The following is a 57,671-nucleotide window of genomic DNA, read 5'->3' as shown; positions in this document are numbered from 1 at the left end:
CGCGCTTTCTTTGGGGCCCGTCGCGTCCTTATTGCCCTGGAAACCTGCAAACAAGCTGCCAAAAAAACCTTCGTCCGTTTCGGCCTTTTGCAGTTCGCCTTCGAGAAGGTCGCTTAGCCCTTTGCGATACCCAATCTGCACCATATCATCTGCAGAATTTATCTGGTTACCCGTCAGCTCAAAGATGTCGTTTGGCAGGCCATACTGTGCGCTCATCGTGTTCGCCAAAAGGGCCAACCCGTCAACATTGTTCAACCGCAGCCGCGCAATTTCACCACGAAGTTTTGCGAATTCTGACCGGACACCAGCCATATTCACGGCCAGCTCAGCCTCGTCCTCGGGATTGACGACCGAACCATTGCTGATCCCGGGTACGGGTCTGCGCAGCAATGCATTAAAGCTATCGTAATCCAGTCCTGTCAGAAACGCGCGAACCTTTTCCGCAGGGGCGTCAGAGTAGGCCTTGAACCGGATTTCCTCGCCCAGACCAATGACCCCCTTGTATACTTCAAACCCCGGGGGACCGTTCAAATCCGTTTTGCTGGCGGTGATCATCGACCAGAATGCTCGGTCGTCGACCCTCAGTACGTTATAGTTGTTTTGCGCGAACTGGAAAAAGGCGACCCCTCCGATTATGCCAAAGGGGACATAGTCGCTTTTGCTGGATTGAACTGCATCAACAGATACGGCGATATTGCCTGCCAATGTGTTTGAATTGGCGTTGTTCTTGAAAAGCACCTGCAACCAGATCGTATGATCGCCCTTCTGATACACCCAACTGTTACGGTCCATCTTGGCGGCCAATTGTTCCGTTTTTTGCACCGCGACCTTTTTGGCCAAAGGTCGTGCGGCTTCGCTAATGTTGTCTTGTAGTACGCCCTCTCGTGCATCGAGCGTGAAGTCGGCGTCGACAATCGCGCGGCGGGTCCATTCATCGTTTGATGCGGGTAGAAGAGCTTTTTCGCCAGCGCGCCAGCGCTGCTGGCGCTCGCGCTCTTGGTCTTCTGCTGCAAGCTCACTCTGGTACAGGTCGAAACGATCGTTGATGGTTGTTAGATAACCACTGAACGAAAGCGTGCCTTCGCTCTTTTTATCCTGCTGATAATAATCAAGACCGGTGACAACCACCGCCGCAATCAGCAGGAACCCAATGAAACGCAAAGCGCCCATGAAAAACCTCGGAATCAAATGCTGCTCTGGGGTCTTCAATCACATAAAATTGCGGCGGCGTTGTGGCCGCTTTTTTGCACAAAAGTGAAGTAGTTCGGGGAAATTCGCCGCTTAGAGAATCTTTCCCGGATTCATGATGTTGTCAGGGTCCAGCGCGGTTTTAATTGCCGCCATATAGGTCGTCGCCAGACCAAGTTCTTTCACAAGATAGGGGCGTTTGCCCTGCCCGATCCCGTGCTCACCCGTGCAGGTGCCCTCCATCGAAATGGCCAGGTCGTTCAGCCATCCCACGAATTCCTCGGCGCCTGCGACGTCATCCGCGTCGTCCATGTCGATCAATAGAAGGGTATGGAAGTTACCGTCTCCGACATGACCCACAACCGGGGCCAGCAAACCCAAATCAGCTGCTTTGTCTTGCGCGGCCGTCACGCATTCGGCCAGACGCGAGATCGGCACACAAACATCCGTCGAAATCCCCTGCGCACCCGGACGCAATTGCAGGCTAGCCCAATACATATCGTGCCGGGCCTGCCAAAGCTTGTTGCGTTCTTCAGTTGTCGAGGTCGCAGTGAAATCGGTACCGCCAAATTCTTCGGCGATTTGACCAAATGTTTCGGCCTGTTCGACCGCACCGCTGTCTGAGCCGTGAAACTCAAGCAGCAGCAGAGGCGTTTCAGGGAGATCCAGCCCCGAATAGGCGTTTGCCGCTTTGACCGACATCTGGTCCAGCAGTTCGATCCGGGCGACCGGGATGCCATACTGAATGGTCATCATTACCGCCTGACAGGCCGCATCTACCGTGGGAAATGAACAGCGGGCTGAGCTGATGGCCTCGGGAATGCCATGCAGGCGCAGGGTGATTTCGGTGATGATACCAAGCGTGCCTTCGGCGCCAATCAAAAGGCGTGCCAAGTCATATCCGGCCGATGATTTGCGGGCACGATGCCCGGTGCGGATCACTTGTCCATCCGGCATCACCGCCTCAAGGCTGAGCACGTTATCTTTCATCGTTCCGTATCGAACCGCATTGGTGCCGGATGCGCGCGTCGCGGCCATGCCGCCCAGTGACGCATTGGCGCCCGGATCAATGGGAAAGAACAGCCCCTGATCCCGCAGGTGGGTGTTAAGGTCAGCACGTGTGACGCCCGGTTGCACCACGCAATCCAGATCACCCACATTGACGGCCAGTATCTTGTTCATCTGGCCAAGATCGACAGAAATGCCACCGGCAGGAGCGTTCACCTGTCCTTCAAGCGAGGTGCCTGTTCCGAATGGAATAACCGGCACCTTATGCGCCGCACAGGTTCTTACAATATCTGCCACCTCTTCGGTGGAGTTGGGAAAGATGACGGCATCCGGGCTCTGGTTTTCTATCCACGTCGTGGTGTGCCCGTGTTGTTCCCGGATGGCGGCGCCGGTCTGCAATCGGTCTCCGAACCTTTGCTTCAGAATTCCAACAGCCGTTTCAATCCCAGCTTCATTTCGCGGTAAAGCGGCTGCCTGCACCATTGCGTTCCCTTTCTTTCAGACCAAAGCCTATAGCATCGCGGGCACAACCTGGTCCGGAGGACGATGGCCGTCTTCGAATGTCTTGATGTTGATGATGACCTTTTCGCCCATCTCTATCCGCCCTTCCAGCGTGGCCGAACCCATATGAGGCAAGAGCACGACGTTGGACAGCTGTCGAAGGCGAGGATTCACATCTGTTCCCTTTTCGTAGACGTCCAGACCCGCTCCGGCAATCTCCCCCGCTCGGATCATCCGGGTCAACGCGTTTTCGTCGACAACTTCGCCTCGTGAAGTATTTACGATCACGGCAGAAGGTTTCATCAGTTTCAACCGGCGCGCATTCATCAGATGAAAGGTCGAAGGTGTCGACGGGCAGTTGATCGAGATGACATCCATCCGCGCCACCATCTGATCCAGACTGTCCCAATAGGTCGCTTCAAATTCTTGCTCGGTCTCCGGGCGCAATCGACGACGATTGTGGTAGTGCACCTGCATCCCAAATGCGCTGGCGCGACGGGCAACAGCCTGCCCGATCCGGCCCATGCCAAGAATGCCCAGCCGACGTCCACCGACCCGGCCACCCAGGAAGGCGGTCGGGGCCCAGCCAGTCCAATCGCCCTTTTGCATCACGCCCAACCCTTCGGGGATACGCCGTGTAACCGCCAAAATCAGGGCCATAGTCATATCTGCTGTATCATCGGTCAGAACACCCGGAGTGTTCGAAACCAGTATGCCCCGCTGACGCGCCGTCGCCACATCGATATTGTCGACCCCAGCGCCGTAATTCGCGATCAGGCGCAGATTCTCACCGGCCTGCCCCAAAACACCACCATCAATGGTATCGGTAATGGTCGGGACCAGCACATCCGCCATTTTGACGGCTTCGGTCAGTTCCTCGCGTGTCATAGGGTTGTCATTGTCACGCAGCTTTACATCGAAAAGCTCGCTCAGTCGGGTTTCCACCGCTTCGGGCAACCGTCGCGTAACGACAACACTCAGACGTTCTCTTGGCACTTCGACCCTCCTACTGCTTTGCAAACAGTCGCGCGTCATGTCATCGTGGCGCAGGATTACACGGGGCACAAGAACCCCTTGGTCATCGTCTCAACCTTTTTTCGCATGCGGACCACAGGCATAAGAGCAGACAGGCAGTGAGTGCTAGTTTTTCAGTGAACCGCCGAACTGTGGCGTTGATCTCGGTATTTTTTCTCGCGCTCGGCGTCGTGGCCGCATCTGCGCAGGAAAAACGAGGCCAGGTGACGAATCTGCCGCTCCCCCGCTATGTCTCAATGAAGGCAGCCGAAGGCAATGTGCGGCGCGGCCCCTCTTTGACCCATCGAATCGACTGGGTGTTCAAACGGCGTGGCATGCCATTGCAAATTACGGCCGAGTACGGAAACTGGCGCAAAGTTCAGGACCGCGACGGCGCAGGTGGTTGGGTCCACTATGCCCTGCTTTCAGGCGTGCGCACGGTCCTCATTGAATCTGACTTGCTGCCGGTTTACGCCATGCCCGACCCAAAATCACAGGTGAACGCGCATTTCGAAACCGGTGTTGTTGCCCGACTGGAAAAATGCACCCCCGAGTGGTGCCGTGTCTCGGCTGGCGGTTATCGCGGCTGGACCCTCAAGGGCAATCTGTGGGGGGTCGATCCTTCCGAAATTCGGGAATAACCGAAGACCCCTGCCCCTGCCGTATGCCCTGCTTACGCGCCGGCCTGACCGCTGCCACGCTTGGCCAAATCCTGATCCAGCAGCAAGAGGTTCCAGCGATCCCCATTGGCCGCCTTGGCCTTATCCAGGATCGAGGTAAACAGATCCTCTTCTTCAATCTGCTCGGCCAGAAACCAGTTCAGCATGTTCTGCGTGCTATATTCTTTGACGTCATGCGCCAGCTCGAACAAAGCATTAATCTGCCCCGTCACCGTCTGTTCCTGCGCCAGAGCCTGCTCAAGCACATCAACTGGCGATTCGTATTCCGTTTGCGGCTTGGTGATCCCATCCAGATTGATCCGCTCGCCCCGCTTGGCGATAAAGTCAAATATACGCATTGCATGCGTATCCTCTTCGGCGGAATGACCCCGAAACCAACTTGCGAAACCGGGCAGGTCCTGTGCTTCGAAATAGGCTGACATCGCAAGATATGTGTATGAGGCATGGAGCTCATTGTTGATCTGCTTGTTCAACGCTTCTGCTACTTGCGCGTTCAGTTTCATCTCTTGCTCCTTTTTTCCGGATAGCGGACATCTTACAGCTAGCCCTCGGCGCCAGGGAATTCAACTGCATCCATAGATTTTAATTATATTTTTCAATTATTTAAATGCCATTTCGTGCGATTGAAACGCAATCGCAGAAAGGCGGATTGGCATTGCTAGCCGTTAGGGAGTCTTTGCAACGGGATCCAGAGGTTGCCTCCTGATTGGGGACCTCTGAATAGGTTTCTTATCAATCGTTTTGCACCTCGCAATAGATGTCGCGGGTACAACCAAACCGCAACCGTATGAATTTGCAGATTGATGTCATTTTTGTCCAAAAAACCCCTTGAACACAGAAAGCAACAGTCGTAGATAGCCGCTCACCGTTGGGGTGTAGCCAAGTGGTAAGGCAGCAGTTTTTGGTACTGTGTATCGTAGGTTCGAATCCTACCACCCCAGCCACGATTTCCAGAAAAGCCGAGAAAAATTGAGGCAACAGAGCCGCAGGAATGCGCCGTTTGTCACAGCGTTCGGATACAGTAATACCGCATGCTAGAAATCGGCCCTACAAGCACTGCGCGATTCCCGCCATTGCACGGTTCCATACTTCATGCGCCCGGACCGCATTTCCCAATGCGCAAAACACCGACAAATGAGCCTTCGAAAAAGGTCTCCTGTACAAAAAAACGGCCCACCCAAAACGGGCGGGCCGGACCAGTAGATGTGAGTGGATTTCCTTAGTCGTACAGAACGGCTGAGATCTTTGGATCGTCCATGTTCGAGGCGTCATAGTAGTAAAAGCCTGTGTCGATCAGCACTGGAACCTCTTCTCCGTTCAGTGCGGCAACCGCTGCTTTCACAGTCTCATAGCCGATACCCACTGGATTTTGAGTGATCGCACCGGCCATCAGGCCGCTTTTGATAGCGTCTTTCTGGGCTTTGCCACTGTCGTAGCCGATGATTACCAAACCTTCCGTGCCCAGTTCCTGAACGCCATTTACGACGCCAATGGCCGAACCTTCGTTGGTTCCAAAGATACCGTTCAGATCGGGATTCGCCGTCAGAATCGCCTTGGTGACTTCGGTTGATTTCAGGTGATCACCCTGACCATATTGCACGGTTACAACTTCGATGTCCGGGTAGTTTTCAGCCATGCGATTAACAAACCCATCGCGCCGGTCGATGCCGGTGCGGCTGGTCTGGTCATGGGCAACAACAGCGACTTTTCCCTTGCCGCCGATTTTCTCTGCCATCTTGTCGGCTGCCAGCGACGCAGCGGCCACATTGTCCGTTGTTGCGGTTGAAACCGGGATATCGCTGTCAACGCCGCTGTCGAAAGCGATGATTGGGATGCCTTTTTCATTGGCCTGTTTCAGAAGCGGGATCGCTGCCTGACTGTCGAGGGCCGCGAAACCGATCGCTTTGGGATTGTTGGCAAGCGCGGCCGCAAGCATATCGATCTGGCGGTCCACCATTGTTTCGTTGTCCGGGCCTTCGAATGTGATGGTGACATCAAACTCGTCAGCTGCCTGTTCCGCACCGGACTTCACAGCCTGCCAGAACTGATGCTGGAACCCTTTGGATACCAGCGGGATATAGACGTCTTCCGCAGCCGCCATTGAGGCGGGTGCTGCAAGGGTGGCTGCACTCAGCACACCCAGAATGAAACGACGTGATAACATGTTTTCTCCTCCACAGTTGGTCGTTAGTTTGTTGATTTTCTCAACCTGCCTTCTTCCTCCGCGCCATGTCGGCGTAGACGGCCAGAATGATGATCGCGCCGGTCACGACGGTCTGCCATTCCTGAGCGACGGACAGAACGCGAAGCCCGTTGGTCAGCACCGCCATGATCAGCGCGCCGATCAGGGTGCCAAGGATGGTGCCGCGCCCACCGGACAGGGACGTCCCGCCGATCACAACCGCTGCAATAGCTTCTAGTTCGTAACCCAGCCCCAGCGCGGGCTGGGCCGAGTTCAGGCGCGATGCGATCAGGATACCGGCGATGCCGCAGATCGCGCCGGCCAGCGCATAGATACGTATCTTCCACATATCCGTGTTCACACCGGAAAGGCGCACGGCCTCTTCGTTCGACCCCAGCGCAAATGTGTAGCGCCCCAATACCGTGCGCCCCAGAATGTACGATGCTGCAATGGCAACCAGAAACAGGATCAGTACGCCGTTGGGGATGGGGAGAGATGGAAAAACCTCGCCGATCAGAGACCCGCGTGAAATCTGGTCAAACCCGGGTGTGTCATTGAAATAGATCGGCCGCGTCCCCGAGATCACCAGCGATAGACCCTTGAGAATCAGCATCATCCCCAGCGTGGCGATGAACGGCGGAATTTTCATTTTGGCCACGAAAGTTCCGGAACAAAGCCCGCAAAATGCGCCCGCGGCGATAGCTGCGGCGACGCCCAGCAGCAACGGCATGCCAAGATTGGTAAGCACCACGCCCGCGATCACAGCACAAAAGGTCATCAGCGTGCCGACCGACAGGTCAATACCCCCGGTGATGATGACCAGCGTCGCAGCGACTGCCAGCACTCCGTTGACCGATGTCGCCTGAAGAATGGCAATCATATTCGATGTTTGCATGAAATTGGGTGATGCAATGGAGAAGCCGATCAGCAGCACGATCAAACTGGCGAACGCCAAAAACTTTTGGTACGCGCCGCTATCCGCGAGACCTGAGAGTGGCTTTTTCTTTTCGATGTCCGTCGCTGTCGTCATTGGACTGTCCCTGTTACCTGCATCGCTGCCGCGCGCTGCGTGGCGAGGTGCATGATGTCTTCTTGTGTGGTGTCTTTGCCGCCCGGCAAAATCCCGGTCAGCCGCCCTTCGCACATCACGGCAATACGATGGCTGAGGCGCATGATCTCAGGCAGTTCGGACGAGATTACGATGACGGTTTTGCCCTGCCCTGCCAGTTCTTCCAGCAGTTTATAGATCTCGGATTTCGCGCCCACGTCGATGCCGCGTGTGGGTTCGTCAAAGATCAAAATATCGCAATCGCGCAGCAGCCATTTGGCGATGACCACCTTCTGCTGGTTCCCACCCGAAAGCAGGCGAACTTCCTGCACATCTGAAGGTGTACGAATGCCCAATTGCTTGATGTAGGTTTTGGCGCTGTTGCTGATTTTGCCGTCGTTCAGAACGCCGCCCGCGCCAGTGAACAGGTCCATCGAAGCAAGCGCGATGTTGTCGCGCACATTCATACCGGTGGCGAGGCCAAAGTGCTTTCGGTCTTCTGAAAGATACCCGATCCCCGCTTTGACGGCATCGGTAGGAGATGTGATGGAAGTCACCCGGCCATGCACCTGGATTTCGCCGCTATCCTTGGGGTCAGCTCCGAAGATGGCGCGCGCGACCTCGGTTCGGCCCGCGCCCATCAGGCCGGCAAGGCCGAGAATTTCACCCTTCTGAACTGAAAAACTGACATCCTGTATCTCTTTGCCTCGGCTCAGTCCATTGACCTGCAAAGACATCTCGGCGTCGCCCAGATCAGGCACATCCAGCGGCTCTTCCTTGACCTCTCGGCCCACCATCATGGCGATAATTTGGCTGATGGGGGTTTCCGCGGCGACTACCGTACCAACGTATTCACCATCGCGCATCACTGTCACGCGGTCCGATATCTGTTTCAACTCGTCCATTTTGTGGCTGATATAGACGAGGCCAACACCTTCGGCCTTGAGGCGGCGGATGATCACGAACAGCTCGGCAATCTCGGCGTCATTCAGGGCCGCAGTCGGCTCATCCATGATCAGCACCTTGGATCGAAAGGATAACGCCTTGGCGATCTCGACCATCTGCTGTTTTGCGATGGTCAGGCTGCCCACCAGCGCCTTGGGGTCAAGGTTCAGGTTCATCGAGGCAAATATCTCGGCTGTTTGCGCATTCAACGTGGCCTCGTCCAAGCGGCCAAAGCTCTTGCGTGGTTCGCGCCCAATGAAGATGTTTTGCGCCACGGTCAGATCGTTCATCAGGCTCAATTCCTGATGGATGATTCCGATGCCCAGATCCTGTGCTTCGCGCGGGGATTTCGGGCTGACCTCTTGCCCTTCGATCATGAGGGTCCCGCCGTCGCGTTGATAGATACCCGACAGGATCTTCATCAACGTGCTTTTTCCGGCACCGTTCTCTCCCATCAGCGCGTGAACTTCGCCCGGATCAAGATCGAACTGCACGGATTTGAGCGCGTGCACACCGGGGAAAAACTTATCAATCCCCGTCATGTCGACCAGTTTGGACATATTCCCTCCCATTTGCGCCTTTGTTCCAGTTGCGGATTACATGACGGCGCCGATTTGCCAGGGTACAAATTCGACGCCTCCAAAGCCAAGCGTCTCGCTTTTGGTTTTTTCGCCCGAGGCGACCCGGATCAGGATTTCGAACAACTCTTCGCCCTTGGTTTCGATGCTGATCCCGTCGGTCACGATGTCGCCGCAGTTCAAGTCCATGTCGTCAGCCATGCGGGCAAACATCTCGGAATTGGTGGCCAGCTTGATGCAGGGTGTGGGCTGATAGCCCGAGACCGAGCCACGACCGGTGGTAAACACGATGAGGTTCGCGCCAGAAGCCACCTGCCCGGTTACCGAACACGGATCAAACCCGGGGCTGTCCATAAAGACGAACCCGTGCTTGTCGATCCTTTCACCAAACATGTAGACATCACGCAGCGGCGCTGTGCCGCCTTTGGCGACTGCGCCCAGCGATTTTTCCAAAATGGTCGTCAGCCCACCGCGCTTGTTGCCGGGGCTTGGATTATTGTCCATCTCACCGCCATTGCGGGCGGTGTAATCCTCCCACCAGTGGATGCGCTCGATCAGCTTTTCACCAATATCAACCGTCTCGGCCCGGCGGGTCAGCAGGTGTTCTGCACCGTAGATCTCTGAGGTTTCCGACAAGATGGTCGTGCCCCCGTGGCGCACCAGCAGATCCGAGGCATATCCCAGCGCCGGGTTCGCGGTGATCCCCGAATACCCGTCCGACCCCCCGCATTGCATACCAACCGTGATGGAACTGACCGGGGCCGGGGCGCGTTCTGCCTGATTGGCCAGTTCCGCAATGCCCCGCAGCTCATCCAGCCCCCGCTCGATTGTGCGGCGGGTTCCGCCTTCGGTCTGAATGGTCATATAGCGCAGGACGCCATCGGCGCGGATCGGGCGACCATCAACAAGGTCTGCAATCTGCATAACCTCACATCCCAGCCCGATCAGTAGAATGCCGCCGAAATTTGGATGCTGTGCATATCCGGCCAATGTGCGGAACAAGGTAGCATAGCCCTCATCTTTGCCCGACATCCCACAGCCTGTGCCATGCACGATCGGAACCACACCGTCCACATTTGGGAAGCTGTCCAAAAGTCCGGATTTTTCGGCCGCTTCCGCGATAAAACGCGCCACCGAACCCGAACAGTTAACGGTTGTCAGAATGCCGATATAGTTGCGGGTGCCCACTTTCCCGCCGGTCCGGTGAAAGCCCGCAAATGTCCGCCCTTCCGACAGGACAGGCAAAGGCGTGTTCGCACTGGCATGCGCATAGTCCTGCTGATGCGCGCCCATTCCCAGATTGTGCACGTGGATATGCGCGCCCGGCTCGATATCGCATGTGGCCTGCCCGATAATCTGGCCATAGCGGATGACGTTCTCACCGGCCTGAATAGGGGCCACGGCAATCTTATGACCCCGGGCGACAGAGGCGGCCAACGGCACGGAAACAGGCGCTGGCTGCTCACCCGCCTGCAAATCGCGCAGCGCAATAACGATATTATCTTGTGGGTTAAGCCGCACGACATCACGCGCTGCACCCTCAAGAACATTTATACCGCTGCGTGCTTGCATCTCTTCCCCGCTTGCTTGTCTCATGTTGCTAAGGTGAACTTCACCTCTTGTCAACTAACATGTTAGAATGCTAATTAAGACACATGACCAAACACCAAGATATTGACGCCTCACTATTGCCCGAGATCACGACGACTGAAGGGTCGCTGAGCCAGCGGGTTCACCACGCTATGAAGCAAGCAATCCTGGCGCTGGACTTCCCGCCCGGTGCAAACCTGCGCAAGGCACCGGTTTGCGAACGACTTGGCGTATCGCGCGCGCCTGTGGCGGATGCAATTGCCCGCCTAGCCTCGGAAGGGCTGGTGGATGTGGTGCCGCAATCGGGTACGCGCGTGTCCTACTTTTCGATGGACGAGATTCGCGAAGGTGCTTTCCTGCGCGAGGCGCTGGAACTTGCGACAGTCGCCAAGGTAACGCGCGACCTGACCGACGATCAGCGCAAAAGGCTGAGCCGCAACATGCGCCTGCAGGAGCTGTTGATCGAAGATGACGATATCCCTGGATTCTATCAGGCAGATGAGGAGTTCCACGGCTTACTGATGGAATTCACAGGCTTTCGCCGCCTCGCTGACGTCTCTCAGACCGTCTCGCTGCAGGTTAGCCGCGCCCGGATGCTGTTGTTGCCGACGCCGGGTCGGATCGCCGAAACCCTGGCAGAACATCGGGCCATCTTTGAGGCGATCAGCAACCGTGATGAGCGGGCAGCCCAGGACGCGATGCGCGCGCATCTGGGACAGTTGATGCCACGTATCGAACAGCTGGAACAACAAAAGCCACAATTGTTCAATCTTACCCCACAGCTGCAGAGCGAGGCAGGATGACCGTTTCCCGGACAGAATTACTGAACAACCGTACCACGCGGCCCGTCCCCCTGACCCGCATGGGTTTTGGCGGGGCGCCGCTGGGAAACCTCTATCGCAAAGTGTCCGATGAGGATGCGCAAGCGGCCTTGCAAGCCGCGTATGATGCAGGCATCCGGTTTTTTGATACCGCCCCGCAATACGGGCTGGGCCGTTCTGAGCATCGGTTCGGAGAGGCAATCGCCCGATTTGGTCGCGACAATATTCAACTGTCGACCAAGATCGGCCGCTTGCTGCTGGATTGTGAACCGCATGAGGTAACGCCCGAGGCCTTCGTGGATGTTCCCCAGAAACGCATCGTGTTCGATTACACCTATGACGGGGTGATGCGATCTTATGAGGCCAGCTGCGGACGGATCGGGGCTGCCAACGCGGATATTCTGTTGGTGCACGATGTCTGTGCCTTCAGCCAAGGCAGCCAGGAAAAGTCGGACGCAAAGGTGCGCGAGTTGTTCGATGGCGGCGGCTACAAGGCGCTGGTTGAATTGCGCGATGCCGGTGAAATTGCGGCCATCGGTGCAGGCGTAAATGAATGGCAGGTCTGCGAAAGGCTGCTGGGGTTGGGCGACTTTGACGGCTTCCTGCTGGCTGGGCGCTACACGCTGCTGGAACAAGAGGCGTTGGACAGTTTCCTACCCCTTTGTGAGAAGCGGGATGTAGGGATCATTCTGGGAGGGCCCTATAATTCAGGAATTCTGGCCACCGGTGCTGTTCCAGGTGCCAAATATAACTACGCCGATGCACCCGAGGCCATTCTGGATCAGGTGCGTAGGATTGAGGCAATCTGCACCGCGCATGACACGCCTCTGATCGCCGCCGCGTTGCAGTTCGTTCTGGGCCATCCGTGCGTCAAAACTGTGGTTCCCGGTGCGGTCAGCGTTGCCGAAGTGCAGGCCAATGTCGGCCTGCTGGACCATGAAATCCCCACCTCGCTTTGGTCGGATCTGCGCACCGAAAACCTGATCCGTCCCGATGCCCCCCTACCCAAAGAGGCCGCCAATGCTGCGTGATATCGACCCGATCCTGTCGCCAGAACTGCTCTACACTCTCCGCGCAATGGGCCATGGCGACGAAATCGTGATCGCGGATGCGAACTTTCCGGGTTCCAGCGCCGGACCAGAATGCATCCGCGCCGACGGGTCCTCGGCCAGCGAGATATTAAAGGCGGTGCTGTCGGTGATGCCATTGGACACGTTCGTACCTGATCCAGCGCTGACAATGCAGGTGGTTGGTGATCCCGAGGCCGTGCCTGTAGCCGTGGCCGATTTTCAGAGCATCATCGACGCGACGGCGGACAATCCCCAGCGCATTCAGGGATTGGAGCGGTTCGCTTTCTACGACCGCGCTGCCAATGCGTTCGCCATCGTCCAGACAGGTGAACGCAGGCTCTACGGCAACATCATCCTGAAAAAAGGCGTCATCGGATGAAAATCGACGCGCATCAGCATTTCTGGGCTTTGGCGCGAGGCGATTATGGCTGGCTGACGCCCGCGCTGGGTGCGATCCACCGGGATTTCACACCAGACGATCTGACACCTTTGCTCAGTGCGGCCGGGATTGACGGCACGGTGCTTGTGCAGGCCGCCCCGACAGTGGCCGAAACTGAATACTTGCTTTCTTTGGCCGATGAGAATGCGTTCATCAAAGGTGTTGTCGGTTGGGTTGACCTTGAAACAGCGGATGCGCCTGCGCAAATCTCGGCCTTGGCGGCCCATCCGGCATTTGTCGGGCTGCGTCCGATGATACAGGACATCGCCGATCCTTTGTGGATGCTTGGCGACACGTTGACCCCAGCATTTGAGGCCCTTCAACTGGCTGATCTGACCTTCGATGCCTTGACGTTGCCCGAACATCTCAAACCGCTCAGGACCCTGCTTGCGCGCCACCCCGATATGCGTGTGGTGATCGACCACGGATCGAAGCCGTTGATCAAAGATGCAATCATACGCGACTGGGCAGATGATATGGCTGTGTTGGCCCGCGAAACCAACGCCTGGTGCAAGCTCTCTGGTCTTGTCACCGAGGCAAAGGCGGATTGGTCACTTGAAGATCTGCGTCCCTATGTGGATCATTTGCTCGACGGCTTTGGCCCGTCTCGTTTGATCTGGGGCAGCGACTGGCCCGTTTGCACTTTGGCCAGCACTTACGACCGCTGGTTAGAAACCACCGACGCATTGCTGAGCCAGCTAAGCCACGCAGAACGTCAGGCAATCATGGGCGGCAATGCCACCCGAGCCTATAGTCTCAGGGATTGAAATGATCATACCGACACTGGATTCAGACGGCCTGTGGCTTGGGCGCGTTGAACGCGCGGGGATCGGCCCCAGCATAGTGACCCTGCGCCAGGGACGTGTCGTGGATATCACCTCAGCTACGGCGCCCACCGCCCGAGATGTATTGGAACGTGACGACGCGGCGGACTATCTGCGTGCTGCCAAAGGTGAAGACGTCGGCCCGTTGGAGGCAGATCATCGCTGGCTCGCCCCGTGCGACCTGCAAGCTGTGAAAGCCTGTGGCGTGACATTTGCCGGTTCGATGGTCGAACGCGTGATCGAGGAACAGGCCGCGGGCGATCCCGCCAAGGCAGACGCGATCCGAGCGCGTATCGGCGACAGGATTGGCGACAGCCTATCCAACATCGTGCCGGGGTCAAAGGAAGCCGTGCAAGTCAAAGAGGCATTGGTCACCGAGGGCCTCTGGAGTCCGTATCTTGAGGTCGGCATTGGCCCCGATGCCGAAGTTTTTTCCAAGGCACAGGTCTTATCCTCGGTTGGGTTCGGCGCGGATATCGGGCTTCACCCGATTTCAACCTGGAACAACCCCGAACCCGAAGTGGTTCTGGCCGTGACATCGCAGGGCCAGATCAAGGGCGCAACACTTGGCAATGACGTCAATCTGCGCGACGTCGAAGGGCGATCAGCCCTGTTGCTAAGCAAGGCCAAGGACAACAACGCGTCTTGTGCGATCGGGCCCATGATACGGCTGTTTGACGAAACCTTTTCGTTGGACGACATACGTCAGGCCGAATTGACGCTTACCGTCATTGGACCGGAAGGTTTTGTGCTGAATGGCAGTTCATCCATGTCCCAGATCAGCCGCGACCCGGCAGATCTGGTGGGACAAACCATCGGGCGTCATCACCAATATCCTGACGGGCTGATGCTGTTTCTCGGCACGCTGTTTGCCCCAACCCAGGACCGCGACACACCCGGCGGTGGGTTCACCCATAAATTGGGCGATGTCGTCACCATTGCCAATGACCAGCTTGGAACGCTGACCAATACCGTGCGCCTGTCGACAGAATGCCCTGAATGGACCTTCGGGGCGTCTCACCTGATGCGAAACCTCGCCCAACGGGGCTTGATATAAGAGAAGTTTGAACATGTTAACCGGAAAACACCTGATCGCTGGCGAATGGATCAGCTCAGAACAGACCTTTACATCAGACCCCGCCCATGGCCCCAGCCATGACTTTGCCATCGGGACACCCGCACTTGTCGACGCTGCCGTGGAGGCCGCCGAGGATGCGTTTGCCTCCTTCGGCTGGTCGACCCGTGCCGACCGTGCGGCATTGCTGCGCAAAATCGCCGACGAGATTGACGCGCGCGGAGATGCGATCACTGAAATCGGAACTCAGGAAACCGGCCTGCCCGAGGCCCGTTTACAAGGAGAGCGGGGCCGCACGGTGGGTCAATTGCGCCTGTTTGCCGATCATATCGAGGCCGGAGATTATCTGGACCATCGCCACGACCCTGCCCTGCCGGATCGTGCCCCCCTGCCCCGACCGGATTTGCACATGATCCAGCGCCCTCTGGGCCCGGTCGCGGTTTTTGGCGCGTCCAACTTTCCGCTCGCCTTTTCGGTCGCAGGCGGTGACACAGCCGCAGCCTTGGCTGCTGGTTGCCCCGTGGTGGCCAAGGGCCACCCGGCGCATCCCGGCACAGGTGAGATCGTGGCGCAGGCAATCGACGCCGCAATCAAGTCCACCAACACCCACCCCGGCGTGTTTTCATTGATCCAGAGCAACGCGATCGAGGTCGGCACGGCATTGGCGAAGCACCCTTTGGTCCGCGCGGTCGGGTTCACCGGGTCATTGCGCGCGGGTCGCGCCCTGTTTGACCTGTGTGCACAGCGTGACGAACCCATTCCCTTCTTTGGTGAGCTGGGCTCGGTCAATCCGATGTTCATATTGCCGCAAGCTGCAGCCGCGCGCGGGGCTGAGATCGGCGCTGGGTGGGCCGCTTCGCTCAGCATGGGTGTCGGCCAATTCTGCACCAACCCAGGTATCGCGGTCATCATCGACGGACCCGACGCTGACGCGTTCCAGACAGCAGCCCGGACGGGCCTGTCAGCAGTAGGCAGCCAAACCATGCTGACCGATGGCATTGCTGCCGCTTACCGGGATGGTGTTTCCCGTGTGGCCGCTGGAACAGGTGTTTCCAAGATTATGGGTACCAGCTGCGATGCGCGCGATGCGGCCCCCAATCTGTTCACGGTTTCAGGTGACGATTGGCTGGCGGATCATGCATTACAGGAAGAGGTATTTGGCCCGTCGGGCATCATCGTCCGCGTGAAAGATGCCGCGCAGATGACCCAGATCGCCCGTACCACCCAAGGGCAACTGACGTGTACACTGCATCTGGACGAAGGCGACAAACCGGCGGCCCGGGCTCTCGTTCCACTCCTCGAACGCAAGGCAGGACGCCTGCTTGCCAACAGCTTCCCCACCGGGGTCGAAGTCTGTGACAGCATGGTCCATGGCGGCCCCTATCCCGCATCAACCAACTTTGGCGCGACGTCCGTCGGCACTTTGTCGATCCGGCGCTTTTTGCGGCCCGTTTGCTATCAAGATATTCCAGCTGACCTTCTGCCCAACAACCTGTGAGACACTCATGACAACATTCAAAGCATCAAACCGTCTTGCGGGTAAAACCGTGCTTATTACCGCCGCTGGCCAAGGCATTGGCCGCGCAACAGCCGAGCTGTTTGCCGCCGAAGGCGCGCACGTCATCGCCAGCGATATCAACGATACGGCCCTTGCGGAAATCGGCGATATAGATGGTATCCAACCCCTGAAACTGGACGTGACAGATGATGGCGCAGTAAAGGCTGCCGTGACTGCCCTGCCCAATCTGGACGTTTTGTTCAACTGTGCCGGTTACGTTGCGGGGGGGTCGATCCTTGAATGCGCGGAAAGAGATTGGGATTTCAGCTTTGACCTTAACGTCAAGTCTATGTTCCGCCTGATCAGGCTGATCCTTCCCGGAATGCTAGAGGCGGGCGGTGGGTCAATTATCAATATGTCCTCGGTCGCCTCTTCAATGAAGGGTGTTCCAAACCGGTTTGCCTACTGTGCATCGAAAGCGGCGGTGATCGGTTTGACGAAATCGGTAGCTGCCGATTTTGTCACGCAGGGCATTCGCTGCAATGCCATCTGTCCCGGAACGGTCGACAGCCCGAGCCTGCACGACCGGCTGCGCGCCACCGGAGATTACGATCAAGCGATGTCCGATTTCATCGCACGACAACCCATGGGGCGTATCGGAACAGCCGACGAAATCGCTGAACTTGCCCTGTATCTGGCCAGCGACGCCAGCAAATACACAACCGGACAGCCCTTTGCCATTGATGGCGGCTGGACGATCTAAGCGACAAAGGATCAATACTATGAAACTGCTACGCTTTGGCCCGAAAGGGGCTGAAAAACCCGGATTGCTGGACGCCGAGGGCGCGATCCGTGACCTTTCTGGTGTGATCGACGACATCGCAGGCGATACGCTTGGGGATAAAATCATCGGACGCCTGATAGGAACGGACCCCTTCAGCCTTCCGAAGGTCGAGGGCGAGCCGCGGATTGGCGCCTGCGTTGGTCAGGTCGGCAAGTTCATTTGCATTGGTCTGAACTATGCCGATCACGCCGCCGAGGCCGGAATGGAGCTGCCAGCCGAGCCAGTGATCTTCTTCAAAGCAACATCGGCCATCATCGGCCCCAATGACACAGTCGAAATCCCGCGCGGCTCGGTCAAGACGGATTGGGAGGTTGAACTGGGCGTCGTCATTGGTAAAGAGGCCAAATATGTCTCAGAAGCCGAAGCCTTGGATCATGTTGCCGGTTATTGCGTGATCAACGACCTGTCAGAGCGTGACTTTCAGCTCCATCGCTCGGGCCAATGGGTCAAAGGTAAATCGGCTGACACCTTCGGCCCAATTGGTCCTTTTCTGGTGACACGGGATGAGGTCCCTGATCCGCAGAACCTGCCGATGTATCTTGAGGTCAACGGCCACCGCTATCAGGACGGATCAACCAAAACGATGCATTTCAGTGTGGCAACCATCATTTCCCATCTGTCACAATTCATGTCGCTGCAACCCGGTGATGTGATTTCTACCGGGACCCCTCCGGGTGTCGGAATGGGGCAGAATCCTCAGACCTATCTGAAACCCGGCGACAGGATGGAGCTGGGTATTGAAGGACTGGGCGTCCAACAACAGGATGTCGTCGCAGGATAACCCGAATGGGGTCGCGCAAACCGACAATCCACCTCGACGCAACTCCAGATGCGTGTGCATGCTGCCGCGCAGGATTCATTGAATGATAGATGTATCGCGTAGGCAGATTTCGAAAACGACGACCATCAGCCTACGCGATAACTGCAAGTTTGGTCTACGAACGCAGACCTATTTGCAGCCGATAACTGGCGCAGTCTTGCCACGCCAATTTTTGTGAGGTCGCGATGTCAGAAACTTGCCCCGCACATTCCTAAGGAAAGGCACCATTGCCAACACGTCAGCATGGCGGTTTGGCTGATTGTCCCGGGGCACAACCTCGGGACAATCCCCTAAGACGCGTTTTCTTCTATTACCTTACGCGCCGCGCGGAAACATTCCAGCGCCTGTGGAACCCCACAATAGATGCCGATAACATGGATGATGGCACGGATTTCCTCGGTCGTGACGCCGTTGTTGATCGCCCCGCGACAGTGGAGTTCCCATTCATGCATTTTTCCCAGCGCACCGATCATCGATAGGTTCATCATTGAACGCGTCTTGGCGTCGATCACATCGTCACCCCAGCCGAAGCCCCAGCACCAGGCGGTCATCGCCTCCTGAAACGGGCGCGTAAAGTCGTCGGCGGCGGCCAGATTCTTTTCAACATACTCTGATCCCAGCGTTGCCTTGCGCTGCTCAAGACCTTTCAGGAACAGGTCTTCGTCAAATGCACTCATGCTTTTGTCCTTCTATTTCCGGCATTCATCTGACCTTCATACGCCATCCACGGCGTTACGCATCCATTTTTGCGGGTGCATGGTCGGATGTTCCAAATTTACGCCCCTTTTATCTGGATCACCTGCCTCTACCTGCCGCGCCGGATCAGACAAGGTTGACCTTGCTGCCTTGCCATGGGAACGATGCGCAAAAGCTCAAGCAGGCAGGATAGCGCGATGAAGATCGAACCCTTTGGTGTCGAAATCTGGATGGACGAATGGGAAACCAGATGCGCCTATAATCTTGCGGAAACCTGCGTCGAAAGCCTGACCATAGCCGAGCTTTTGCAGCTTGCAGGGCGAAACTCGGATGATTTGTCCGGATTGCTGGGGATGAAGATGACCTATGGCGCGATCCGGGGCTCGGATCGGCTGCGCGATGCGATCTGTGGCCTGTATGACCAGCAAAAGCGCGAGAACATCATCGTCACCCACGGCACGATCGGCGCCAACATGCTGGTCCACAAGACGCTGGTCGAACGCGGCGATAAAGTGGTGGCCGTGGTGCCGACCTATCAGCAGCACTATTCGATCCCTGCCAGCATCGGAGCCGAGGTGGCACAGGTGCATCTGAGAGCTGAAAACGCCTATCTGCCTGATCTAGACGAACTGCGCGCTGCTGTAACCCCGGACACCAAGCTGATCGCCATCAACAACCCCAACAACCCGACCGGCGCGGTAATGGATCGCGATTTCCTGCTTGAGATCGTCGAGATCGCGCGCAGTGCCGGGGCGTGGTTACTATGTGACGAAGTCTATCGCGGCACCGGGCAAGAAGGCGCTGGCATGACGGACGCGATTGCGGATCTCTATGAGAAAGGGATTTCCACAGCGGGCATGTCCAAGGCGTTCTCGTTGGCGGGACTGCGACTGGGTTGGATTGCGGCGGATCCAGAACTGATCGAAGCTGTTTCGATCCATCGCGATTACGATACGATCTCGGTTGGCATGATTGATGACCATTTCGCAGCACTTGCGCTGGAACATCACGACAAGGTCTTGACCCGCAGCCATGCCATCACGCGCGGCAACCTCGCCCTGTTGGAAGAATGGGTTGAGAAAGAACCAAAAATCAGTTGGGTCAAACCCAAAGCCGGCACAACCGCCCTGCTGCATTATGATCTCGATATGCCCTCGCGCGAATTCTGCGTGAGATTGCTGCAGGAAACCGGCGTGATGTTCACACCGGGCTCGGCGCTCGGGCTCGAAGGGTGTGTTCGGATTGGGTACGCCAATACACCGTCAATCCTTCTCGAAGGATTGACGAAGGTCTCCGATTTCCTCGCAAAGCTGGATTGAACTTAACGCCGCATCGTCTGCCCGTTGTGGAACAGATGCACTTTGTCCGGGACAGCGGTGACCGAAACGGTTTGCCCCCGCAAATTGCGCTGAACGCCCGGCAGTTTTGCAATCGCCGCTTCTCGGCCTTCTGATGCTGCGAAATAGAGCAATGTGACCTCACCCAGGGCCTCGGTGAAGTCCACCATGCCCGAATAGATCGGGCGATCCTCGGTCATCACCAGATCCTCGGGCCGGATACCGATGTTGACGGTCTTGCCTTCATCACCCGCCTCGGTCGGGACCGAGGAGACCGCCACACCACCATCATCCAAGGTCACAGTCGTCGTCTCACCGGTGGCAGTAACAGTACCCGGCAGCAAGTTCATGGCGGGTGAGCCTATGAACTGCGCAACGAATTCATTGTCGGGTGTTTCATACAAGTCCAGCGGTGTGCCGACCTGTGCGATCCCCTTGTCGGCCAGAACCACGATACGGCTGGCCAGCGTCATCGCCTCGACCTGATCATGGGTGACATAAATCATCGTGCTATCTGGCATCGCTTCCTTGAGTCGTGCGATTTCGATCCGCGTCGCCACACGCAGTGCGGCATCGAGATTCGAGAGTGGCTCGTCGAACAGATAAACCTTCGGGTCGCGCACGATGGCGCGGCCAATCGCAACCCGCTGGCGCTGACCGCCAGACAGCGCCTTGGGCAGACGGTCGAGCAATGGTTCAAGCTGCAGGATTTGCGCGGCACGGTCCACGGCGGCGTCCACCTCAGCACTGGGCATCTTGGCAATCTTGAGCGCGAAGGCCATGTTCTCGCGTACCGTCATATGTGGATAGAGCGCATAGGACTGGAACACCATCGCGATGCCCCGCTGTGCTGGCGGAACATCGTTCACAACCAGCCCTTCGATCTCAAGCGTGCCGCCCGTGATCTTTTCGAGGCCCGCAATCATCCGCAGCAAAGTGGATTTACCGCACCCCGATGGACCGACAAAAACAATCAGTTCGCCCTGCTCGATTTCAAGATCGATATGTTTCAGAACGTCGACCGGACCATAAGATTTGGCCACATCCGTGAGTTTGAGTTCCGACATAATTTACCTCTTTTCCCGAGCCAGTAGACAGAATTGAGCGGCGTTCAGCGTTACTGTGCCTTCCCCGCGAACGCCGCCCAACTCCTCCCCGATTACACGCCAGTCGCCGCCGGGCAGCTCAAGTTCTGCGGGCTGTGACCCCATGTTGAAGGCGCAACACACCTGTTCGGTCTCATCCTCGCGAGCGAAGGTCAGAACCGATCCTATCTGTGACATCCCGGTCTGCGCCCCGGACATCAGCGCCGAATGCGTATGGCGCAGCGCAATCGCCCGGCGGTAATGGTGCAGCGTCGATTGCGGATCCTGCTCTAATCTATCCACAGCCCGTTCAGCTTGTGCGGAACTGACGGGTAGCCACGGGTGGCTTGAACTGAACCCGGATTGTTCATCCTGCGCAGCCCAGACCATCGGCGTGCGGCATCCATCACGGCCCTTGAACTCAGGCCAGAATTCAATGCCATAGGGATCTTGCAGATCCTCGAATGCCACATCCGCCTCGGGTAAACCCAGTTCCTCTCCCTGATACAGGCAGGCGGAGCCGCGCAGGCACATCATCAGAACCGCGTGTTGCCGGATGGCCGCATCGTCCAGACCCCAACGCGACGCATGGCGTTGAACGTCGTGGTTCGAAAAGGCCCAGCAGGGCCACGCATCACCCGCCTTTTCCTCTAGCTGATCAAAAACCTGTTTTGCATAAGCCGCTGTAAGGGCTCGCTTTTCGAGAAACTCGAAGGCATAGCACATGTGCATCCGCTTATCGCCGCTGGTGTATTCGCCCATGATCTCAAGCCCGCGCTGCGCGTCACCGACCTCACCCAGACAGGCGCGGCCTTCGTATTCGTCAGTCAGCGCACGCAGGCGTTCGAGGAAGGCGATGTTCTCGGGCTGGCTTTTGGAAAACAGGTGATCCTGATGATTATAGGGGTTCACCATTGGCGCAATGGATGCGTTGCGCTGCTCCATGGGAAGGCCAGGATTGTCGCGCAGTTGAGCGTCGTGGAAATAGAAGTTGATCGTGTCCAGACGGAACCCGTCGACGCCCAGATCCAACCAGAACCGGGCCACATCCAACAACGCATCTTGAACATCCTTGCAATGGAAGTTCAGATCCGGCTGCGAGGTCAAGAAATTGTGCAGGTAATATTGAAGACGCCGTGCATCCCACTGCCAGGCCGAACCGCCAAAGATCGACAGCCAATTGTTAGGAGGCGTCCCATCCGGCTTAGGATCGGCCCAGACGTACCAGTCAGATTTCGGGTTCTCACGGTTGGCGCGGCTCTCATCAAACCAAGGGTGCTGATCCGAGGTGTGAGACAACACGAGGTCGATCATGACTTTCAAGCCGTGCGAATGCGCCTGATCCAACAACTCCCTGAAATCCGCCATCGTGCCAAACATCGGATCAACATCGCGATAGTCGCTGACATCATACCCAAAGTCTTTCATCGGAGATTTAAAGAACGGCGAAATCCAGATTGCATCAACGCCCAGAGAGGCAATATAACCCAGCCGCTGAGTGATACCCTTAAGGTCTCCGATCCCATCGCCGTTGCTGTCCTGAAAGCTGCGCGGATAGATCTGATAGATCACACCGCCCCGCCACCAGTCCGATGTCGCTTTGGTTGATTTGGAAAGTGTTGGGTTGTTCTGCACGTTCATCACACGCCCTTATTTTACGGAACCGGCCAACAGGCCGCGAACCAGATATTTTTGCATTGCAAAGAAGACCACCAGCGGCACAGCGATTGAGACGAACGCCGCCGTGGCAAGGATTTCCCAGTTGCCACCCCGTGTGCCCAACAGCTCGACAATGCGGTTGGTCATTACCGTGGTCTGACCCGTGGCATCGATCAGGAACACCTTGGCAACCAGCAGATCGTTCCATGTCCAAAGGAACTGGAAGATCGCGAACGAGGCCAACGCGGGGAAGCTGAGCGGCAGGATCAGTTTGGTGAATATCTGAAACTCGGTCGCTCCATCGACCCGCGCGTTTTCAATCAGATCGCGGGGCAGCCCGGCCATGTAATTGCGCAGCAGATAGATCGCCAGTGGCATCCCAAAGCCGGTATGCGCAAGCCAGACGCCCAGATATCCTTTGGGGATACCAATGCTCAGATGAAGTTTCAGCAGCGGGATCAGCGCCAGTTGCAAAGGGACAACCAGCAAACCGACCACCGCTGCAATCAGCAGGGCGCGACCCGGAAAATCCATCCATGCCAGCGCGTAGGCCGCAAAAGCGGCGACAAGGATCGGGATGATCGTCGCCGGGATCGTCACGGTGAGTGTATTGAAGAAGGCCTTGCCCATGCTGTCGGTGCTGTCTTCGGCCAGCAGCACCTTGTGATAATTGCCCAACGTAAACTCGGGTGGAAGCTCGGCGGTGACAAATACACGCGCACCTCGACTGCCCGAGAATTCTTCGGTGTTCTCCATGCGGTAGTTACCATCGGCGTCGACGGTGATCTCGCCACCACGGCGCAATTCAGCGGTTTCACCCGGTTTAAATGCATCAATCGCGCGAGAGCTGACGCCCCATTGCGAAATCTTGGCCGTCACACCGGCGTCAAACAGATTACCCTCGATCACATAAAGCCCGTTCTCAAGCACCTGCGTCTCGGGCGCGGCGCTGCGCAGGGTCAGGTTCTGCTCGGACGGAAACAGTGATCTCCACCAGCCGCTGGTCGCAATCTGATCCGCCGTCCTGAATGACGAGATCAGCAAACCCAGTGTCGGGAAAACCCACAGCACCACCAAAAGAAGGACCGAGGCATGGACCACCCATCTGAGGGCCGGTTTGGTTCCTGCAATATCGTTCATGCCGCCCTCCGCTACTGCATTTCTTTGCGCGCATTGCGCACGTTCCAGATCAGGATCGGTGTCACCAGCAGCATGATCACCATGGCCGAAGCCGACCCGACACCCCAGTCATTGGCGCGGAACAGCTTGTCGAACATGTAATTGGCCAAAACCTGCGTTTCCCATTGCCCGTTGGTCATGGCAAAAACGATGTCGAATACCTTGAGAACGGTGATGGTGATCGTCGTCCAGACCACCAGAATGGTTGTTTTGATTTGCGGCACCTTGATCCGGAAGAATATCTGGAACGGGTTTGCGCCGTCCAGAACGGCGGCTTCAATGGTTTCCTCGGGGATGCCGCGCAAGGCGGCAGATAGGATGACCATGGCAAAACCGGTTTGTATCCAGACCAGAACGATCATCAGGAAAAAACTGTTCCAGAACGGAATTGTCAGCCATGTCTGCGGATCGTTGCCGCCAAAGAAGATGTAAAGCGCGTTCAGGATGCCGATCTGATCTTGTTCCGCAGGTCGCGTGTCATAGACCAGCTTCCAGATCACCGAGGCCCCCACGAACGAGATCGCCATCGGCATGAAGATCAGCGCCTTGGCCACGTTGCCCCATCGAATACGGTCAGTGAGCTGCGCTACCAGAAGTCCAAATGCGGTCGACATCGCTGGAACCACGATCAGCCAAAGCATATTGTTGCGCATGGCTTCCCAGAATTTGGGCTCTGCCGCCATCTGGCGGTAATTGTCGAGGCCAACCCATTTGTAACCGCCTCCGGGGATGCGATCCGTTAGCGAAAGGCGCAGCGTCTCGAAGACTGGATAGGCCAGGTACAGCCCCAGGGCGAGCAGCGCGGGCAACAGGAATAGCCAGGGCCGGATCATGTTGGCGCGGTTGATATTCCGGCCCGCATTCGGACCACGTGCAGGGAACAGAACCTTATCCAGAACCTGGTTTGACAGATAGAAATAGCCCACACAGCCCGACACGCCGATGGCGATGGTCAGCAGGCCTTGAAATGCCGGATGCATGACGCTCTCCGTTGCGAAAGGGGGGATTTGGGCGGCCTGATGTGCAGACCGCCCGATCTAAAACACGCTTAGTTCAACGCATCCCAGGAGGACTGGATTTCGTCGGCGACCTCTTGGGCAGGCTTGCCACCAGTATAGTCGACCATGCCGGTCCAGAATGTACCCGCACCAACACCGCCCGGCATCAGGTCGGAACCATCAAACCGGAATGTGGTTGCGCCCAGAAGAATGTCGTTCATCTTCTTCAGCGTCGGATCCGAGAACAACGAGGTGTCGACGCCTTTATGGGGGGTCAGGAAACCGGTCAATTGCATCCAGATCTCATGCGCCTCGGGCGTCTGCAGATACTCGATCAGCGCATGTGCGCCGGGGCTGTCATTGGTGACCGCCCAGAGCGTGCCTGCACCCAGAACCGGGCTGCCGAGGTCCTTGCCCGCATACGCCGGGAAGTAGAAGAAATCAGCATCTTCACCCACCACTGTTCCTTCGGGGAAGAATGCAGGGATAAATGACGCCTGACGGTGCAAGTAACACTGCGGGGGTGAACTGAACATGCCCTTTGGGCTATCGCGGAAGTCCGTGGTTGCCACTGCACCTGCGCCGCCTGCAACATAATCGTCATTGCGAGCGAAAGCTCCGAATTCCTCGATGGCTTCGATCACCTTGGGGTCGTTGAACTTCATTTCGTTGGCGACCCATGCGTCGTAGTCTTCGGGCGACTGGGTACGCAGCATCATGTCCTCGACCCAGTCCGTCGCGGGCCAACCGGTTGCGCCGCCAGACCCCAGACCGATGCACCAGGGTGTATCTCCGTCGGCGACGATCTGATCGGTCAGCGCCTTGAGCTCTTCCATCGTGGTCGGCACTTCATAGCCCGCATCTTCGAAATTCTCAGGCACATACCAGACCAGCGATTTCACATCGACCTTGTAGAAGAAGCCATAAAGGTGATCATCGCCATCAGCACCGGGATAAGTGCCCAGATCAACCCAGGACTGACCGGCGGCATAGTTGTCACGAATCCAATCCCCAGTGCCATCGTTCAGCGGTGTCAAGAATCCCGACTTTGCCATATCCGCCGCCAGACCGGGCTGAGGGAAGACAGCCACGTTTGGTGCAGACCCGGCTTCGGCATCAATTCTGATCTGCTGTTCGAAGCTGTCGGAACCGACATAGGCATATTCATGACCCGTCGCTGCGGCAAAGCCATCCAGAACCTTTTCGACATTTTCCTGGTCCGGCCCAAGCCAGGGCCCGAACACGGTCACTTTGTCGGCCTGCGCCGCGCCCGCCATCAGGGCGAACGTGGCCGCGCCTGCGTAAAGCGAGTGTTTCATGAACTTCTCCTCCCAACTGAGTTCAGCGCCAAGAGAATCGTTTTTCAAAGCGCTTTGAATGTCTGATGTTATCCGCTAACATTTGAGCGCTGTCAATATTTCGTTACCGTTACCTCTATTAATATAATTATTTTGACTCCCCTTCAAAACAGGTTGACGGAGATGAAATTTCACAACACAACAATAAGAGGAAGAATTTTGAAGGCGCTTTGGAAGCCATGAACCTTAAGAAACTCTCGGAGATCCTCGGTCTTTCACAGACGACTGTCAGCCGTGCGCTGAATGGCTATCCCGAAGTGAATGAGGATACGCGCATCCGGGTTCAGGCTGCCGCCGACAAGCACGGATACCGTCCAAATAGCCGCGCCAAAGGGCTGGCCACCGGACGCTCGATGGTGATCGGACACGTGATTCCCACATCTTCCCAACATGAAATGGTCAATCCGATTTTCGGGGATTTCGTGGCGGGGGCCGCGCGAACCTATGCTCAGAATAACTATGACATGATGTTCACACACACACCTGATACCTCAGTTGAAGACTCTTATCGCAGACTGTTCAACCGAGGCGTTGTGGATGGCATCGTGCTTCAGGGACCCAAGGTGATCGAGCCGCGGATCTCAGCACTGTCGCAAATGGGCGTGCCATTCATCGTACATGGCCGTTCGACCTGTGCAGATGTGCCTTACGACTGGATCGACGTGAACAACCAGCGCTCATTCGAAAGGGCGACACAGTTTCTGATCGATCTCGGCCACCGGCGCATTGCACTGATCAACGGGCTCGAAGAGATGGATTTTGCCCGACGCCGTCGAAATGGTTACATGGCGGCGATGACGAATGCCGGGATCGAGGTCGACCCGGACCTGTTGCGGAGCGCCGAGATGACCGAAATTTACGGTCATCAAACCGCCTGCGATATGCTGAAACTGGACGATCCTCCGACGGCTATCCTTGCCTCATCAATCATTTCAGCGGTTGGTGTCAGGCGCGCACTGGAAGAGCGTGGATTGAAGATGGGGCGCGATATCTCTGTCATCGCCCATGATGATGAACTGTCCTACATGCGCAACGGCATGGATGTGCCGATATTTACTGCTACACGATCCTCGGTCAGGCACGCCGGAGAACTTGCCGCCGAAATGCTGATCGATCGAATAAACGCCCCGGATGACCCGCCCAAAACACGCCTGCTGGAAGCTGAGCTGGTCGTGGGCAGTTCGACGGGTCCGGTGCCTCAAAGGTCCTGACATGAAGCATAAAAGATCAGACTTTCCACAAGGGTTCCAGTTTGGTGTGGCAACGTCGTCCTACCAGATCGAAGGGCATGCGCAGGGCGGTGCTGGCGCAACTCATTGGGATAGTTTTTCGGCCACGCCCGGTAACGTCGCAAATGCCGAAAACGGAGATATTGCCTGTGACCACTACAACCGGTTCGAGGCCGATCTGGATCTGATCAAGGACGCAGGCTTCGACGCTTATCGATTTTCGACAAGCTGGGCGCGCGTACAACCCGAGGGCCGTGGGCCTGCCAATCCACAGGGGCTCGACTTTTATGACCGCCTGACCGACGCGCTGCTGGACCGCGGCATCAAGCCCTGCGCCACGTTGTATCACTGGGAACTGCCCTCACCGCTTGCCGATCTGGGCGGATGGCGGAACCGGGATATCGCGAATTGGTTCGCAGACTTCACCGAGATCATCATGGGTCGTATCGGCGATCGGATGTTTAGCGTGGCACCGATCAACGAACCGTGGTGTGTAAGCTGGCTCAGCCATTTCGAGGGGCATCACGCCCCCGGTCTGCGCGATATCCGCGCAACCGCGCGCGCGATGCATCATGTCCTGCTGGCCCATGGTCGGGCAATCGAGGTTATGAGCGGATTGGGCATGTCCAATCTGGGTGCGGTTTTTAATCTGGAATGGTCAGAGCCCGCAGAGAACAGTCCCGAGGCGCAGTCTGCAGCTGCACTTTATGATGGAATTTATAACCGGTTCTTTCTGGGTGGTGTTTTTAACAAAGCTTACCCCCCGAATGTCTTGGAAGGGTTGGCCCCTCACTTACCGCAGGGCTGGCAGGACGATTTCGACACGATTGGTACACCAGTCGACTGGTGCGGGCTGAATTATTATACCCGCAAGCTAATTACGCGTGCTGACACCGCGTGGCCTGCTTTGAAAGAGGTGCCCGGCCCCCTGTCCAAAACGCAGATGGGGTGGGAAATTGATCCCGCTGCGCTTTCCCGGTTCCTGATACGCACCGCACGCGACCACACGGGCGACCTGCCCATCTATGTCACTGAAAACGGTATGGCGAGCCCCGAGCGCAGGCAAGATGAAGACCGGATTGACTATATTGATCGTCATCTGGCCGAGGTGCGCCGGGCGTTGGATCATGGCGTTCAGGTCAAAGGTTACTTTGTGTGGTCGCTGCTCGACAATTACGAGTGGGCGTTGGGTTACGAAAAACGCTTTGGTTTGGTCGATGTGGATTTCGACACCTTGGAGCGAAAGCCCAAGGCGTCATATTTCGCGCTGAAAAATGCGCTGTCTCGAAGCTAGGGCGCGTTAGTCGCCCAAGGTCAATACAGGCGCATCGCGGTATACCGTATAACTGCGCTCACCGGCTGCTGAGATCAAGTTGACCTCTAGTTTCTGGGCACCAGAAAACACATCAAAATACGTGAAACGGATCGATGTCACCAACTGGATTTCCTGGCATCGCATCATGTAATCCGCCTGGAATTCAGTATGCACCTCGGTTCGATTACCGGTCTGGTCGTCAACTTGCCCGAAGGCGTCACCGACAAGACCCACATTTGCAGTCGCCGTTTCACACTCGGCATCAGGCGACACCTCGAACAATTCCAATGGCTTGGACAGGTCCGACATCGCGGCGGCAACCTCGGTACGCTCTTCCTTATTTTCGGCAGCGTGCTCAAAGCCGACGATATCAGCCCCGGGAACCGCGAGAATCCCGGTGAACTCATTGCTTTCGAATGAAATAGCCACCCGTCCTACGCCATGAGTATGAGTTTCAATCTCTGTCAGTTTCTGCGCCATAGGAGTGGCAGGCAGAAGCGCCAAAAGGACAGCCACGCTTTTCATTACAATCACCATTAACCAAAACAATCATATATTATTCTAGTGCAATTGCACCCGGGTGCAATTGCTACACGAGGGCTCCGAACCCGCTAGATATGGGGAGGTCGGGGCATGGCTGAATATCCGACAATAAAAGTCAGGTTGACTTTGTTGACTAAATCACTCAGTTATTTTCGCATCTGCCCCGCTTCGCTGCGGGGTCCGATTCCCGTTCAGCAGGAAAGAGCTCCAAATGACCAGATTATTCGCAGCGGCTAGTGCGCTGACCTTGTGTATCGCAAGTGCCGTTGTTGCAGACGCCCCGTCCAAGGCAGACGTTCTGAACACGTACTCCAATATCGCGGAAGCCAAATATGACGACAGCCTGATTGCTGCAAAAACACTGCAGGCTGCGGTCAACGCGCTGATCGCCGACCCGTCGGATGCAACCCTGAACGCTGCCCGCGCCGCGTGGGTTGCTGCGCGCGTGCCCTATCAGCAAACCGAGGTTTATCGCTTTGGCAACGCCATCGTCGACGACTGGGAAGGCAAGGTCAACGCGTGGCCTCTGGATGAGGGCCTGATCGATTATGTGGACGCCTCGTACGGTGGCCCCAGCGACGAGAACGAATTCGCTGTGCTGAACGTCATCGCAAACCCCAGCTTTGAGCTGTCGGGTAAGACCATCGACGCCGGTGAAATTACTCCGGCCCTGCTGTCAGACACTCTGCACGAAGCTGACGGGATCGAGGCAAACGTCGCGACCGGCTATCACGCCATCGAATTCCTGCTATGGGGTCAGGACCTAAATGGCCACAATGCAGGCGCGGGCAACCGTCCCTATACCGACTATGTTCAAGGTGATGACTGCACTGGCGGTAATTGCGATCGTCGCGCCCAGTATCTGAGCGCCGCAACTGATCTGCTGGTCAGCGACCTGGAGTGGATGACCACCCAATGGGCCGAGGGTGGTGAAGCGCGTGCTGCTCTCAACGCGGATGAGACTGCCGGTGTCAGCGCAATCCTGACCGGTATGGGTTCGCTGTCCTACGGTGAACAGGCCGGAGAACGTATGCGCCTTGGCCTGATGCTGAATGACCCCGAGGAAGAGCATGATTGCTTTGCCGACAACACCCACAACAGCCACTACTATGATGGCCTGGGCATCCAGAACGTCTATCTGGGCAGCTATACCCGCATCGACGGGACCCCGATTTCAGGCGTGTCGCTATCGGAACTGGTTGCTGTAACTGATCCAGCGCTGGACGCCGAAATGAAAGCCAAGCTGGCAAACACCATGCTTGCATTGGGTCGCATCAAATCAACCGCCGAAGCGGGCTTTGCCTATGACCAGATGCTGGAGCGCGGCAATGAGGGCGGCGAAGCACTGATCATGGGGGGCGTCAACGGCCTGGTTGATCAGACCAAGACCATTGAACGCATTGTGACGGTGCTGGACCTCGAACAGCTCGAATTCGAAGGCTCGGACAGCCTGGATAACCCTGACGCGGTGTTCCACTAGATTTATCGGTTGGGCCCACTCACCCGAACACTCCGGAAGCGCGATTCAGTTGCGCTTTCGGCCTGTCCAGTCACGAAGAATTGCCTCTTGTCGCTGGACGTTAGTCGAATAACCTACTATTTAAATCAGAAATACCTGAGCAGGCTAAAGCCATGATCATATGCCACTGCACTCACATCTCTGACCATGACATCCGGGCCGCTATCGACTGGATGCGAACAGCCGACCCGCAGACCGTAATTACCCCCGGCAAGATTTATCATGCCCTTGGGAAATCAGCGGGTTGTGGCGGATGCATGCCGCTTTTCCTAGACACAATGCGATCCAGCGATAATCTGGAGGTCCCCATGCAGCTTCGAACATTACGGTCCGAAGCATCACAGGAGAGAGCACATGAAGGGCGATCCCAAAGTCATCGAATACCTAAACAATTCTCTGCGGCATGAACTGACGGCGGTCAGCCAGTACTGGCTGCATTACCGTCTGCAGGAGGATTGGGGGCTTGGCCACATGGCCAAGAAAAGCCGCGAGGAATCCATCGAAGAGATGGGGCATGCGGACAAGCTAATAGAACGCATTATCTTTCTCGAAGGTCACCCCAACCTGCAAAAACTTGATCCCCTGCGGATCGGCCAGACACCCAAGGAAACCCTTGAATGCGATCTGGCCGCTGAAATTGATGCAAGAGCACTTTACAAGGAAGCGCGCGAATACTGCCGGGAAGCCGGTGATTATGTGTCGATGGCTCTGTTCGAGCAGTTGATGTCCGATGAAGAGGGACATATCGACTTTCTCGAAACGCAGCTCGACCTCTATGAAAGGATCGGCGAAGCCAATTATGCGCAACTCAACGCATCAAAAATGGATGAGGGCGAGTAAACTTGCCCTTGCATCGGTGGCCGCACTGTCGGCCACCCCTTCCCTGGCGACTGAGCTGCGGGACTTACACCTAAATACCCTTCCCAGAACCACTGATGAACGCGCAAGGATCGAAGCTGTTACTGCCGCGCCCAATGATTTCAGTGCACCGCAAAAGTTCGAAGAATTGCCCGCAGGGGCCGCGACCGTTCGGGTTCGCACCGACGCAGACGCGTTTTCCCAGCCGTCTGCCAATATCAGTTTTGAACAGGAATTGGATTTCAAAGTCGGCAACGGGTTGTTCAAAAAGATCTGGGTTTCGTCGCCATCTTCCACTCTGGCCTCCGACGGGTTGGGGCCGCTTTACAACGCCCGTTCGTGCCAGCGCTGCCACATCAAGGACGGGCGCGGTCATACACCCACCGGGCCGGGTGACAATGCGGTTTCGATGTTTCTGAGGGTTTCCATTCCAGGTAACCCCGAAGATGCTCCTGCAGGGATTGAGGATTACATCGCCACCCTGCCCGACCCGAATTACGGCGCGCAGATGCAGGATTTCGCATTGGCGGGCCACCCCGCGGAATACCGGCTTGATATCACCTACGAAGAGATTCCGGTTGAACTGTCCGATGGCGAAATGGCCTCGCTCCGCCGTCCTGCGTACAAAGCTGCCAATCTTGGCTACGGACCGCTGCATCCCGACGCGATGCTCAGCCCCCGTGTCGCCCCACAAATGATTGGGTTGGGGTTGCTTGAATCCATTCCGGTTGAAGATCTGTTGGCAAATGCCGATCCCGAAGATGAAGATGGCAATGGTATCTCAGGACGTCCCAACATCGTGTGGTCGGCTGAATTCGGTGAGCCCATGATGGGCCGCTTTGGTCACAAGGCCGGAATGCCCACGGTGATGGAACAGTCATCCGCTGCATTTGCAGGCGATATCGGCATCTCAAGCCCGCTTTATCCTGCCCCATACGGTGATTGCACCGAGGCGCAGGTCAACTGCATCGACGCTCCGCACGGAGATAACGATGTGCGCGGTTTCGAGATTGACGAAGTTGGCATGGACCTTGTGGCCTTTTACAGCCGCAATCTGGGTGTTCCTGCCCGCCGAGATACCGGTGATCCAATGGTGCTGCGTGGCAAAGAAGTGTTCCACACCTCCGGCTGTGCATCCTGCCACACCCCTGCTTATGTCACCCACAGGATGCCGGATCGACCCGAACACAGTTTCCAATTGATCTGGCCCTATACCGACCTGCTGTTGCACGACATGGGTAATGGTCTGGCCGACAACCGCCCCGAAGCGCGTGCTACGGGCCGTGAATGGCGTACACCGCCCCTGTGGGGTATTGGCCTGACGGAACGGGTCTCTGGCCACAACCAGTTTCTGCACGATGGGCGCGCCCGATCCCTGCTTGAGGCCATCTTGTGGCACGGAGGTGAAGCACAGGCTGCCCGAGACAAAGTAGTCTCAATGCCCAAATCGGATCGCGACGCCCTGATCCAATTTCTAGAGAGCCTTTGACCATGCGTATCCTTGCATATCTCACTGCCATTTTGGTGCCTTTGGTTGCCTATGCACAAGACCGCGCGCCGATCCTGATGGATGTAACCGAAACACACATACTGCCACGCTTTGCACAATTAGCGAATGCAACCGAAACCTTGGCAACCACTGCACAAACTGATTGTGATCCGGCATCAGATGACCTGCGCGCAGCCTACGGAAGAGCCTTCGATAGCTGGATTTTGGCCAGCCATTTACGTTTTGGTCCGACCGAGACAAACGACCGAGCCTTTGCCATGGCCTTTTGGCCAGATACCAAAGGCTTCACACCCAAAGCATTGTCTCGACACATTGAATCTGAAGACGCCGCGGTAGACACCCCTGAAGCCTACGCCGAGACCTCGATTGCCGGGCGTGGCTTCATGGCTCTGGAACGGATGCTTTACGATCAGGCCTTTGCCGAGCAGGGGCGCGCCGCCTATCGCTGCGCGCTGATCCGCGCCATTGCCACCGATATCGACCAAAATGCCAAAGCAATGAACACTGACTGGCAAACCTACGCACCAAACCTGACACAGCCTGGTGGCGACAGCCCCTATCGCACGGGTGATGAAGCGATGCAGGAGTTGTTCAGGGCACTGACAACAGGCCTCGAATTCACCGCCGATACGCGGCTAGGGCGTCCAATGGGTACGTTTGAGCGCCCTCGTCCGAACCGTGCCGAAGCACGCCGGTCTGCGCGATCATTGCGCCATGTAGAGCTTTCGCTGATTGCGCTGCGTGATCTGGCCGCCCGGCTGTCGTTTGATCACCCCGAAATTGCTGCCGATTTGGATGCCGCTTTTGCGCAGGCCATCGACCGTGCGCAGTCACTGGACGATCCCGCCTTTGCCGGTGTTGGCACAGCACAAGGCCGCATCCGGGTCGAAGCGCTGCAACAGTCGGTCAATGACATTCGCCAGATCGCCTCAGCCGAGCTTGGACCGACGCTTGGCATCAGCGCCGGGTTCAATTCTCTTGATGGGGATTGATCCGTGACGAACCGCCGAGGGTTCATTGCAGGGCTCGCCGCCGCCGCTAGCCTTGCCCCCGTGCCAGCCTGGGCGTCTGTCGGCGCACCAAGCTTTCTTGCGGCCGCGCTGTTCCCTGATGGCAGCTATCGGCTTTCCGGGCTCGATCAGGCAGGGGTTATCTTGTTCTCGATTCCGTTGCCCGCCCGGGGTCACGCGGCTGCGGCGCATCCGTTCAAGGCACAAGCCGTCGCCTTCGCCCGCCGTCCCGGCACGTTTGCAATTGTAATCGACTGTCAAAGCGGGACCATCATCCGGCCTTTAGAGGCCCCGAAAGGCCGCCACTTTTACGGTCACGGCACTTTTTCGGCCGACGGCACCCGGTTCTTTACAACAGAAAACGATTATGAAGCCGCGGAAGGCGTGATCGGGGTTTGGGACGCGGTCAGCTTCAAACGGCTTGGAGAGTTTTCTTCAGGTGGCACCGGCCCACATGACATGCAATTGCTGCCCGATGGCAACACACTGGTGATTGCCAATGGCGGTATCGAGACCCACCCAGACACCGGCCGAACCAAACTAAACCTGCCTACGATGCAGCCTAACCTGTCTTACATCGACCTTTCGGGATCGATCCGGGCACAGGTGGAATTGCCGCCTGCGTTGCGCAAAAACTCGATCCGCCATCTCGCAGTGCGCGGCGACGGCCTTGTGGGCTTTGCAATGCAATGGCAAGGCGGCCTGACCGAATATCCCCCACTGCTGGGCTTACACGCACTGGGCAAAGACCCGCTTTTGTTATCGGCGCCAGAAGCGGATCAAAGCACATTGCAAGGTTACGCAGGCAGCATTGCCTTTTCTGCTGATGGCCAATCAATTGCAATCACATGCCCACGTGGCGACGCATTGCATCGGTTCGACGTCTCAAGCGGCGCATTCGCTGAGGCGTTTGCGCTCAAAGATGTATGCGGACTAGGTAGTGGCAGTAAAGGCTTGGTATTCACCACTGGGACTGGAGCATTTGGCGCCCTGGACCCTGCAGGCGCTGAAATCTCTGCCCGATCGGATTGCCAGTGGGACAACCATCTGATCCCGATCCGTTCCTTTGGATAATTCTCAGCAGCAACCTGTTTCATAGATTACACTTGGACGAATCAAACCGCTGCCGTATTGGCGGGCGCGAAACTGGCATCCAAAGCTAAGGACTGATTTGATTGAAACAGACGCCCGACGCACCGCATTCCATCTACGGGGTTGAGAAATGGGGCAAAGGCCTCATCGAGGTGACAGAGCAGGGCGAGATCGGTCTGCGCAACCCAATCGTGCCCGAAGCCCATGCAATCAGCCTGCCGGGTATTCTAAGCGATCTGGATGATCGGGGCATCAAGGCCCCGATGGTATTGCGCGTGACCTCGTATCTGGAACACGAGATTACGCATCTGAACGAAAGCTTCCGCCAAGCCATCGACCGTGTGGGGTACAACGGCAAATATCGCGGCGTGTTCCCGATCAAGGTAAACCAACAGGCGCAGGTGATCGACCGGATCGTCGAGTTTGGGAAGCAGTACAACTACGGCCTTGAAGCAGGATCAAAGCCCGAACTGGTAATCGCTCTGGCGCACCGTCTGGCCTCGGAAGCCCTGATTGTCTGTAACGGTGTTAAGGATGCCGAATTCATCCGGCTGGCGATCCTAAGCCGCAAGATTGGGTTCAACACGGTCATCGTTCTGGAAAGCCCGAAAGAGGCCGACACGGTGATCGAGGTCTATAACGAACTGAATATCGAACCCCTGATCGGCGTGCGGGTGAAACTGACCAACCAGATCAGCGGTAAGTGGGAAGAAAGTTCAGGCGATCGGTCGGCTTTTGGCATGAACACCGACCAGCTTGTGGCCACAGTGGACAAGCTGAAAGCGGCAGGCCTGCTACATTGCCTGAAGCTGCAGCATTCGCATCTGGGTTCTCAGGTGCAGGATGTGAACGACGTTCGCCGCGCCGTGGGCGAGGCGTGCCGCTATTACACCGAACTGACCCGCGAGGGTGTGCCTCTAACCCATCTGGATCTGGGCGGCGGTATGGGCGTGGACTATACCGGTGAAAAGAAAGCGGCTGAGAATTCAATAAACTACACGGTCGAGGAATACTGCGCCAACGTGGTCGAAACTGTGGCCTATGCCATGGACGAGGCTGAAATCGCCCACCCGACGCTGGTCACCGAAAGTGGCAGGGCTGTGGTGGCAACCTCTTCGATGTTGGTATTCAACGTGCTGGAAACTACGCTCTACGACGCACCCAACGGACCTGAGGTTGAACCGGACGATCATCACATGGTCGCTGACCTCGCCGCCGTTCACAGCTATCTCAGCAAAGACCGCCTGCAGGAATGCTGGAACGACGCTGGCTTCTATCGCAACGAATTGCGCGCCCTATTCCGCCGCGGTTATGTTGACCTGCGCCAAATGGCGCGCGCCGAACGCATCTATCTGTCATTGATGGCCCGGCTCAAGGCGCTGGCCGCCAGTGATGATCTGGAAACAGATGTGGATGATCAGCTAGAGAAAGTCGCTGATATCTATCATTGCAACTTCTCTCTGTTCCAATCCCTTCCCGATGTCTGGGCCATTGATCAATTGCACCCCATCGTGCCGCTGCAGGGCCTGAACGAAACACCCGACCGCCGCGCGGTGCTGTCCGACATCACCTGCGATAGCGACGGCAAGATCGATCGGTTCATTCTGGCCGATGGCGTCTCACCCAGTCTGCCAGTACATTCCTTGCCCGAGGATCAGGAGTACTTGATGGGCGTCTTCTTCGTCGGGGCCTATCAGGAAACGCTGGGTGATCTGCACAACCTGTTCGGCGACACCAACGTCGTCACCATCGATCTGCGCCCTGATGGTGGCTTCGACCTGTTGCACGAGCAGGAAGGCGACACGATCAGTCAGGTTCTGTCTTACGTGGAATTCGACCCCAACGACTGCGTCGCCGCCTTCCGTAAAATGGTGGACGAGGCGATCTCGACCGGTACTCTGAAAGCCAAGGACCGCAAAACCCTGATGAGCGCCTATCGCGACTCAATCAACGGCTACACCTATTACGAATAAAAGGAGACGACCCCATGGGAAAAACACTGGTTGTCGGCGCAGGTGGCGTATCCCACGCCGCTGTGCACAAGATGGCGATGAATTCGGACATCTTCACCGAAATCACTCTGGCCAGTCGCACCAAATCGAAATGCGACACCATCGCCAAAGCGGTGAAGGAACGCGTGGGTGTTGATATCGCAACCGCTGAGCTAGACGCTTACAAGGTCGAAGACACGGTCAAACTGATCAAGGACACCGGCGCCGAGCTGCTCGTGAACCTTGCCCTGCCCTATCAGGATCTGGTGCTGATGGATGCCTGTCTTGAGGCTGGCATCCACTACCTCGACACCGCGAACTATGAGCCCGAGGATGAAGCCAAGTTTGAATACCATTGGCAGTGGGCCTATCAAGAGCGGTTCAAACAGGCCGGTCTGACCGCCATCCTCGGCTCGGGCTTCGATCCGGGCGTCACGTCCGTCTTCGCCACCTGGCTGAAGAAACACAAACTGGACACCATCCGCCAGATCGACGTGCTGGATGCCAATGGCGGCTCAAACGATCAGGAATTTGCCACCAACTTCAACCCCGAGATCAACCTGCGCGAAGTGCTGGCAGAGGTCCGCCACTGGGAAAACGGCGCGTGGCATACCAGTCCAGCGATGACCACAAAGGTCGAATACGACTTCCCCGCCATCGGCCAGAAGAACATGTATCTGATGTATCATGAGGAGCTGGAATCGCTGTCGACCCACTTCCCCGAGATCGAGCGCGCCCGCTTCTGGATGACGTTCGGAGATGCCTATATCACCCATGCCAAAGTGCTGGAAAACGTTGGCATGACGCGCATCGACCCGGTGATGCATGACGGTAAGGAAATCATCCCGATCCAGTTCCTGAAAACCCTGCTGCCCGACCCCGGCGATCTGGGTGCGGAAACCAAGGGTAAGGCCTGCATCGGCGACATCGCCACAGGTCAGGCCAAGGACGGCTCGGGCGAGAAGACTTATTACATCTACAACATCTGCGACCACGAAGAATGCTACGCCGAGGTTGGGTCGCAAGCCGTCAGCTACACCACCGGCGTCCCCGCCATGATCGGAGCTGCCCAAGTTCTGAAAGGCAACTGGACCAAGCCGGGTGTATGGAACATGGAACAGCTCGACCCGGACAACTTCATGGACATGCTCAACGAACACGGCCTTCCGTGGCAGGTCCACGAACTCGAAGGCCCCGTCGAATTCTGATCCGCTTCAACTTCATCTGGCTAAAAATATCTCGGGGGTCCGGGGGCAGAGCCCCCGGCCTCGCCCACTAAGGAGACGCCGGACATGTCCGACATGATGACCACACAGGCGGGCGACGCCGGGGCCTTCCGCGATTTTAATCTAAGTCGCGTGCCGTCCCCCTGCTTCGTGGTCGACGAAAAAGCGGTTGAACGGAACCTCCGTATCCTCTCCGAAATCGGTTCTCGGTCCGGCGCGCATGTCCTCAGCGCCCTCAAGGCGTTTTCCATGTTCTCGCTGGCGCCGCTGGTGCGTCAACATCTCGACGGTACTTGCGCCAGTGGTATCTACGAGGCCCGACTTGGCCGTGAGGAGTATGGGGGCGAGGTCGCAACTTTCTGCGCCGGGTACAAAGACGCTGATATTGATGAAATCCTGTCGCTGTCCGACCACATCATCTTCAATTCATCGGCTCAAAAGGACCGGTTCGTCGAAAAGGCCCAAGTCGCAGGCGTTCAAGTTGGTTTGCGCATCAACCCGGAACATTCCGAAGGAGAGGTTCCCAAATATGACCCCTGTGCGCCGTGTTCACGTTTGGGAACGCCTGTCAGCCAACTGACCCCCGACGCTCTGACCGGCGTGGAAGGCCTGCATATGCACACCCTCTGCGAACAGGGGTTCGAGCCCTTGCAGCGCACATGGGCCGCTGTCGAACCAAAGCTCAAGCCATTCCTCGGTCAGCTCAAATGGCTGAATTTCGGCGGTGGCCATCACATCACCCGCGACGACTATGACCGCGATGGGCTGGTGGCCTTCATCAAGACCATCCGCGCCGAACACAATATCGACGTTTACCTTGAACCCGGCGAGGCCGTCGCACTGGATGCAGGTATTCTAGTTGGAGAAATCCTGGACCTGCCAACCAATGGCATGAACCTTGCGATCACCGACATCTCGGCCACCTGCCACATGCCCGACGTGATCGAAGCCCCTTATCGCCCTGCCCTGATGAATGAGGCTGACGCGGGCCACACGTACCGGCTGGGCGGTCCCTCCTGTTTGGCAGGCGATGTGATCGGGGATTACACTTGGGATATACCGCTGGAAATTGGCCAACGCTTTGCCTTTCTGGATCAGGCCCATTACTCGATGGTCAAAACCAATACTTTCAACGGTGTTCCCCTGCCGACCATCGCGCTGTGGAATAGCGAAACGGACGCGCTGAAGATCATCAAGCAGTTCAACTACGACGACTTCAAAGAGAGACTCTCATGAGCACTTTCCTCGACAGTGAACTTTCGGCCTCAGAACGCACTGAAGACGCCCGGTTCCACGTGATACCTGTGCCGCTTGAGCGCACGGTCTCCTACGGGTCTGGTACTGCTAAGGGCCCCGACGCCATCATAGAGGCCAGCAACGAACTAGAACGCATCACCGGCCATGCCGAACCCTGCGTCGAGGGCATTTTCACCGAAGCACCCGTCGATTGCGATGCCTCTCTGTCTGAGATCATGGAGCGCATCGCCCAGCGCACCGAGGCCGCCATCCGCGCGGGCAAAGTACCGGTCACGCTAGGCGGAGAGCATTCGCTCAGCTATGGTGCTGTGATGGGCGTGGCGCGCGCGCTTAATCAGCCTATCGGCATCGTTCAGATCGACGCCCATGCCGACCTGCGCAACGCCTATCAGGGTGAGAAACACTCTCACGCGTCGGTCATGCACCTGCTGGCCGAAGAAGGTATCCGTCTGGCGCAGTTCGGTGTCCGTGCCTTTTCGACCGAAGAAGCCCAAAGCCGCCTGAAAAACCATGTCTTCCACGTGGATGCCGAAGAACTTGTGACTGGCAACATCCACTCAGTCGACCTGCCCGATGAATTCCCCGAACTCATCTATGTCAGCTTTGATGTCGACGGTCTGGACCCATCGCAGATGCCTGCAACGGGCACACCTGTTCCAGGTGGGTTGGGTTACTATCAATCACTACGCCTCGTGGAACACGCCTTGAAGGGTCGTAAATGCGTCGGTTTCGACGTCGTGGAACTGGCCCCCGATGGCAATGCCGCCTGGGATTTCACTGCGGCGCAGATCGTCTATCGCCTTATGGCAGCCTGTTAATCCTTGGACGTCTCGTTCAGCTCCATGTGCCCGTTGCCCTTGTTCAACACGCGGCGCAGCATAGGCTCAAAAAACTCCAGCGGTTTGGTCGGGTAATTCGGATCAAACGCCTTTTGATCGTATTCGTGACAGAAATAACGGCAGTCCTCCCAATAGGGGCTGTCGCGATACTTGTCGCGGGCATTTCGATCACCGCCGAGGTGGTGGTTGTAGTAATACCCCTGAAACACACAATGATGCTTGAGGATCCAATGTGTTTTCTCGCTGACATACGGCTTCATCATCGCCGCTGACAATTCTCCATGATTATAGGGTGACAGGATATCGCCGGTGTCGTGGATCAATGCGGCCACGATCAACTCCTCATCCGCCCCATCCTCATAGGCCCGTGTCGCGGCCTGCAGGCTGTGCTGATAACGATTGACGGGATAGGGTGTCCATTCTTCGTCCAGGGATCGGATCGCATCCAGAATCCTGTCCGGCAAAGCGGCATTATAGGCCTCTTCATACTCCATCACGGCGTGCCAGTCCGCTTTGGTGGCTTCTTCAAAACTGGTCCAGGTAGGTTTGTGGCTTTTGTCCAGCATGGCGCGTTCCTGTGGCGGGTTACCCAATCAGGTTAGCGGGGCCGAAGAGCAACGCAATAGGAATTCTGACCCATATGCGCCGGCAATCACGTGGATGGGATCGCATCCCTCTGGCCGGCGTTTGACCGACGAAACAGCGGCCGTCCTGCAATGGTCAGGAAAAGGCCGGACAATATGACACCCAGCATCGCCGGAAGATAAAGCAATATCCATAGCTGGGGGTTTCCAATCACTACAGGAGAGACAAACCCCCGCACGCCTTCCAGCAACACCAGAATCGTGAAAGCTCCCAATATCTGAGGCCACAATCCAAAACGCGAAAAGCTGCCAAGCATAAGCGCCGAATACCCAACCAACGCAACCGCGATACATATGGCAACCCACGAGAACCTCTGATGCAGCTCATCAACCAAATGGCCGATGCTGTGATCATCTTGAACTGCGACAGCTTCCCGGTCCCAGATCAGCTCCATCGTCGGGATCGCTTCAAGGCTACGATGACCCATGCCGGATTCCTTCGTCAGCTCTGAGATATCGTAAGACGCATCTTCGAATAAGGTGGAAGACAACGTATTGCCTGCCTGATCATACCGCAGGGCAATGCCATCCAACATCACCAGATGTAGGCCCGAAGCCTGATTTACCAGATAGGCCGTTGTGCTTGAGTAACTAACAGGGTTCACCGCATCGCGCTGGTCTGAGACGAAGACCTCGTGCAGCGTTCCATCCAGATCGATACGACCGATATAGACGATGACACTGTCTGCAGGGTGCAGGAATTCACCTTCGTTCAACAATTGCGCAGTAACGTCCCCGGCGACCTCATCCTGTCTTTGTTCAAGTTGATCAACCGATGCGGGGCGCAGAAATACACTGATGACGGCCATCATCAAACCAGCGCTGAGCCCGAACATCAAAACGGGACGCGCCAGTCGCCAGGGGCTGGACCCTGTTGCCAGCATTACCGTCATTTCACTTTCGCGGCTCAGCCTGTTGGTCGCATAAACAGCCGCGGCAAAGACCGCCATGGGCATGACCGTTCGGATCAACGTCGGCAGGGTCAGCGCAGTGAATTCCAGAAACACCATCGCGGATTGTCCGCCGCTGATCACCCGGTCAAACAAGCTGACCGAGCGTGTGATCCAGAACACCCCGACCAGTACCAAGGTGAAAAAGCCAAACAGCACCAGCAATTGCCGCAGGAAATACCCATCAAAACGCGACATTCGACCTCTTGTTTCTTGGCGGTTGGTGTTGCGGCGGACCTTATGCCATTCAGCGAGCCGAGGAAACCGTGATTACGACCGATCCCGTGTTGCAATCAGGATGCGATGATACCAAAGCCATCGCAGAATACGGGCTGCGCGGTTGGTATCGAGCATATCAGACCAACGCACACAGATGTCCAAACTCGTCGCGGGCCCGTCCAACCGACGCAACAAAGGGCCCAGCGAGATCCCCTCCAGATTGGCGACCGGCCGAGGAAGGTTCGGGTGTGTGACGACAAGACCGGGCTCGATACGAGAGGCAGCCTGCACGCCGGACCTGATCAGTTTTGCGGTCGGGGACAGGATCAAGGCCTGATCGTCGGGTAACATCTCGGGGTTCGGATCAGACTGGGACGACTGCAGCCAGTCCACCGGTTGCGCACGCTCGGCCCAAAAAGGTGAAGGATTATGGGCCTGCTGCCGTGCATAGAAATCTGCGGCAAGCGCTGCATGGGTCTGAACACGCTCCGCCTGACGGTCGGCATAAAAAGACAAGGCCAGATCGCTATGTTCAGGTGTTTCCTGCAGCGTGTTCACCACAGCAGCGGCTTGCACAGCCTGCCCCATCGCCAGTTGCACCCCCTGCGATGACAAGGCGTCGACTGTGAAACTGGCTTCCCCCACCCGCAGAAGATCGTGCGCCGGAGGTGTTGTCTCGGCCCGGCTGGTCGCATCCGTGCGCCGCACGGGCCCGATCCGGCGCTGCTCTAGACAGGGCGACAGCAAAGGCGATTGCGCCAGTAGGTTCAGATAAAGATCACGTCGCCCTGCAGGTGACAATCCGGTGCAGGTGTCAGGATTAACGAAAATCATCGCATTAACCACACCGCCGGGCAGAAGGGCACCCCAATACCAATGCGACGCCCCGGCCTCGACCCGCGCTTGTGGGCCAAAGCCCGGCGGCACCTGCCAATAGGCGTAAAGCGCCAGCAAGGGTTGGGAAGCTGCGCGAAACCGGCGTCCTAACCCGGCCTGCCGTCCGGCAGCATCGAGAAGGATCTGCGCCCGGATATGGAAGGCGTCCGTATCGGTTCGGACCGGTATATTCCAACCAGATCGACCACGTATCGGGCGATATGCGCGCGCGGGCTGGACGATCTGAACACCCGCACCCTGCGCAGCCTGCAGAAGGATCGCATCGAATTCGCCACGATCCACCAGAAGGCCGGGATTGTCACCATCAACTCCACGACGCTCAAACGCGCCGGCCCAATGTAGAATCGATCCGCTTGCACGTAGAAAGCCGGCTTGTGCGACGGGTTGATCAACCCCCAATAGCTTCAGGATCGGCCAGATCGAGGGGGGCAGAGATTCACCGACATGCTGGCGCGGAAACGGCTGGCGTTCAACCAGGCAGACACGTCGGCCCAGCTGCGCCAGTCTTAGCGCCACCGCGCTGCCTGCAGGGCCACCGCCAATCACGCAGATTTCGGTTTGTATCGTCATCGGGTCAGGCAGAGGCCGCCTGCGCGGACACGCCAAAATAGTCCGGGCGCGCTTCGGACAAGCGGATATAAGCCTGCAAGCAATGGTGCAACCAACCGCGGATATAATCGCAAGCGGGGCGTCCACGGTGGATGACCTCGTGATGGCAGCCGCCGCCACACAGATACCGAGCCCAACAAGTGTTGCAGGGGGATTGAGTGTGGACGTGCCGATCCGCCAGCCAGTTTTCGCGTCGCAGGTCAGGGCCATCATAGACGTCGCCCATCGCTCCGGCCTCGTCCTCGACAAAGCGATGGCAGGCGAACAGCCCGCCATCGGCTGAAACGCCAAAATATCCACCACCTGCGCCGCAAGCATAGGGGCGGTGCGTGCCGCGGTGGATTTCCTGCATCGCCGCCGCCATGTTCGAGAATGGATAGCGCCGCCCTTGGATCACCGCCGCCTCAAACACCTCACCACAACGGATCATCTGTGTCAGCATCTCGTCCAAATCGTTCCCGTCCAACTCATGCTGGCCGTTGGGCGACGCCAACATCGGTGAGAACCCGATCGAATGGAAACCCATCCCGACAAACCGATCCAGCGTTTCAGGCAGGTTCATGTTCTGCGGTGTGACCGTCACCCGGGCACCAACTTGCATGCGATGTTGTGCGGCCAGCAAAGGCTCGACCCTTTTCAGGATCGTATCGAAACTGCCCCGCCTACCGCGATTTGGGCGCAGCTTATCATGCACCTCGCCAACACCATCCAGACTGATCGTGACGGCAAAGCCATGCGCTTCGAAAAAGGCAGCGTCCTCGGGGCGGAGCAAGGTGCCATTGGTGGTGATCGAAAAGCCAACGCTCAACCCGTTTGCCTGCGCCTGTTCAACCGCATAATCCGTGGTGCGCTGCACCAGATCGCGGTTAATCAAGGGTTCTCCGCCCAAATAGGCAAGGTTGATCCGTACGCCGGGCTCGGCCTCGGCCACCAGCCGATCGACCGAGGCTTTGGCGACCTCCCACTCCATATTCCTTGCAGGACCGCCAAATTCGCCACCTGCCGCATAGCAATAGGTGCAGGCCAGATTGCATTTCTGCGCCACCGCCAACGACAGCGACCGCACCGGCATGTCCTGGGGCGGCGTATCGTCAATGAACGGCGTGCCATCCAACCCCATCGACCTGAGGAAAGCGCTTTGGCCGGGCGCGTCCATCGACGCAAACTGATCCGCCGTTCCGCTGGGTACATCGAACACGCGCGAGCCATCGACGGCCAGCATGTGGTCCCCATGCCCGCTGTCAAAGAAATGCACCTGCGCGGCGGGTGGAATCACGCCTTGCCCTCCGTCCAGAAGGGAATGCCGATATTTTTGGCGGCCAGTGCTTCGCCCTCGTCCCGGAACAGCTTCATGTTATCGCGCACCTGCTGAATAAAGGTTTGCGATTCTTCAAACTGGCCCTGAGCCTCCAGCGTATAGGCTTTGGCCAGCCCATCTTTAACCTTCGCATACAGATCAAGCGCCGTTTTGGCCTGCGCTTCAGTCCCGACCTCAATCGGGCGCAGATAGGCAGGTGTGCCCTCACCTGTGTCATATTTGACCAGAACGTCCTTCATCTGGCTGAAACGCAGGAAGTGTTCATCGCCGTCCGTGTCAATCCGAACCGCCAGAGCGTACAGGCGACGTTCGGGGAACAAGTCCTCTTGCTCTAAGGTCGCCACGCATTGCGCATAAGCGCGGTCGATGTAACCGCCAGGGCGCTCGATCTCGATGAAATCCGCAAGGGCTTCGGCGGTTAAGGGACGAAGCGCGCGCGGCTGCGTCTTACCTCTGCCCGCTGGCAGGGTTTCAGACGGGGTCAGTATGGGCTCGTAATTCTCAGGCTCAAGTTCCCACAGCAGCTGGTTGGCCCAGCGCATATGGGTCATCTCGCCAATCGCGACCTCCAGAACCGAACGTCGGGCAAAGATCAGATCATCCTTCAGCGTCGGCCATTTCTTGGTATCCGCCGTATCGGGATCGGCCAGAGAGAAATAGGCATAGAGATATTGCAGGCTCAGCGTCATTTCCATCGCAGCCAGACGTGTCCTGAGGTCATTGATCATCTCTTCGGGCGTATCGTATGGCTCAACGCCCGGCATTTCGGGGTCGACCTCATAGACCTCGCCGGTTTCACGACCTTCGACAACGATGGGCAGCTCGCTCCACATCTGATTCACCTGATAGTGGTCGATCTGATAGGGGCGGTTCTGTTCCACTGTATTCAGCGCAGCCACATTCCCGGACGGAGATTTGTCCGAGCGTAACCAATCCAGATAAGTCTCGGCCTCGATCGGATTCTTCGACTGGCCCGAGGGCAGCTGATCGTCATGGGCCACCTCAGCCATCACCACGTCAGGGTGGTTCGAGGGCCAGTAATGGCAGCCGCAATCGCGGAAATCATGGGACCAGGGGTTGCACAGGCTCTGCGTCAGTTCACCGGGGTCATAGGCTTCGCTGAAGACGCCCGCCTCGGTCCGGTACTGGCGTCGAAAACCGTGCAAGACAACCTGTTCAGTATCCACAATGCCTTCGTGATTGCGCCGTTCCAGAGCAATGCTGACCGGTTTGTCATCACCGTGTTCCAGACTGCGGATAAAACGCCAGATCATCAGACCATCATAAGGCGTGCCGTCTTCCTCTTTGAAAGTGATCCGCTTGCCGCTTTGTTCGACCCATGACAGGAACCAGCGCCCCTGGCTGAGTTTCGCACCCACCTCGCCACTGTAATCCTCCAGCAAGGTCTGCACCCAGTCCTCGGGGCTGTTATCGGGCAGCATCGGATCGTAGAAATAGTCGACGAATACCAGATGGAAGCCCTGCGCATTCTTCGGCGCCTCGGGGACGGGGCTAAGCGGCACGCGCACCGCGTTGAACACCAGTCCGGGAAAGAAACGCCGGTCGAGGTTGCGCACATCCATTTCCAGACCTGGGAAGCAATTGCCCACCGATCCGTCCAGACGCGTGTTATCGGGGTTTCCCGGCACCTTGTAAGCCGCACGAGCGGTCAGGTTGCGGGGTGTGACGCGGATTTGGCCGGGTTGATCAGACATTCTGAGCCTCCGATTCCTGTGCAACCAGATAGTCGATGAACGAGATCACCAGATGATACTGCCTGCGCGACAGCGACAGCGGGTAGTAATTGGAATCGCGCATATAAGGCGGCATCCGCGCGTCATGCATCGAGTCGCGGATGATGCGTGGATCACGAAAATCTGGATTGGGGTCTTGATCCGGGTTCGGGTCGGTCTCAAGCTCCGTCAGGATGCCATAAGGCGGGCGCAACAGAGTTTTTACGAAATCCGGACGACGGCGTAGGAAGTCAAGCAGGTTCGCCTCGTCAATCAGTTGTTCATGCACGAATTTGGTCGCTACCGTATAGGGCAACCGGTCATTGGGCACCGAATTCGAAAAGACCGAGACTGGCTGCGGGCGGATCAGCTCATCAATCTTGTCCGGCGGCCTTACGTCCTTTTCTGTCATCGAGGCCGCATCGGTCGACGGTAGACCCGGTGTTGGGGAAATTCCGGTCTTCGCCTGTAGCTTGGCATTATCCTTCAGACCCTGCGCACGAATATCGTCGAGGTTGATCAGGCTGTTGGTCTCGAACGCGCGGCGGAAGATGTCGACCACTTCGGTCTTGGCCTGTTGGTAGTTGTCTTCGGTCACCGAAATCAACGATAAATCGCGGTCGGCCAAATCATCCTCAAGGCTATAAAACGGCCTTGCATCGGGCGCAAAGTCGGGCGGGCCGGTCATGATCTGCGCGCGCGCAGTCAGACGCTCACCGCGCACGGCCAGCGTCGCCTCGATCACGCCATCGCTGGTGTCATCGGCCACGCCCCAGGACTGGTCGTTGCCCACCCGCGCGCCATCATAGCTGTCATGTGGTTCAGGATCGTCCGAGGTGCCAGACATCATGATCCATTTCGACCATGGAGTGTCGGGGTTCAGGATGCGGTTCTGCTCGGGTACGATTTCATGGATGCGACCATATTCCGATTTCGGCGGGTCGTTCTGGTATCCCGGCACCGCGAGAGTGGCAGGGCCATAAGCCGCATCGGGTGGGCCATAAACCTCACCTTTCGGGGGCATGAAGCGCAAGCGCAGGATGCTGCGATCGATGAACTCGCCTTCCACCGGTTCATCATGTCCCTGTACCGGATGGATCGCGCGGACCGAACCCAGCGGGATCGGATTATGTTCATAGACCATCGGCTGCTGTTCGGACGTGTACGGACTGAAGGCCAACAGGGGCTTGGGTGTGAAATCCTGCCCTGCAATCTCGACCCGTGCACGAAAACCGCAGGCTGCGTCTCCGGTCCGACGCTCGGCCTTGGTGTTCCCGACAGTGACTGAATAGCGCACGTTCTGCAGCGACAAGCCCTGATCGTCGAGTAGGTCCAGCGTCACCGGCGTCTCATATATTTCGCCCGTCTCAGCGTCGTGCATCCGCGCCCAAAGCTCAAAGAACGGCGCAACCGGCCGCAACGCACCGCCTTCGTCACGAAAGCGGATCGTGTCGGGATCGGGAAGGCAGGCGGTAACGCTGCCATCTTCGACTTCGCGCAGGGTTATGTTCGAGCGGATGACCGTCTTGTTGTTGCCATGGGCATCCAAATCCTGCTGCCACTCATAACTTTCTAGCGGTGTTTCACCCGGTCCCAAACGGGCAACCGCAATGGGTGGCAGAAAGAAAATCTCCTGAATCGTGTCCATGCTGGGCCCTCCCCCGTTTGGCCTTGGCTGCCCCCGCTTTCAGGGGTTCGAATATGTCTCATAAGTGATAGTCGGGTCGTCGAAGATCGATTTCGACTTGTCTCGAATAATATCCGCCGGCGCGTCATCGGGCACGGGCGAGATGCTTTGCTGGTAGTGGAAGAAATTGTTCGGATCGAATTTCTGCTTCACGAACAGTAGCGAGTTGAAATACTCGCCCCAATATTGCCAGCGATAGTTCAACTGCGTCCGGCGCGGATAGTTTTGATAAACCCGGTCGATGAAATAGCCCTCATCGGTCATCAGCGCCATGAACCCGTCAAGCCAGGGCACAACTGTCTCTTTTTCCTCTTCGGACAGCCAGAATACATCGACATAGAAGTTCAGTGACACATCGCGATGAATAAAAGCGTTGCCATCTTTACCCAAAGGCATCCGGTTGATCGCCCCGCCATAAGGTTCGATCGCGACAGCACCATAGGCATTGGGCGTACTGTCGAGGTAATCGACCACGCGCTGCCATTCCGCCGTGCTAAGCTGGCGTTTGATGTACCCGGCCTGTTTATCCTCTCGCGCCTGATCGGGCACAACAGGGATGTCGTATTTATCGTCATAGAGCCACGAGTTGATTTCCTGATAGGTGCCATAGTTCTGATCATCCTCACCCATCTCACCGGCGATTTCATCGCTGAGCAAGGGCTGGACAAACGCATCACCTTCTTGAGGCGTGCCATCATAAAGCGCTGAAAGCAGCAGCACCTTCTTGTCCCCCTGATAGGCCAAGAAAATATACGCACCAAACCTGTCATCTTTGCAGGTGCTCATGTAATTGGCCTGCAGAAACTCCAGCGCTTTTGCGGCTTTGTCTAGCGGCCATGTGATGTGGCAACCCCAGACCTTATATAGCGGATGCAGCTGATAACGAATTTCCAGCAGAATACCAAAGTTGTTACCCGTTCCGCCCCGGATCGCCCAAAACAAATCAGGGTTTGTATCCTTGTCCGCGATTACAATGCTGCCATCCCACAGCATCACGGTGACGCCCAGCACATTGTCGCACGCCATTCCAAAACGGCGCGAGGTAAAGCCATATCCGCCGCCCATCATGAAGCCTGCAACACAGACATCCAGACATGCCCCGCCGGGCACATGAAGATGATAGGAATTCAGAATCGAGTTCAACATTTTGAACGGCGTGCCCGGCCCCACATAGGCCATCGGCACATCCGGATCGACGCTCACATAGCGCATCTTGCTGGTGTCCAGCACCATCTGGTTGTTGACCGAATACCCTGCCGTGCTGTGCCGCCCTGATCGCGCCACAACCCAAAGCTCGTGTTCGCGGGCAAAAGCAAGACTGGCGCGTACATCGTCAATGGTTTCACAATAGACGATGATTTCAGGATAATCCTGAAACGCCGGGTTCCAGACTTGTCGGTCATTGTTGTATTCAGCGTCGGTGGGCAGGGTGACCGTTCCGATCAGCTTTTTCTCAAAGGCGCGTATCTGCTCGGGCGAGATCGAATGATATTGCTGCAGCGTCAGATCGGTGCGGCTTTGCGCCAGGATATCTTTGGCCAGAAGGGTTTTGCTGATCTTACGCATCGGGTCTCTTTACTCCAAACGTCTCAGGAACGCAGGAGAGGTACTCTCCGCGCCGTAAATTCAAAAATGTAGGTATCATCCCATATCTGCCAGTGCCAAGCTGGCAGCAATTGACCCCACCGGTCAAGTAGCCGTTTCCAACAACGCCCGCGCATCTATTAGATCCGCTTGATCCGCGTCCGGTTCGAAATGAGACAATGCATCGCGCAAGGCTTCACCCGCTGGCTCTCCACGGCTCTGCCGCCAACGTGTCAGTGCTATGGCCGCGCGCAATTCGTACAGGCGTGCCCCCTGCCTTTGCGCCGTTTTGATTGACTGCAACAGCAAAGGTTCAGGGTCGCCACCGGTATTGGCGACAAAGGTGGCTTCGATTCGTAGCTGCTCGGCTTCGGCCCATTTCTCTTCGGTTTCGGACAGCATTTGGGCAGCGTGCGATAAAGTCTGCTCAGCCGCCTTATGATCGCCCGCGTTGATTAGAAGCTCGGCGATCAGAGACGGGAAGAAACACTTATAGTTTCCTGCCCCAACGGCCCACCAGTCTTCCGAGGCTTGGCGCAAACTATCAATATGGGTGATATCAGAGGATTCTGTCGCCTTTGCCCAGCTTTCCCACAATCGCGCAATGGTGGCCATGAAGGGCAACGAATGCTCTTCGGCGACCTTGGACAGAGCTTCGACATCTTGCTGCAACGCCGGGATGTCGCGGGCCAACAGGTGAACCTTGCACATATAGACCAGAATCTGGGCCACGCTGTGAGCGTGCTTCAGATCCTTTGCCCAGTCCAACGCGGTACGCTGAACCTGCAAGGCTTCCTGGTGCCGCCCCATCAGGCAATAACACGTCCCCAGAAAGGCCGATGTAATGGCGGCGTGATCTGTACCGTAGACATAGGCCAACTGGCTGTGTTGATCGAAATCGTACAACGACCAGGCTTGTTCAAGGTGTGTCTTCGCCTCGGGCAGATTGCCCAGATGCAATTGCACCGCACCCATCGCGCGATGGCCAACCATCCGATGCTCGGTCCTGCCGCTTTCCGCAGCCAGATCAAGTATCTGTGACGATACGTCTTGCGCCAAACGATATTCCGCGCGCACCAGATGGAAGGCATAAAGCCCATTGAGAACAGGGAACAGTCTGTCGGTCTCATCCGCGCGATGGCAGAGATCGCGCAGGCGGCCATAGGCCTCGCCCGTGGCATCCCCTGAGATTCCGCTGGTCGAGCGCAGAACACCCGCCCGCAGGATCTGGATGTCGATCTCCTGCAGATCACGGTCTCGGCTCTTGGGCAGGTCTGCCAATTGGTCCAAAGCCGTTGATAGATGCGTCAGCGCCTCGGTCTGGGCCGAGCGTTCAATGGCCCGCTGCCCTGCACTTTGCCAATGCAAGACAGCCTCATCTGCGCGCTGGGCCAAGGTGTAATGCTGCGCAAGAACTTCGGGCTGCGTCTGGGCAAGCTGAGGTTGGTTTTCCAGCAATGCGCCTGCTGCACGGTCATGCAATACCTGCCGTTCCGTGCGCAGCAGACTGTCATATGCCATGTCTCGGATCAAAGCGTGGCGGAAGATGAATTCATCTTCTGCCTCATCGGGCGCCTGAAGGATGATACCGGCTGAAGAAAGCTGCTCTAGCCCAGCTTGCAAAACCGTCGGAGACAGAAACGACACCGAGGCCAGCAGCGCGATGGAAAATTGTCGGCCGAAGACGGCACCAGTTTGTGCCACTTCTTTGGCTTTGCCCAAACGATCCAGACGCTCCATCAGCGAGTCCTGCAGCGTACTGGGAACAGAAAGTGATGGCAGCGGCCCACGCAGGGCATATCCTTCATCGGTCAGCCGCAACTGCCCCGATTCCAGCAAGCCACGCGTGACTTCCTGAATAAAAAGAGGGATGCCGTCGGTTTTGGCTGCAATCAGATCGCAAACCTCGGGCGGCACCAAATTCCCTCCGGCCACTTCCGCCACGATCTCAGCGACGTCCCGATGTTCCAGACGCCTGAGCGGCAGATGCAGTGTATTGTTGTGATGCCCCCAACCCGGATCAAAGCCGGGACGTGCCGTCACAACAATAAGCACCGGCAATTCCCGAATGCGTTCAATCACCCGGTCGGTCAAAGACAAAGTGGTCGGATCAACCCAGTGGGCATCCTCAAACAACAACAATACAGGCTTATCACGCGCCAGCGCGGCAAGTTGTTCAGTCACCGCTTCCAGCGTCTGCTCAAGCTTTGCCTGCGGCGGCAGGTCAAGTGGCCCAAGTGCTGCGTCCGCTTCGACGCTCAGCAAATCGGCGATAAGACGCACATGTTCGGGCGGGTGGTGACGCAGGAGATGCGACAGCTTTCCGAGTTTATCCTCGTCACCGTCCGATGGTGCGAACCCTGCCGCACGTTCCAGATGTTGAATGATGGGATAGAGCGCGGAATTGGCGTGAAACGGAGAGCATTGGAAATTCAGCCGTAGCGCGCCCTGATCCTGCACCTCTTGGCTCAACCCTTCGATCAGGCGCGATTTGCCAATCCCGGCCTCACCTGAAATCAGCACAGATTGGCCTGCACCCTGACATGCCTCGTGCCATTTGTCGGTCAGCTTGCGAAACTCGGCCTGACGCCCGACAAGTCGCCCCGCCCCCGCATCCGGCATGATGTCAAATCTACGTTCGATACGGGCCTGCCCCGTCACGATCCAGGCTTGAACCTGTTCCGAAAATCCTTTGAGTGCGAAAGAACCCCGATCCCGAAGCTCGAACGCATTGCCAATCAACCTGCGGGTTGATGGGCTGATGATCAGGGTATTGGGCTCGGCCAGCCCCTGCAAACGAGCGGCCAGATTGGGCGTGCGCCCCATGACCACATCATGTTCTTTCAACCCTTCGCCATGGATCTCGCCAACCACGACGAGCCCGGTCGACACACCGATCCTTGCGCTCAGCTTTTCCTCACCTTCGATGAGGGTCAGCCCGTCCAGAATATCCAGACCGGCATGAACAGCCCGCGAAGCCGCATCTTCAACTGCGTGAGGGTAGCCGAAATAAATCATCGCCCCATCGCCCATGAAGCTCGCGATATGTCCCCCAAACCGTGCCACCGAAGTCGAACAGATTTCTTTGAACCGGCGCAGCAGCTCACCCAGATCTTCGGGGTCCAGACGCTCCGACAGGGCCGTCGAACCAACGAGATCCACAAACATCACAGTCAATTGACGGCGCTCGGCCACGATCTTCCCATGTCCATGCACTGGAACCGGATTCGCATCCCGTGCCCGTCCCAAGGCCGCCATCAGGCGCCGCCTCGGGCCCAATGGAAGACCCAAGTCGATGAGATCATGTTCGGTCAGGTGTCCCAGATCAGTCAGAGAAACTTCGTTCGAAGCAAAAACGGGCGCAAACTTCGACAGTCCAAGGTCTTCAAGAAATGTGTCGATCTCTGCCATTATCCCCATTGCCCCCGATTGGCTCCGGGTTCCCCTACCCGGTCAGGCTTGTTGCCGCCGGAACAAAAGTCGAGCGACCTTAGCACTTTAAGCGGACACCCCTGATGGCCCGTCCACCAGCCATGATCAAGCTTTTTCTTTCTTGTCCTGTACGTCAAGTGAATTGCAGCAAACCAAACGCCGCAATTTCATGCACGTACGTGGCGAACTCATCATTTTGTGGGAATGGCAGGGGCAGCAGGGTTCGAACCCGCGACCTACGGTTTTGGAGACCGTCGCTCTACCAACTGAGCTATACCCCTAGACTGGGCCATCAGATATGCCAGCGGCGCAGAGGACTCAAGAGGCTTTTTGAGTTTTCCGACCACTTTGCCACTGACAAAAAAGTTGCGCCCGGCGCGCAGTTCTTTAAGACAAAGCTCGGCCAGCAAAAGGAGCGCAGCCTTGAGCATCCGCAAGAAAATCGCCGACAGCGAAGCCGTGCTCAACTGGGTTGCGCGTCGAATTGCAAGCTACATCCGATTAGTTAACCGCAACACACGCTGGCAGCGCATCGGATATGAGGAGTTGGATCAGCTTGCCGAACAGGGCGAACCGGTCATTGTTGTATTGTGGCACCAACGACTGGCGCAATCGCCCTATTTCTTTCCCCTGGACAAGGGCGGCATCTGTTCAATCACGTCCGCCGCGCGTGCCGGCAGTATGGTGGGCCGGGTGCAGAAGCTGTTCGGCATGGACACGATTGCAATGTCCAGTCGCAAACGCCACGTCGCTCTGTCGCGCGAGGTGTTGGGGAAAATAAAACAAGGGATCTCGATCGGGATTGCCGCCGACGGCCCGCGCGGGCCCGAGCGCGTGTCCTCGACCGTACCTCTCATCTGGGCGCGCACCTCAGGCAAACGTGTGTTCGGGATCACCTATTCTGCCCGCCATGGTCGAGAGGCCGGAACTTGGGACCGCTTGCTGATGCCCCGCCCTTGGCGAAACGAAGGAGTTTTTCTTTGCCGCGAATGGACCAAGACGGTGCCCCGGAAAGCATCCGAAGAACAGATCGAAGCGCTCCGGTTGAGCCTTGAACAGCACATGAACGATATCACAGCCGAAGCGGACCAGATGGTCGGGCGTGCGCCTTGGGTGTCTTCTGATCAAAACTAAAACCGAGTAGTGCCAAAAAGCCCTACCGCATTCACGGCAGGGCTTTTTTTGTTTTCGATTTCAAGTGAACCAAAATCGGTGTTTTAGCAGAACAGCAAAACACTCTGGTTTCTTGTGTCTTGTTCAATCGGCGCCGAAAGAACCGATATAAGCAACACCACCTGAGCCGGTCGCCTGGAAGGTGCCGCCAACCTCTTCCGCATCAGGGCCATAAAAGCGCCCATCTGCCGAACCGTTGATCCCTGTTCCTGAAATATTGGCCTTAAACCGGTTTCCAGACACATTGCCTGTACCGCTAAAATCCAACTCGGGCGCAGTGCCTTCGACACCGGTTCGCAGGTTGTTGGCGCTCGTGCCTGAACTGGTAATCGTGGCAGTGCGGAAATTGGTTCTGACATTGACTCTCGAGGCCGTAAGATAGGCATCACCGTCTGCGCGTCGGGCAACACCCGTGCTCACGCCGTTATAAGTCGCCGATCCACTGCTTGGAACACTGCTGTTGGAAGTCCTAACGCCATATGAACCCGCCCCTGCCGTTCCAGTCGCCTGGCGTCGATCTTCCAACCAGACGCCAAAGGTCTGATACTCGAAACGCGATCTCGAAGGGTCGACGATCACTGCACCATCATTTCGATCCGTTGTATCAAAGCCGACAACCGCGCCGGTACGCACCCGATCATCACCGCCAGGCTCGCTCAGGTTCACGCTCGAACCAGGTGCTGCAAATGACGCACCCACGATCTCAGAGTTTGACGTGGTCAGCCTGACTGTCGATGAATTGGGACCAGAAATAGAATTCACGGTAACCCCGCCGCCTGGATCCGTCGCAAATTCGGCTACGACAGCCTCGCCATCAAGCTCCACAGTACCATTCCGCGGAAGCGTCAATTTATCCGAACCATTATCAGAGGATCCGCCGCTCCCGCCAGAGCTGCACGCACCTAGTAATAAAAACGACAGAGTTGCGGCAATACAACAGCTAGTATTAATACTCATATTCTCTCCAACGTATTAAATTAACGGCAGATTAGTTAACGGATCGGCGAGTACAAGTTAATTGTATAAGACAATCTTAAGGCGTTCTATGATGTCGCAGATTGCGACCATCTCAAAGACTGGATACTCATACCGCGCGCCCATATTGATGCGGGGGCTGTAATCTTCAAAACGTTGGTGTGTGAAATTTGCTCCGTCTTCATTGTCTGTTTTTAACCCTCTTCTTATCCTTCCAAATTCCGCAAATCTCACAGGCTGCACCAACCGAGGGTACGCCCGCTATCGCTGCGCCAGAGAGCGCCAAGATCGAAACCGTATTTCTCAGCGGTCTCGCAGACCTTGAACAAGGAAACGCGCAGAGCGCGATCGAAAAATTCTCATCAATTTTGGCAATTGATCCCAATTTGGTCCGGGTGCGACTTGAACTTGGATTTGCATATTTCATCGCTCGGCAGTGGGATCGAGCCCGGAATGAGTTCTATACGGCGCTCTCAGGTGACTTGCCTGAACCGGTACGTTCAAAAGTTCTAGGTCTTATCCGGGAAATAGACGCACGCCGCGGTTTCGATTGGGATCTCAGCCTCGGTCTGACCGATGTCGGAAATCAGAGAGACTATGACACCGATCAGATCGTCCTTGATTTCGCGGGTTTGAATCTCCCATTCAGATTGAACCGTGAAAAGTCGTCTGAAATTGGGATGCGCGTCACGGGGGCCGCAAACTTCCGTCGACCAGTAAACTTCAAAGTGTTTGGGGCTGACGCGTCCGCCTTCGCTGCGTTTACGTTCGACATTACTGAAGCCAGGACTTCGCAATATGACGACTATGTCTTCGGGGGTCGCATTGGATTGCGGACGGTGGGACCGAACACAACCGCTTCATTTGGGCCCGTTGTCACATCGCGCCTGATCGGCGGCAATGTATACGAGAACCGTGTGGCTCTTGAAGCTGCTTTTGAACGCCGAAGCTTGCAAGGCGGATCGATCTTTGGACTATTGAGCGGCGCGAAATTGCATAACCCAACATCCGATCTGTTGGATGGTTATGAAACCGACGCAGAAATTGGGTTTCGTCGCTCATTTGGCGGGCGCGGGCTGATCGGTATCAGCGTCTTTTTCGAAGATAAATCCGTTGATGACACGCTGGAAAACTTCCTTCGCCAACGTCTGACAATCTTCGGACGCGCGGATGCGCGTGGTGGGTTTACCCTTAGGCCTTCGGTCTATGTTGAGCATAAGCGCTTCAGGACTCCGAGTATTCTCTTCACCGGGGACCCAGACGAGACGTCTTGGGGCGGGACCTTCAGAATCGAAAAGAACGATGTATTCTTTGGGAATGGATTTTCACCGTTCCTGCTCGTCACATACCAGCGAACCAAATCCGGCATTGAGGCTTTCAGCTATACCGAAACAGGATTTGAGCTGGGCCTTGAAAGGCGGTTTTGAACAGCAAGAAAATCAAATTGTATTCTGAACAGAGATTATTCGTCGAATAATCTTAGTCCGTGTTCATTTCCGGAGATTTTCAACAGAATTCAGAATAATCGGCTGAACAAGGCTGAACACGAAAAAGGCCGCCCCGATGTGGAGCGGCCTTCATTAGTCTCACCGATGAGCCGGGCTGAAGCCCGGCCTACCGACTT

The 57,671-nt window shown here is 56.8% G+C and carries 48 protein-coding genes, 2 tRNA genes and 1 pseudogene (1 of these 51 running past the window's edge); 26 read left to right on the top strand and 25 right to left on the bottom strand.

Annotation, left to right across the window (positions count from 1 at the left end; translation table 11 throughout):
* The 3 genes from Q1B46_RS03675 to Q1B46_RS03665 form a co-directional block, all read right to left on the bottom strand.
* Positions 1–1,170 carry the 5' portion of a hypothetical protein gene (locus Q1B46_RS03675; protein ID WP_299944828.1) on the bottom strand. It extends 147 nt beyond the left edge of the window, so the window shows 1,170 of its 1,317 coding nt (coding positions 1–1,170); the start codon lies at positions 1,168–1,170; the stop codon falls past the left edge of the window.
* Positions 1,171–1,281: 111 nt separating this feature from the next.
* A complete protein-coding gene (locus Q1B46_RS03670) occupies positions 1,282–2,679 on the bottom strand; it encodes an FAD-linked oxidase C-terminal domain-containing protein (protein ID WP_299944826.1) in 1,398 nt (465 codons plus the stop codon).
* A 27-nt stretch (positions 2,680–2,706) separates the two neighbouring features.
* On the bottom strand, positions 2,707–3,693 hold the full coding sequence (locus Q1B46_RS03665) for a D-glycerate dehydrogenase (RefSeq protein WP_299944825.1): 987 nt from the start codon (positions 3,691–3,693) through the stop codon (positions 2,707–2,709).
* 209 nt (positions 3,694–3,902) lie between these two features.
* Here Q1B46_RS03665 and Q1B46_RS03660 point away from each other — a divergent pair, with 209 nt between their 5' ends.
* Positions 3,903–4,352, top strand: a complete 450-nt coding sequence (locus tag Q1B46_RS03660; RefSeq protein WP_299663561.1) for an SH3 domain-containing protein — start codon at positions 3,903–3,905, stop codon at positions 4,350–4,352.
* Between the two features lie 32 nt (positions 4,353–4,384).
* On the opposite strand, the gene Q1B46_RS03655 is transcribed toward Q1B46_RS03660, so the two are convergent.
* Positions 4,385–4,894 (bottom strand): ferritin, encoded by a 510-nt coding sequence (locus Q1B46_RS03655; protein ID WP_299944823.1) that lies wholly within the window; start codon positions 4,892–4,894, stop codon positions 4,385–4,387.
* 366 nt (positions 4,895–5,260) lie between these two features.
* Between Q1B46_RS03655 and Q1B46_RS03650 the strand changes: the two genes are divergently transcribed.
* Positions 5,261–5,335, top strand: a tRNA-Gln gene (locus Q1B46_RS03650).
* 275 nt (positions 5,336–5,610) lie between these two features.
* Here the strand turns inward: Q1B46_RS03650 and Q1B46_RS03645 are convergent.
* Genes Q1B46_RS03645 through Q1B46_RS03630 form a run of 4 tightly spaced genes read right to left on the bottom strand, consistent with a single transcriptional unit; the run spans position 5,611 to position 10,716 of the window.
* Positions 5,611–6,555: an ABC transporter substrate-binding protein gene (locus Q1B46_RS03645; protein ID WP_299666247.1), complete on the bottom strand. Its 945-nt coding sequence runs from the start codon at positions 6,553–6,555 to the stop codon at positions 5,611–5,613.
* 40 nt (positions 6,556–6,595) lie between these two features.
* Positions 6,596–7,603: an ABC transporter permease gene (locus tag Q1B46_RS03640; RefSeq protein ID WP_299944820.1), complete on the bottom strand. Its 1,008-nt coding sequence runs from the start codon at positions 7,601–7,603 to the stop codon at positions 6,596–6,598.
* Positions 7,600–9,126: a sugar ABC transporter ATP-binding protein gene (locus tag Q1B46_RS03635; protein ID WP_299944818.1), complete on the bottom strand. Its 1,527-nt coding sequence runs from the start codon at positions 9,124–9,126 to the stop codon at positions 7,600–7,602. The genes Q1B46_RS03640 and Q1B46_RS03635 overlap by 4 nt, the downstream gene beginning before the upstream one ends.
* A gap of 36 nt (positions 9,127–9,162) precedes the next feature.
* Complete coding sequence (locus tag Q1B46_RS03630; protein WP_299944816.1) at positions 9,163–10,716, bottom strand: UxaA family hydrolase; 1,554 nt, start codon at positions 10,714–10,716, stop codon at positions 9,163–9,165.
* 83 nt (positions 10,717–10,799) lie between these two features.
* Between Q1B46_RS03630 and Q1B46_RS03625 the strand changes: the two genes are divergently transcribed.
* From Q1B46_RS03625 to Q1B46_RS03590, 8 genes are read left to right on the top strand one after another with little or no spacing between them, the layout of a single operon-like run.
* On the top strand, positions 10,800–11,537 hold the full coding sequence (locus Q1B46_RS03625; protein ID WP_299944814.1) for a GntR family transcriptional regulator: 738 nt from the start codon (positions 10,800–10,802) through the stop codon (positions 11,535–11,537).
* On the top strand, positions 11,534–12,586 hold the full coding sequence (locus Q1B46_RS03620; RefSeq protein ID WP_299944812.1) for an aldo/keto reductase: 1,053 nt from the start codon (positions 11,534–11,536) through the stop codon (positions 12,584–12,586). The genes Q1B46_RS03625 and Q1B46_RS03620 overlap by 4 nt, the downstream gene beginning before the upstream one ends.
* Positions 12,576–13,004 carry an RbsD/FucU domain-containing protein gene (locus Q1B46_RS03615; RefSeq protein WP_299666263.1) on the top strand — a complete coding sequence of 143 codons (429 nt, stop codon included), beginning with the start codon at positions 12,576–12,578 and terminating at the stop codon, positions 13,002–13,004. Before Q1B46_RS03620 ends, Q1B46_RS03615 begins: the two co-directional genes overlap by 11 nt.
* Positions 13,001–13,831, top strand: a complete 831-nt coding sequence (locus tag Q1B46_RS03610; protein WP_299944809.1) for an amidohydrolase family protein — start codon at positions 13,001–13,003, stop codon at positions 13,829–13,831. Before Q1B46_RS03615 ends, Q1B46_RS03610 begins: the two co-directional genes overlap by 4 nt.
* A gap of 1 nt (position 13,832) precedes the next feature.
* Positions 13,833–14,945, top strand: a complete 1,113-nt coding sequence (locus Q1B46_RS03605) for a fumarylacetoacetate hydrolase family protein (RefSeq protein WP_299944807.1) — start codon at positions 13,833–13,835, stop codon at positions 14,943–14,945.
* A 13-nt stretch (positions 14,946–14,958) separates the two neighbouring features.
* A complete protein-coding gene (locus Q1B46_RS03600; protein ID WP_299944805.1) occupies positions 14,959–16,461 on the top strand; it encodes an aldehyde dehydrogenase (NADP(+)) in 1,503 nt (500 codons plus the stop codon).
* Between the two features lie 7 nt (positions 16,462–16,468).
* Positions 16,469–17,224 carry an SDR family oxidoreductase gene (locus Q1B46_RS03595; protein ID WP_299944803.1) on the top strand — a complete coding sequence of 252 codons (756 nt, stop codon included), beginning with the start codon at positions 16,469–16,471 and terminating at the stop codon, positions 17,222–17,224.
* A gap of 19 nt (positions 17,225–17,243) precedes the next feature.
* On the top strand, positions 17,244–18,086 hold the full coding sequence (locus tag Q1B46_RS03590) for a fumarylacetoacetate hydrolase family protein (RefSeq protein ID WP_299944801.1): 843 nt from the start codon (positions 17,244–17,246) through the stop codon (positions 18,084–18,086).
* Between the two features lie 329 nt (positions 18,087–18,415).
* Here Q1B46_RS03590 and Q1B46_RS03585 read toward each other — a convergent pair whose 3' ends face one another.
* Positions 18,416–18,802: a carboxymuconolactone decarboxylase family protein gene (locus Q1B46_RS03585; RefSeq protein WP_299944799.1), complete on the bottom strand. Its 387-nt coding sequence runs from the start codon at positions 18,800–18,802 to the stop codon at positions 18,416–18,418.
* A 216-nt stretch (positions 18,803–19,018) separates the two neighbouring features.
* Here Q1B46_RS03585 and Q1B46_RS03580 point away from each other — a divergent pair, with 216 nt between their 5' ends.
* The gene (locus tag Q1B46_RS03580; RefSeq protein ID WP_299944797.1) at positions 19,019–20,140 is read left to right on the top strand and encodes an aminotransferase; all 1,122 of its coding nucleotides are present in this window, start codon (positions 19,019–19,021) and stop codon (positions 20,138–20,140) included.
* Between the two features lie 2 nt (positions 20,141–20,142).
* Here the strand turns inward: Q1B46_RS03580 and ugpC are convergent, their stop codons facing one another.
* The 5 genes from ugpC to Q1B46_RS03555 all read right to left on the bottom strand — a co-directional run bounded on the left by ugpC (position 20,143) and on the right by Q1B46_RS03555 (position 26,398).
* Positions 20,143–21,225: a sn-glycerol-3-phosphate ABC transporter ATP-binding protein UgpC gene (gene ugpC, locus Q1B46_RS03575; RefSeq protein WP_299944795.1), complete on the bottom strand. Its 1,083-nt coding sequence runs from the start codon at positions 21,223–21,225 to the stop codon at positions 20,143–20,145.
* 3 nt (positions 21,226–21,228) lie between these two features.
* Complete coding sequence (locus Q1B46_RS03570; RefSeq protein ID WP_299944793.1) at positions 21,229–22,884, bottom strand: alpha-glucosidase; 1,656 nt, start codon at positions 22,882–22,884, stop codon at positions 21,229–21,231.
* 9 nt (positions 22,885–22,893) lie between these two features.
* On the bottom strand, positions 22,894–24,042 hold the full coding sequence (locus tag Q1B46_RS03565) for a carbohydrate ABC transporter permease (RefSeq protein WP_299944791.1): 1,149 nt from the start codon (positions 24,040–24,042) through the stop codon (positions 22,894–22,896).
* A gap of 11 nt (positions 24,043–24,053) precedes the next feature.
* Positions 24,054–25,061 (bottom strand): sugar ABC transporter permease, encoded by a 1,008-nt coding sequence (locus tag Q1B46_RS03560; protein ID WP_299944789.1) that lies wholly within the window; start codon positions 25,059–25,061, stop codon positions 24,054–24,056.
* Positions 25,062–25,129: 68 nt separating this feature from the next.
* Positions 25,130–26,398: an ABC transporter substrate-binding protein gene (locus Q1B46_RS03555; RefSeq protein WP_299944787.1), complete on the bottom strand. Its 1,269-nt coding sequence runs from the start codon at positions 26,396–26,398 to the stop codon at positions 25,130–25,132.
* A 218-nt stretch (positions 26,399–26,616) separates the two neighbouring features.
* Between Q1B46_RS03555 and Q1B46_RS03550 the strand changes: the two genes are divergently transcribed.
* The gene (locus Q1B46_RS03550; protein ID WP_299944784.1) at positions 26,617–27,648 is read left to right on the top strand and encodes a substrate-binding domain-containing protein; all 1,032 of its coding nucleotides are present in this window, start codon (positions 26,617–26,619) and stop codon (positions 27,646–27,648) included.
* Position 27,649: 1 nt separating this feature from the next.
* Positions 27,650–28,960: a GH1 family beta-glucosidase gene (locus tag Q1B46_RS03545; protein ID WP_299944782.1), complete on the top strand. Its 1,311-nt coding sequence runs from the start codon at positions 27,650–27,652 to the stop codon at positions 28,958–28,960.
* 6 nt (positions 28,961–28,966) lie between these two features.
* On the opposite strand, the gene Q1B46_RS03540 is transcribed toward Q1B46_RS03545, so the two are convergent.
* On the bottom strand, positions 28,967–29,506 hold the full coding sequence (locus Q1B46_RS03540; protein ID WP_299944780.1) for a DUF2796 domain-containing protein: 540 nt from the start codon (positions 29,504–29,506) through the stop codon (positions 28,967–28,969).
* A 229-nt stretch (positions 29,507–29,735) separates the two neighbouring features.
* Between Q1B46_RS03540 and Q1B46_RS03535 the strand changes: the two genes are divergently transcribed.
* The 10 genes from Q1B46_RS03535 (at position 29,736) to speB (ending at position 40,805) form a co-directional block, all read left to right on the top strand.
* The gene (locus Q1B46_RS03535) at positions 29,736–31,004 is read left to right on the top strand and encodes an imelysin family protein (RefSeq protein WP_299944778.1); all 1,269 of its coding nucleotides are present in this window, start codon (positions 29,736–29,738) and stop codon (positions 31,002–31,004) included.
* Positions 31,005–31,156: 152 nt separating this feature from the next.
* Positions 31,157–31,450 (top strand): bacterioferritin-associated ferredoxin, encoded by a 294-nt coding sequence (locus Q1B46_RS03530; protein WP_299944775.1) that lies wholly within the window; start codon positions 31,157–31,159, stop codon positions 31,448–31,450.
* Positions 31,398–31,883: a bacterioferritin gene (bfr, locus tag Q1B46_RS03525; RefSeq protein ID WP_299666311.1), complete on the top strand. Its 486-nt coding sequence runs from the start codon at positions 31,398–31,400 to the stop codon at positions 31,881–31,883. The genes Q1B46_RS03530 and bfr overlap by 53 nt, the downstream gene beginning before the upstream one ends.
* Positions 31,870–33,390, top strand: coding sequence for a di-heme oxidoredictase family protein (locus tag Q1B46_RS03520; RefSeq protein ID WP_299944772.1), 1,521 nt, complete (start codon positions 31,870–31,872; stop codon positions 33,388–33,390). The genes bfr and Q1B46_RS03520 overlap by 14 nt, the downstream gene beginning before the upstream one ends.
* 2 nt (positions 33,391–33,392) lie before the next feature.
* Positions 33,393–34,403 carry an imelysin family protein gene (locus Q1B46_RS03515; RefSeq protein WP_299944771.1) on the top strand — a complete coding sequence of 337 codons (1,011 nt, stop codon included), beginning with the start codon at positions 33,393–33,395 and terminating at the stop codon, positions 34,401–34,403.
* Between the two features lie 3 nt (positions 34,404–34,406).
* Entirely contained in the window at positions 34,407–35,495 is a 1,089-nt protein-coding gene (locus tag Q1B46_RS03510) for a DUF1513 domain-containing protein (protein WP_299944770.1), read from the top strand.
* Between the two features lie 101 nt (positions 35,496–35,596).
* Positions 35,597–37,486 (top strand): biosynthetic arginine decarboxylase, encoded by a 1,890-nt coding sequence (speA, locus tag Q1B46_RS03505; protein ID WP_299944769.1) that lies wholly within the window; start codon positions 35,597–35,599, stop codon positions 37,484–37,486.
* A gap of 14 nt (positions 37,487–37,500) precedes the next feature.
* On the top strand, positions 37,501–38,712 hold the full coding sequence (locus tag Q1B46_RS03500; protein ID WP_299944768.1) for a saccharopine dehydrogenase family protein: 1,212 nt from the start codon (positions 37,501–37,503) through the stop codon (positions 38,710–38,712).
* A gap of 84 nt (positions 38,713–38,796) precedes the next feature.
* Positions 38,797–39,966 carry a carboxynorspermidine decarboxylase gene (nspC, locus tag Q1B46_RS03495; RefSeq protein WP_299944766.1) on the top strand — a complete coding sequence of 390 codons (1,170 nt, stop codon included), beginning with the start codon at positions 38,797–38,799 and terminating at the stop codon, positions 39,964–39,966.
* On the top strand, positions 39,963–40,805 hold the full coding sequence (speB, locus tag Q1B46_RS03490; RefSeq protein WP_299944764.1) for an agmatinase: 843 nt from the start codon (positions 39,963–39,965) through the stop codon (positions 40,803–40,805). The genes nspC and speB overlap by 4 nt, the downstream gene beginning before the upstream one ends.
* Here the strand turns inward: speB and Q1B46_RS03485 are convergent.
* The 9 genes from Q1B46_RS03485 to Q1B46_RS03445 all read right to left on the bottom strand — a co-directional run bounded on the left by Q1B46_RS03485 (position 40,802) and on the right by Q1B46_RS03445 (position 54,180).
* Entirely contained in the window at positions 40,802–41,392 is a 591-nt protein-coding gene (locus Q1B46_RS03485; protein ID WP_299944762.1) for an HD domain-containing protein, read from the bottom strand. The two genes, speB and Q1B46_RS03485, sit on opposite strands and share 4 nt — an antisense overlap.
* Positions 41,393–41,478: 86 nt before the next feature.
* Complete coding sequence (lptF, locus tag Q1B46_RS03480; RefSeq protein ID WP_299944760.1) at positions 41,479–42,618, bottom strand: LPS export ABC transporter permease LptF; 1,140 nt, start codon at positions 42,616–42,618, stop codon at positions 41,479–41,481.
* Between the two features lie 72 nt (positions 42,619–42,690).
* Positions 42,691–44,106 carry an NAD(P)/FAD-dependent oxidoreductase gene (locus Q1B46_RS03475; RefSeq protein ID WP_299944758.1) on the bottom strand — a complete coding sequence of 472 codons (1,416 nt, stop codon included), beginning with the start codon at positions 44,104–44,106 and terminating at the stop codon, positions 42,691–42,693.
* 4 nt (positions 44,107–44,110) lie between these two features.
* Positions 44,111–45,421: a radical SAM protein gene (locus Q1B46_RS03470; RefSeq protein ID WP_299944756.1), complete on the bottom strand. Its 1,311-nt coding sequence runs from the start codon at positions 45,419–45,421 to the stop codon at positions 44,111–44,113.
* Complete coding sequence (locus tag Q1B46_RS03465; protein WP_299944754.1) at positions 45,418–47,178, bottom strand: ferritin-like domain-containing protein; 1,761 nt, start codon at positions 47,176–47,178, stop codon at positions 45,418–45,420. Before Q1B46_RS03465 ends, Q1B46_RS03470 begins: the two co-directional genes overlap by 4 nt.
* A complete protein-coding gene (locus tag Q1B46_RS03460; protein ID WP_299944752.1) occupies positions 47,171–48,844 on the bottom strand; it encodes a hypothetical protein in 1,674 nt (557 codons plus the stop codon). Before Q1B46_RS03460 ends, Q1B46_RS03465 begins: the two co-directional genes overlap by 8 nt.
* A 39-nt stretch (positions 48,845–48,883) precedes the next feature.
* Positions 48,884–50,449, bottom strand: a complete 1,566-nt coding sequence (locus tag Q1B46_RS03455) for an FAD-binding oxidoreductase (protein ID WP_299944750.1) — start codon at positions 50,447–50,449, stop codon at positions 48,884–48,886.
* Between the two features lie 123 nt (positions 50,450–50,572).
* On the bottom strand, positions 50,573–53,878 hold the full coding sequence (locus tag Q1B46_RS03450; RefSeq protein ID WP_299944748.1) for an adenylate/guanylate cyclase domain-containing protein: 3,306 nt from the start codon (positions 53,876–53,878) through the stop codon (positions 50,573–50,575).
* Positions 53,879–54,104: 226 nt separating this feature from the next.
* Positions 54,105–54,180, bottom strand: a tRNA-Trp gene (locus Q1B46_RS03445).
* A gap of 142 nt (positions 54,181–54,322) precedes the next feature.
* Between Q1B46_RS03445 and Q1B46_RS03440 the strand changes: the two genes are divergently transcribed.
* A complete protein-coding gene (locus tag Q1B46_RS03440) occupies positions 54,323–55,033 on the top strand; it encodes a DUF374 domain-containing protein (RefSeq protein ID WP_299944746.1) in 711 nt (236 codons plus the stop codon).
* Between the two features lie 123 nt (positions 55,034–55,156).
* Here Q1B46_RS03440 and Q1B46_RS03435 read toward each other — a convergent pair whose 3' ends face one another.
* Positions 55,157–55,897 (bottom strand): transferrin-binding protein-like solute binding protein, encoded by a 741-nt coding sequence (locus Q1B46_RS03435; RefSeq protein WP_299944744.1) that lies wholly within the window; start codon positions 55,895–55,897, stop codon positions 55,157–55,159.
* A gap of 320 nt (positions 55,898–56,217) precedes the next feature.
* On the opposite strand from Q1B46_RS03435, the pseudogene Q1B46_RS22180 reads away from it, so the two are divergent.
* A pseudogene (locus Q1B46_RS22180) lies at positions 56,218–56,493 on the top strand (hypothetical protein); the annotation flags it as partial.
* Positions 56,494–56,529: 36 nt separating this feature from the next.
* Positions 56,530–57,474, top strand: coding sequence for a hypothetical protein (locus Q1B46_RS03430; protein ID WP_299944742.1), 945 nt, complete (start codon positions 56,530–56,532; stop codon positions 57,472–57,474).
* The last annotated feature ends 197 nt before the right edge of the window (positions 57,475–57,671 follow it).

The organism is uncultured Ruegeria sp., assembly GCF_947500045.1.
In the GTDB taxonomy this organism is placed as follows: domain Bacteria; phylum Pseudomonadota; class Alphaproteobacteria; order Rhodobacterales; family Rhodobacteraceae; genus Ruegeria.
This window is presented reverse-complemented; position numbering and strand designations above follow the sequence as displayed.

Excerpts from the sequence above, each read along its gene's own strand:
- Q1B46_RS03670 (WP_299944826.1), bottom strand. The coding sequence starts at position 2,679 with ATGGTGCAGGCAGCCGCTTTACCGCGAAATGAAGCTGGGATTGAAACG.
- Q1B46_RS03655 (WP_299944823.1), bottom strand. The coding sequence starts at position 4,894 with ATGAAACTGAACGCGCAAGTAGCAGAAGCGTTGAACAAGCAGATCAAC.
- Q1B46_RS03645 (WP_299666247.1), bottom strand. The coding sequence starts at position 6,555 with ATGTTATCACGTCGTTTCATTCTGGGTGTGCTGAGTGCAGCCACCCTT.
- Q1B46_RS03640 (WP_299944820.1), bottom strand. The coding sequence starts at position 7,603 with ATGACGACAGCGACGGACATCGAAAAGAAAAAGCCACTCTCAGGTCTC.
- Q1B46_RS03635 (WP_299944818.1), bottom strand. The coding sequence starts at position 9,126 with ATGTCCAAACTGGTCGACATGACGGGGATTGATAAGTTTTTCCCCGGT.
- Q1B46_RS03630 (WP_299944816.1), bottom strand. The coding sequence starts at position 10,716 with ATGCAAGCACGCAGCGGTATAAATGTTCTTGAGGGTGCAGCGCGTGAT.
- Q1B46_RS03625 (WP_299944814.1), top strand. The coding sequence starts at position 10,800 with ATGACCAAACACCAAGATATTGACGCCTCACTATTGCCCGAGATCACG.
- Q1B46_RS03620 (WP_299944812.1), top strand. The coding sequence starts at position 11,534 with ATGACCGTTTCCCGGACAGAATTACTGAACAACCGTACCACGCGGCCC.
- Q1B46_RS03615 (WP_299666263.1), top strand. The coding sequence starts at position 12,576 with ATGCTGCGTGATATCGACCCGATCCTGTCGCCAGAACTGCTCTACACT.
- Q1B46_RS03610 (WP_299944809.1), top strand. The coding sequence starts at position 13,001 with ATGAAAATCGACGCGCATCAGCATTTCTGGGCTTTGGCGCGAGGCGAT.
- Q1B46_RS03605 (WP_299944807.1), top strand. The coding sequence starts at position 13,833 with ATGATCATACCGACACTGGATTCAGACGGCCTGTGGCTTGGGCGCGTT.
- Q1B46_RS03600 (WP_299944805.1), top strand. The coding sequence starts at position 14,959 with ATGTTAACCGGAAAACACCTGATCGCTGGCGAATGGATCAGCTCAGAA.
- Q1B46_RS03595 (WP_299944803.1), top strand. The coding sequence starts at position 16,469 with ATGACAACATTCAAAGCATCAAACCGTCTTGCGGGTAAAACCGTGCTT.
- Q1B46_RS03590 (WP_299944801.1), top strand. The coding sequence starts at position 17,244 with ATGAAACTGCTACGCTTTGGCCCGAAAGGGGCTGAAAAACCCGGATTG.
- Q1B46_RS03585 (WP_299944799.1), bottom strand. The coding sequence starts at position 18,802 with ATGAGTGCATTTGACGAAGACCTGTTCCTGAAAGGTCTTGAGCAGCGC.
- Q1B46_RS03580 (WP_299944797.1), top strand. The coding sequence starts at position 19,019 with ATGAAGATCGAACCCTTTGGTGTCGAAATCTGGATGGACGAATGGGAA.
- ugpC (WP_299944795.1), bottom strand. The coding sequence starts at position 21,225 with ATGTCGGAACTCAAACTCACGGATGTGGCCAAATCTTATGGTCCGGTC.
- Q1B46_RS03570 (WP_299944793.1), bottom strand. The coding sequence starts at position 22,884 with ATGAACGTGCAGAACAACCCAACACTTTCCAAATCAACCAAAGCGACA.
- Q1B46_RS03565 (WP_299944791.1), bottom strand. The coding sequence starts at position 24,042 with ATGAACGATATTGCAGGAACCAAACCGGCCCTCAGATGGGTGGTCCAT.
- Q1B46_RS03560 (WP_299944789.1), bottom strand. The coding sequence starts at position 25,061 with ATGCATCCGGCATTTCAAGGCCTGCTGACCATCGCCATCGGCGTGTCG.
- Q1B46_RS03555 (WP_299944787.1), bottom strand. The coding sequence starts at position 26,398 with ATGAAACACTCGCTTTACGCAGGCGCGGCCACGTTCGCCCTGATGGCG.
- Q1B46_RS03550 (WP_299944784.1), top strand. The coding sequence starts at position 26,617 with ATGAACCTTAAGAAACTCTCGGAGATCCTCGGTCTTTCACAGACGACT.
- Q1B46_RS03545 (WP_299944782.1), top strand. The coding sequence starts at position 27,650 with ATGAAGCATAAAAGATCAGACTTTCCACAAGGGTTCCAGTTTGGTGTG.
- Q1B46_RS03540 (WP_299944780.1), bottom strand. The coding sequence starts at position 29,506 with ATGAAAAGCGTGGCTGTCCTTTTGGCGCTTCTGCCTGCCACTCCTATG.
- Q1B46_RS03535 (WP_299944778.1), top strand. The coding sequence starts at position 29,736 with ATGACCAGATTATTCGCAGCGGCTAGTGCGCTGACCTTGTGTATCGCA.
- Q1B46_RS03530 (WP_299944775.1), top strand. The coding sequence starts at position 31,157 with ATGATCATATGCCACTGCACTCACATCTCTGACCATGACATCCGGGCC.
- bfr (WP_299666311.1), top strand. The coding sequence starts at position 31,398 with ATGAAGGGCGATCCCAAAGTCATCGAATACCTAAACAATTCTCTGCGG.
- Q1B46_RS03520 (WP_299944772.1), top strand. The coding sequence starts at position 31,870 with ATGAGGGCGAGTAAACTTGCCCTTGCATCGGTGGCCGCACTGTCGGCC.
- Q1B46_RS03515 (WP_299944771.1), top strand. The coding sequence starts at position 33,393 with ATGCGTATCCTTGCATATCTCACTGCCATTTTGGTGCCTTTGGTTGCC.
- Q1B46_RS03500 (WP_299944768.1), top strand. The coding sequence starts at position 37,501 with ATGGGAAAAACACTGGTTGTCGGCGCAGGTGGCGTATCCCACGCCGCT.
- nspC (WP_299944766.1), top strand. The coding sequence starts at position 38,797 with ATGTCCGACATGATGACCACACAGGCGGGCGACGCCGGGGCCTTCCGC.
- speB (WP_299944764.1), top strand. The coding sequence starts at position 39,963 with ATGAGCACTTTCCTCGACAGTGAACTTTCGGCCTCAGAACGCACTGAA.
- Q1B46_RS03485 (WP_299944762.1), bottom strand. The coding sequence starts at position 41,392 with ATGCTGGACAAAAGCCACAAACCTACCTGGACCAGTTTTGAAGAAGCC.
- lptF (WP_299944760.1), bottom strand. The coding sequence starts at position 42,618 with ATGTCGCGTTTTGATGGGTATTTCCTGCGGCAATTGCTGGTGCTGTTT.
- Q1B46_RS03475 (WP_299944758.1), bottom strand. The coding sequence starts at position 44,106 with ATGACGATACAAACCGAAATCTGCGTGATTGGCGGTGGCCCTGCAGGC.
- Q1B46_RS03465 (WP_299944754.1), bottom strand. The coding sequence starts at position 47,178 with ATGTCTGATCAACCCGGCCAAATCCGCGTCACACCCCGCAACCTGACC.
- Q1B46_RS03460 (WP_299944752.1), bottom strand. The coding sequence starts at position 48,844 with ATGGACACGATTCAGGAGATTTTCTTTCTGCCACCCATTGCGGTTGCC.
- Q1B46_RS03455 (WP_299944750.1), bottom strand. The coding sequence starts at position 50,449 with ATGCGTAAGATCAGCAAAACCCTTCTGGCCAAAGATATCCTGGCGCAA.
- Q1B46_RS03450 (WP_299944748.1), bottom strand. The coding sequence starts at position 53,878 with ATGGCAGAGATCGACACATTTCTTGAAGACCTTGGACTGTCGAAGTTT.